This window comes from Escherichia sp. WS2035 (assembly GCF_046487065.1).
GTDB classification, from domain to species: Bacteria; Pseudomonadota; Gammaproteobacteria; order Enterobacterales; family Enterobacteriaceae; genus Escherichia; species Escherichia coli.
Genome location: NZ_JBJQKD010000013.1, coordinates 53,974 through 107,822 on the forward strand (window position 1 = coordinate 53,974; position 53,849 = coordinate 107,822).

Consider the following 53,849-nt stretch of genomic DNA (forward strand, 5'->3'; position numbering starts at 1 on the left):
GATGGCGATGGCCAGCGCCGGGATCGCGCCGTTTTTGAGCGCGCCTTTTTTCGCTTCTAACAAGCCGTTAAAAATGGTCATTGGTCTTTCCTCATTACAGGTCAGTGGTTTTTAGTAGGGGAGCTCATCGGTATCTGGCGTGTATTCGATGCAAAGTAACTGCTGGATTTTGTCATCGATAGCAGCAATACGCTGTTGGGCGTCGGCGACTGTTTTCTGTTTTTGTTCACGCAGTTGCTCGACCTGTAAACCGATGATGTCGATTGGCTCGGGCTGGTTAACGGTAATTTCAATTTCGCGGCTTTCCAGAAGGATGTACCTGTCTGGAAAATTTTTTGACATATCAACAGTCGCAACAAGCAGCTTTTCGTGGCTGAAAGTTGAAGTTGCATAATGAATAAAGAGTGTTACTGGGATGGTGCGCGCTTCCATAGCGACTCCTTGGTAATGTATACTCAGAGCCGATCAGCGAATATTGATCAGCTTCCATAGCGTCAGTGTCGTTGGTCTTTCCTCATCACAAGTTTGGTCACTTGTGATAAATCCGAATGGTTTGGTCGCCGTTCGGGGTAACTGGCCCGCCTTGTGCGGGTCTTTTGCTATCTAAAGGGTGCCGGTTACGTTTCCGGCGTCGTTATGTTTCCATTACGACCGTACAGGGCTGGTCAGGCCCGGGCTGGTCTTTCCTGTTTTGAGCTGGTCAGGCTCATGGTCAACGCTGGTCAGGCGTGGTACTTCCTCCGGTCTTTCCCTGGTGTCACGCTGCGGGTTTGGCCTCTCCTGTTGGGGACTCAGGCACAGCGATAAAACCTGGCTGTGTGAAAAAATGGCCCATCGTGCGGACTGGGCAAAGACTAAACACAGCAAATTGATGATGGGCGCCCGGAATCGAACCGGGTAACGGGCAGGGAGTTCCCGTTAAACACCTGTTCACCACAACCGGGAGCGCACTCCGCCATTTCAAAATTTAACGACAAAGCTCAAAGTTGAGTCGATGAAGTGCGCTCTCGTGTTGTAGCCAGGACTCTTCCCTGGTGGTCACACCGTATCGCCTTGATGGTGAATCAATCGCTCATACCTGGCTGTGGCTTGCACATTCCGGCTACCTGCTATGGAGACAACGCGTTAAGGCTCCGCTTCCATCCAGACCGCTTCGACACATGTGCCATATGCCGGTGAAGTCTTTCCCTCTGTCACCGTGTTGGCGCCGACGCGCAAAATTTGGTGCCGTCTTTCCGGCTGTCAGAACGTGTTTCTGAACAACTGCCGCTGGGTAAGCGTTGTTGATGAAAGTGACTTTACAATTTGTATTTGTAATGGTCAATGTGTTTTTAAAAAATAATTTGTAGTGAGGGGCAAAAAAATATTCACTGTGTAAAGGTGTTTTTGTGTTAGGGGAAAGTTGCATGCCAGCAGCGGCTGGCCTGGAAATTTGAACTGAACTATTTTGTCTGGTTTTTGGCTTCAAGTAGTTCTTTTAGCAGTAGATCGAAGTGCTCTCTTTTTTCTTTTAGCTCATTGATTAATTTATTTTTTTCGCTCTCAGGCAGTCCTCTGAATAGTTGCAGTAGAGCCTGTTCTTGCGGGGTTAGTTCTTGATTGTAATTACCCGGGTGTAGTGTGGATTCATCCAAATATTCCCCTTCATTCATGAAGAAAAAATGAACAGGGTATCCGGTCACTTTTGCTAGCTTGTCTAATTTATCTTTTCTTGGAGTTACCCCATTACACCATGCCTGAACTGATTGAGCCGTAACCCCAATATGGCGAGCTAACTCAGATTGAGACCAGCCTAAGTCTTTTAGAATCCGTTGTAGTCGGCTAGCAAAAGCCATGTTTTTCGTTTTTGTGTTCATACCGTAAGGATACAAGGTTTAATTGTAGGGAGCATTGCAAATATAATTTGTAATTACAGTTATTGTTTGTAATGATGACGCGGACACAAGGAGTCCATATGGATAAACAACTGCAAGACAAAATTCTTTCCGTAATGAGTCAATCCGAGTTAGGGCGGCGATTAGGGAAAAAACCACAAACGGTAAGCCTCTGGTTCAAAGGACGGGTTCCCGGTGAAGAGGTTTTGCGCACATCTGAAGCTCTTGAATGGCGCGTGACCCCTCATGATCTTAGACCGGATCTTTACCCAAACCCAGATGACAGCTTGCCTAAAACGGAAGCAGCTTAACTGTTGGTGAGCCCCAAATCTGATTAAGCGTAATCAATTTTTAGCGACAGGAGACGCTATGGAAAACCAAGAGGAATTACAAAAAGAGATTTTGACCTGGGCGGCAAGGGCAGGGCAGGAACTCGTCACGATTGAAATCTGCCGGGCCTGGTTCAGTCAGGGACGCAATGATGAGTTGAGACTACATGAATTTGAGGACGCGGACGGCAACGTGGACTGGAGAGCCATCAACAACAATCGGCAGAAAATCTTTCGCTGGTTACGTGGCGAGACAACGGCGGCGCGCCGAAAAACTCAGGTGCTGGCCAGTGTGATGAAAGCCGTGCTACCCGCAGAACGGCGGGCACGTCTGGAGTCGCCGGGCGATCCCGTTTTGCTGGCAACGCTGGCGGCAAAAGAAGGGGTGGAAGCGATTAACGCTGTACATCTCCACTTCGCGCCAGAGTTAACTATTCAGGAAATTGACGAAGCAATAGCGGCGCTGGTAGCGACGCGAGGAGCAGTGATACGCACTGCGCAAGACCACCATGCATGAGCGCCTGACCAGCGTTTAACTTATACCGAGGAAAGACCGATGTTAAGACATATTGACCGCATTACCTGGCGTAACGGCTGGCACCTGAATGGACGCCCGGCACATGTTGCAGAGATCCGCCCCATATTCGATGGCCGCGTCGCAGCTGCACGTTCTGTATGGGAAAAGTACGAAGAAGAAAAAGCGAAACTGCGTGAGCAAAATCTCTCTGGCGCTGCCTATGAGGCTGGCTGTCGCGTTCTCTCAGAGGCTTTGGGCATATGAACATCCTCCCGTTACTTGATAGACCCATAGCCTTCCAGAGAAGTTTTATCCGTCTTGAAATGGGCGTGACTGCCGCATTGTTTCTGTCGCAGTTGACGTACTGGACAAACAGAACAACTGACGACGGCTGGGTATATAAAACCCAGGATGAGTGGGAAGAGGAAACAGGGCTTTCACGATACGAGCAGGAGGGCGCGCGCAAAAAACTACGTGGTCTCGGCGTCTTGCTGGAACGTAAACAGGGCTTGCCTGCCAGGCTGTACTACAAAATCGATAATGATGTGTTGTGCCAGCTACTTACGTCCGCATACAAGGATGCGGAAAAACCACATACAGGTGAGGGGAAAACCACCAGGCCTGTACGTGGAAAACCAACAAACATTCTTACAGAGAATACTACAGAGATTATTACTGATGGTGAATCGGCTGACGCCGACACCCAACAACCTGCCGACCAGAGAATAAATTATCAGGTGATACTCGATACCTATCACGAGATTTTGCCAGAGATGCCACCAGTGAAAATCCTCACTGACGGCAGAAAAAAACACCTTCGCACTTTCTGGAAAAAATTCAATTTCAATGAGTCCCGTTGGCGGGCCTATCTGGAATTTATCGGTGGCAATTGTCGCTGGATGCTGGAGGACAGGCCAAATGGCAGGGGAGGATTCTGGCGGCGTAAAAATCTTGATTATCTGATTACCGAACGCTGCTATGTTTCGGTCAAGGAAGAACGCGCAAATGATAAATAACGCGATTGCACTGTACAGCGTTGACGCAGAACAGGCTGTTCTGGGCTGTCTGATGCTGAATACCGACCACGACAGAACCAATGCGGTATTTGCGTTACTGAAACCGGAAACGTTTTATATCAATGCGCATCAGGTTATCTACCGGGAGATCAAAGGATTATTTCAAGCTGATAAACCAACTGACCTGATAACACTGACCGAACTGATGGAATCGAAGGGGCTGTATGAGCGCGTGGGGGGATTCGCATACCTGGCTGAAATGAGTAAGGCGGCGATTCCGGCCTCAATGGTCAACTACGCGAAAATTGTACGTGAAAAAGCCATTCTTCGTTATGCCGTGGAAAAGTTGAATTCTTGTCTGGAGATTATGATCCAGCCTGCAGATATGACTGCTACTGACAGGATCACCGCCGTTCAGCAAGTGATTGGGCAGGTGGCCGAACATTCCCGTACCGGGCATAAGGGCGGTTTGCGTCCGGCAAGTGAAGTCGTCGATGACTGGATAGATGACCTTGAGCGCCGTTTCAATGATCCAGCACATGCAGCCGGACTAACGCTCGGAATCGAAAGCCTTGATCGCTTAATGGCACCAAAGCAGGCGTTAAGAGGTTCATTGGTCGTTATTGGTGCCCGGCCAAAAATGGGCAAGACAGCCGCGTTTAATAAAATTGCGGTGCATTTTGCTCTGAATCATCGTTTGCCGACGCTGGTATTTAGCCTGGAAATGACTGACAGAAGTCTCATTGAACGCATGGTTGCGCAGGAAGCAAAGGTCAATTCGGAGATTTTTTATCTTGGCCCTAACGATGAATCTGAATTGAGTCTCGCAATAGCAAAGGCGGGGGAGATTGCCGAATCCAACATGATGATTGACAGCACGGCAGGTGTAACCCTTGCGCATATTGTCGCTGAATGTCGAAAAGTTAAACGGATGCGTGGCTCGGTTGGCCTGGTGGCAATTGACTATTTGACGCTGATGAAGACCGAATCGGCAGAGCGTAGGGATATTGCGTATGGCGATATCACAACCGGTTTGAAGAACCTGGCAAAAGAGCTGGATTGTGTTGTGGTCCTGCTGACGCAACTCAACCGAAAGCTTGAAGAACGTGCCGATAAGCGGCCTAACCCGAGCGACAGTAAAGATACCGGGCAGATCGAACAAGATTGCGATGTCTGGATTGGCCTCTATCGTGATGCTGTTTATAACGAAAATGCCGACCCAAATCTCATGGAAATGTTGCTACGTCTGAACCGCGAAGGACCATCGGGAACAGCCTATGCCCTGATGAAAAATGGCTCAGTTATTGATATCAGCGATGAGGAGGTTTATCGCCTTACCAACGACCGCTCAGAAAAAAATAAACGTTATTCCCGTAGCGATAATTCTCGCACAAATGAATTTTAACCACGCCTGACCAGCGTGAAATAACCGAGGAAAGACCAATGACCACCACTCCAGGCAAATTAGAGTACCCGTCGGACAAAGGACACATAGACGACGGTAAAAACTATCTCGACGTCATTTTGTGGAATATGAACGTCGGGCCACGTGCGCGCACTCGCGCGGTTTTTGTGCCAAGACCTAAAGCAGGCAATTTTTCAACCCCTGCTAAGCCTGCCCGTCAGGCATCCGTAGCCGCAGCGCCAGCAGTGAAACGTAAGGGCAAAACGCACACCGGGATCGCGATTCGCAGAAATGGTGAGCGGCAAGTGAAACTCCACGAAACAGCGACAACCTGGTGTGCCTCACCGCATGAAACTTACGACAAGATAACCGGGCAGCGCATTGGCGCGCCTGGTCGCTGCCGCCTGCTGCTGAGTTCCATCACTCCGATAGCAAAGAAAGGGGCGTGATATGGCCGGGCAATCAGATTACCTGCCGCCCGGCTTACCACACAACCGCGCCAAATGGCCCCAGGAATACCAGCTTAAAGAGCACTACGACATGCGAGCGGCGGCGCTGATCCGCCAACTCTTTGAGAAACGTATTCCGAGGGGAAGCGTGATTGAGCAAATCGGAATGACGCCAGATACGTACCGGGAATTTTTCAGAGAGCGTCTGAACTACTGGAGAGGGGTGATGGAACAATGAAATACAAACGGTGGGTGCGTGCGGAAGTCGTAATCATCAAACAATGTGCGGGCAGCATGACAGTTGAACGTATAGGGCAGCTTATTGGCAGAACCGGTGCAGCGGTACGCACAAAAGCGCGCGAGCTGAAAATCTGTATGTATCTGCGGGGTAATTATCACCAGTCAGTGAAATACCTCCAGGAAGATATCGAGCTGGCAAGGGAATTACATCAGTCGGGTATTAATCGCCAGGATATCGCAGAAAAACTCGAAATGCCGATCGGAGCGGTGAATCAGTTTGTTTATTTTGAGCGGAGAATTTCATGAAAGAACTTTTTCTTGCATTTGTGCCCCGGTTTATTAATGACCAGATCGCACTGACTGATAATGGTGAACAATATGAAATTGCCTGCAGCATGGTGGATGTGAATCCTGGCGAACGGTATGACGCGATGTGTGACCTGAAAATATTTACCTGGCTGGGTTGGGCTATTCCGTGTGGAGAACCAACCAATATTCGTCCGTTTGAGAGCAGGGAGGCTGTATGAGTGAATTGAAAATACGTCGCAAGGCAATAGCACGCGTTAAAAATCTATTACCAGTGCCTGTCAAATATCGTTTTTGTGGTGGGAATGTACGGATTGGTACGGATGTATGGTGATTGCGGAGTGACGTAAAACGAATCGTTGTGGGTGTAATATCGTCAATATCATTGGTTTCCCGGAGGGAAAGGACATGTTTGGCGATAAACTGGAGTTACCACGGAACGGGCGGATAGTGCTCTATATTTCAGATTACAAAGTAACCCGGGCTGAGGTGTTGGAACCGGAAAAACATCTGGTCACGTTACCGGACATTATTGAGTTGTATAAGCGGGTCGGATATGTGGACTTGCATCGCGATGATGTTCCCGTTGAGTGTATGGAATGTGAACACCGGAGGTTTGAAGTTGATTGAATTGACTTAGAAAAAGTCCGGGGCTATAGTTTCCGCGCAGCCGCAAAATCGGTTGCCGGGATTGGCGTCCCGGATATCTAAGTGACGCATAGCCGCGTTAGCGGTTTTTTTATGTGTTAGGCACGGCCACATTCGCATTATGGTGGGCTGTGTGGGGGCTTCTGTGGAAGCGCCGGGTTCACTTAGCCGGTTACGCCAACCCTGCACAGCTCACCACCAGATGATTGGCGTCGCTGGTGGTGATGAAAAAAACACTAAGTGAGGCCACTGCGATGACAGTCCAAATATCTGCGGAATCCCTTTCTCCGCTACATCATAACCAACTTCCCGTCATCACTACTGAATTGCTTGCCAGTTTGTATGGCACGGAAGTAAATGGTATCCAGCAAAACTTCAAGCGCAACATCGCCAGATTTGTCGTAGGAAAGCATTTTTTTAAGCTGGAAGGTAATGAATTACGCGACTTCAAAAACAGACTGACAGATAGTCAGTCAGTTGCTAAACATACCCGATCCCTCATTCTCTGGACAGAACGCGGCGCAGCTCGCCATGCCAAAATGCTGGAAACAGAACAGGCCTGGGAAGTTTTCGAAAAGCTGGAAGATTGTTATTTTAGCCAGCGTCCAGAGAGGCGGAGTACAACTACCGATGACCGTACTCCCTTGCGTGATGCCGTTAATATACTGGTCGGCAAGAAAGGCATGATGTATCCCGATGCCTACACCATGATTCATCAACGCTTCGCCGTCTCTCACATAGAACAACTGTCACAGACGCAAATGTTAGAGGCGATTGAATACATCCACTGCCTGCTACTCGATGAAAATCACCCAACCATTCCAGATTTTTCTTTTATCACCACTATCAAAAATGGAAAAGTGACCGGGATGCGCCATGTTGCCAAAGGCGAACATCTGATGACCTTTGACGCTTTCAAAGAGATCGCTGAGCGGGCAGGGTATCTGGTGATCCACAGCGACAATCTGCGAAGTATGACACTGGATAAATTGATGGTAATGGGGAAAAAGTCGGCTATATCCGTTGCTAATTCAGCATTTTGACAGGTTGTTTGGGGCGGAAATACTCTATTTGCGCTTAAAAAGGTATTTGACCACGACCAGCACGAGACCGAATACCTCTGTCAAAGTACCGCCCATATAAAACAGTTACATATGCACTTGATGACTAAGCTGGCACCAGGTTAACACCTGGCGCCAGCTTGAAGGAGACTTCAGTTATTGGTTTCTGAGGAAAGCGATTCTTGAAAGGGTCATTTGCGTCTGGCAGTCGACCATTTTCTTGACTTCAGCATCTGTTCCCTGCATTGAAACTTTACCGCACATAGCATCCTTAGTTTTGATCCACTGACGCTGAGAAGGCAGCAAATCTTTTTTCTTCGCCGGGGTTAACTTGCTCCAGACGGTACTCAAATCAGAGTCGGCATTCGCAAATGCCATTCGGGACTGATCAAGGTTGTCAGCTTTTTGCGGCTGAAGTTGTGCCTGTCTCTCTATTTGCTTCTCCGCCTCATACTTAGCCTGTTCTTGCGCCCTGAGTTGCACCTGTTGTTCCGCTTCAATTTGACTCTGTTGGGCATCCTTAGCCTGCTGGATTTTCTGCTGCTCAACGATCGGGGTGATAATGGAAAGCGATGTCAGTAAAGCGGCGCCCACTGATATCGGATTATCAGTAGAGGTTTTTACAAAAACGTTTTTCTGATCGTCGGTCGCCTGCACGGTGTAGGTGATACGTTTTGAAAAGGCGTTTGCGTTGTTCTCCAAAAACAGGCTTTCCATTTGCTTATCGAGATTACGATTAAAATTCTTTCTGTAAGCATCTGAAAGCTGGACGTACTCGTTCGCAGATAGAGTCATCGTCACGGTCCCTTCACAAGTTTTCATTGTGCTGCCCGTGTCACTTGATGTTGTGGAGATCTCAGAGATGGCTAGTTTGATCTTGTCCAGTGTGCTTCGTTTGGTCTGATTAGTGACATCAGGGTATTTATCGACCTGTTCAGAGAGTCCTTCATAAGCAGATTTTTTTAATAAATCCATGAGAGCTGACTGGGTTATTTCCGAAGAACAACCGATCTCATCTTTTTTGTTATCACAGCCTGTAAGGGCAATGGCGAGTAAGAGTACTGAGTATTTTAATCTCATGAATTCCCTTTAGAGTAAGGATTGGTTTTTAAGACGCGGTCTGTAATCAGTCCCGAGAGCTACAGTAAACAACGCTGAGCACTGAACGCATCACAGGTAAGGTAAAAGGTGATATCGGCAAAGGCTGTGAAACCTTTAATTCAACAGATGGGAACGGTATGCGCAGGATCCTGTAACGACGCTCCCAAAACCGGAAACCTGTAAGGCATGTTTTCGCTGCTGAACTTAATATACGAACCTGCACTATCATGAACATATTTTATATCGTTATACCCCGAGTGATTGTGCCCGGCAATGGATAGTGTCCTGGAGGAACTATTTCTACTGTAAAAGGTAGATATTTAATTTCAGTTTTGAATTATTCCCTGCTGTTAATAACAATGGCTGTATATGGCACCGAGTAGGCATTTTTTCGCTTACTGAAGGGCAGCTGTGAGCGAGGAACAGACTTTCCCTACTTCGTTGAGAGTACACCTAGTACAATCAAGGCTAAATGATAAAAATATACAAAATATCATATTTATGATATATATAATGGCATTAATCTTATTCTTGGATTACGTTGAAAGGGTAATATTATATTTGTGTAACATAGTTTAGATAACAATGCCGTTATGGGGGGGGGAAAGACATTTCAACATATTAGCTTTGTATCTAACGCTCATGTAGATCTCGATTTTGAACTTAAAGAACAATTATTTTTTAGAGAGCAAGGTATTTTTGGGGAACAAAAACATAAAGTAATGGAGAGAGGAGAATGTATCAAAAAATCATCGATTTAATTTAGATTGTCCGTATAGTTGGGGGTAAGTCGAATCGCTGGGCTACATGGAATATTGTGTCAAGTAAAAATATATTTCAATCTTGCAATAACCGATTGTTGAAAATAATGTCAAATCTTAATGGTGAATGGGGAGAATATAATAAACATGAGTCGATATTATGCAAATGGATTTAAATATTTTATACCCGAAGACATAGGGTTTCGAGAGTTCGATGAGACTACTTTGAATGCTTTCGAATTTGCTGGCTAAAACATATAGGTTATATCTTACATCTGTTTGTAATGGAGCGTAGATGCGACAAGCTACACCATAATAATCATATTATGATATATTGTTAAGTTGTTATGGCATTAAATAAAATTATGTCATTTTGTTAACCAAGCAAGAATCAAAGGACTTTTAGATGGGTACGGCATTAATTTCAAGCTTTATTAGTGGTGCAATAGCTATAATCTCTATTGCTATATCTACTTATAATCAGAATAGAATAAACAAGCTCAATGAATCACTGGATGTAAGGAGAAAACATCAGTACTATATTGAACCGTTAATTCGCTCAGCTTCAGACTTACAAAGCCGTATTTATAATATATTAGAATTGGGGTTCATTGAAGAGTTTTATCATAATGGGAATAAGCGCCAACAAGATTATGTTATCAACAATACTGTTTTTCTTTTTTCCCAGTTTTTTGCATGGACAGAAGCTGCCCGCATAGACATTCAATACCTTAGCCTAGAAAAAAATAAAAAAATGAGGGAGTTTATTAGATTACAGAACAATATTAACTCATTAATCCAAACAGACGTCTTTGGTCAGTATTTTATGTTTTTCATAGGAGAGCAGAGAGCTATTGCAGAAAAGATGCTGATATCAACAGATACTGGATTTGATTGCATAGGTTACGGCAGTTTCACAAAGGAAAATTGCTTTATCAATGAGCCATTTTTTTTAGATTTAAACAATGAAGTGATAAATATGACAAGAGATATCGGAATTTATAAAGAAAGGCTAATCAGAATACAGCACGCGTTAATCGATTTAATTAATTTTCTTGATCCTGGCATGATTCGATTTGACGGAAAAAAATATGGAAAAATATAACCCAGATGATTCGTATCAAGGTAAGTTGCTATATGTATCAATTTAATTATGGTTGGGTGAAATTTATGTTAATAGTAGCGGAGGGTTAGTTAAAATATGCTCTCAGTGATTTTTGGATAGTTCTTTTATTTATCATTGAAAGTAAATATGTATAGCTTCAAGATTTACAAGTGAATCTGTTTATTGACAGTCCGCTTATGGCACAGAGCGGACTGTCATATTAAATTTGGCTCCACGCCATAGATGTGTCAGCTCATATCTTATCTAATACACACAATAACTTTCTCATTCTTGGAGAATTATTTTTTTAAGGGTAGGTGTTGACGTTAGAGCAAAAGAATGGTGATTTTTTTGATGTGTATTACGTTGGAACTGATGGGAATAACTATCTGTTTTCAACGCACTGCTAATTTATCAAGGCCCTTTGATCAGGGCCTTCGAAAGACTGTTGGACCGAGAGAGTTACTTGCGTTTAAAAAGGTATTTTGTCACGACCAGCACGAGGCCGAATACCTCTGTCAAAGTACCGCCCATGTACAACTGTAGTGTTAAATCCTCAAATTCCAGCTTACCTGCGCCGTCGGCAATAAATACACCATTCATTATCAGAAGTTGGAAAGCAAGGATAATCAGGAACCATTTCCCGTATCGTTTTTTTAGAGCGATTTCTGCTTCAAAATCTTTGTTGTTGAGTTGTTTGCGCTCATGCTCGGTATCAAGTGAATTCACCTGTTTCACAGATGTGAACTCGGTCAAGATTTTACTCTCAGTACGGGTGACTTGTTGAGAGGGTGTAGCAGTTGGAATTCTTTTGCTAGACGCAGCTACAGCCATTTTGCGAGCTTCGGCAGCTCTTTTTCTGGCTATTCCGCGAATACGGACAGCCGTTTTTTTGGGGGCGTGCGAAACCTTTGGCTGAGGTGAAGCTTCGTCAGGAGACTGAACCGGAGTTTCATCGTCCTCCGGCTCAACCTCTTCTGCTAACTGACGGTGTAGGTTGAGGGAATCCTTCAGTCTGCGTGCTACTTCCTGTTTGAAACGGCTGTTAAAATCGTCATCCGATGGCATTTTAAAGCGTTACCCCAACCTCAAGTTCTTTAAACGATAAGTCATCGCATCGTCAGATACGCCAAAATAATGCGCCATTATATAACTTGGTTGACCGTCAGCGTGCAGTTTTCTGACCTCATCTACCGGCATCAGAAGTTCTGCTGCGAACTTGTTTGCAAAAATTTCATCAGGATGCGTTCCGGCGCTTGCGGTTTCGCCACGTAAATCAACGTACTCATATTCATCGCTATGCGATGCTTGCCGGGCGATGTAATGCCCCAACTCATGCCCACATGAAAAACGTTGACGAACTTTGTTGTCATCACTGTTTAGAAAGATCGCTGGATCTTGATCTTTTTGTTTAATCAGTGCGCCAGAAACTTTCCCAGGAAGATCGGTAATAAAAACATCTAATCCCATGTCGTGAGCAATTTTCGCTGGATCAACAGGGAAACCACGCCCGCACCAGAACGTGTCCAGCACTCGCCGGGCGTGCTCTCTTGGGTTGGTAGCCATAGCTCCTCCAGTTACTGCATTACGATTATTGGTTGAAATATAGACAGCATGTTCCGTACCACATTCCTGTAAAAGTGCAAATTCTGCACTTCTGGTACGATATTAACTGTTAGTAGTAAAGTCTTCCAGATAAATCACTTTAAAATCTTGTGAATTGCTTGCTTTTTACGCTGTATTGTGGATGGTTCAATGTTTCCAGTAAAAACATACATGATAATCATGAGTTTAGTGTTTTTTTAGGCGTCTATATGTTTCTGGAAAATACAGGTCTAACCTGATCTTATCGTTGAGATTTTTTGTACTCAGTATGCGTGAACGATTCGACCAGGTGACTGTGTACGTGAAGAAGACCGCCCTTAATATTTTAAATGTGCAACCCCTCAGAAGAGGGGCTACTCTCACTTCTGCAGTATCTCGCCAATACCTGCCAGATTCTCGTCCATCTTGTCACCGTTTTCGATAAGGATGGAGTTGAGCCGATTCAGTTGCATAGCAATTTCAAGTTTGATTAAGGTATCCACCGATACACCAGTTTCTTTTGCTAACTTAGTAAGAGCCGCAGCTCGATTGGCTAAATTAAAATCATCGAACTCATAACGACTTCTGCACGGCTGGTTGCCTAACGTACCCATAGTGATTCCTCATGATATAAAGACCCAACAATATAAATTACCAGGCACATCATAAGATAGGGTTCCAGCCCATATTTTCAAATATTTGCAAGTATCACCGTTCAGTCTAAAAAGTTGGATGATGATTTAACGAGCCATAACAAAACCCTGCCTCGGAGGTTTTTTCTTTTTTATAGAACTCAGCGGCGTGAAAACGAATAATAAATTGTGCAAATAGTGCAGTTTTTATTATTCGAGGTAATTATGAAAACCTTCTATGAGGACTGGCCTGAAACTTTCGTTAGCCGGTTAGATATGTTACGGGCGTTGGATGATCGCGGTTCGACCCGGAGGCTCTATCTTGAACGGACCGGGGCAATATTTGACGCTCTGGCAGAAGAGATACGTACAGTCGTTGCCGGGCATCCTGAAATCGACGTGAGTGAACTTGATATCGGGCCGCTGTATCGCTATTACAAACGTGGAGAAAAGGGGAATCCGCTGGCTGACTTACTTATTGAGTTGGCTCCACCAACTTGTGAACGGGTTCGTATATCTCCTGAAGTGTACATAATCCCGTATCTGTTTTTTGCACTGTTGATAGCGCAAGGCGCTGACAACGATGCCCGCGATTTTTTCAATATGATGATGCGACCGTTAATCATCGCCTACCGTTTCAAACAACTGGCGCGATACCTGGGAACAAAGGGCGGAGGACGACCACAGCACAGATTAAAAAGCGAAGCCATTGAACTGGCTGATCGTTTTTTTACTGAAAACCCGACAGCGCCATTATCGCGTGGCGTGCAATACATATCCGGTATTTTTGTGGCGAAATACTCTGACCCACCTGCAGCGTCGACGATTAGAAAATGGTTAATTCCAATTTACAGGAGTGATAAATAATGACCATAAACGGTTTAATCCCCTATAAAACCGTTTAATAAAATTCACGACGTGAATATAATTGTTCATTATTCCCTCATTGTATTTGGCGTTATGACAAATGCCATAAAATACTGTATAAATATACAGGTTGTGGCATTGGGGGGAAGACATGAATATTCAAGAATCTATAGGCGAACTACCGGAAACATGCCGGGCTGTTATCAAGCGTAAGGACGGACACATCGTTGGTGTGCGTGTTCTGACCGATGATGAGCGGATTGCCAGCCTGATGGCGTTTCTCGAGTTGGCAGAAATAGCTGGATATACTATTACACCCCCTGACGCGTAAAACACGGTATAATATCGGTGCTGGATTGAACACCCGGCACCATTTTCTGAACACTGCCGCGCCACCTGGAGTTAACCATGGCGCAGCATTCATTTATCAGGGTATCCGGCGGTTCGCTAATACCCGCGACACCAGACACGCAACGCTGGTTGACTGAACGAGTCAAACCAGGTGCTGTTGTGTATGCAGATTTCAAACAGGCGCGTAATCCCGCGTTTCATCGTAAATTTTTCTCACTTCTCAACCTGGGCTTTGATTACTGGCATCCGTCCGGAGGGGCTATTTCTCCTGCGGAGCGCGAACTGGTTCACGGCTACGTTAAGTTACTGGCGTATTACGGTGGACACGGTGATGTCATGGCAGAGCTGGCTGATCAGTATCTTCTCGATGAGTCGGAAAAGCGCGCGGGGAGTATCAGTGCGGTGAAGTCGTTCGAGGCGTTTCGCGCATGGGCGATTATGGAAGCTGGGTTTTATGACGTTCATCAGATGCCAGACGGCAGTTTGATGCGCGTACCTCGTTCAATCTCGTTTGCAGCGATGGACGATCTTGAGTTCGGTCAACTGTATTCAGCCGTTTTAGATGTGCTGTGGAATTATATTTTGTTCCGCACATTTGCCTCTCAGGAGGCCGCTGAAAATGCCGCCGCGCAGCTGCTGGATTACACATCATGAAAAAAATCGACCTGAGAAAAGCTGCACGCAGTCGCGCTTGTACTGTGCGTATCCCCGGTGTGTGCAATCACAATCCTGAAACCAGCGTACTGGCTCATTATCGTCTCGCCGGAACGTGCGGCACAGCCATCAAACCTCACGATATGCAGGGCGCTATCGCCTGCAGTGCGTGTCACGATGCCATCGACGGACGTACAAAAACGGATTACGAGCACGACTCATTGTTGTTGATGCACGCTGAGGGAGTTTTCAGAACACTGGCTATCTGGCGCGATGAGGAGTTTATCTGATGAGTAACGAGTATTTATTGGAATATACCCGCATAAAACTGCGCGCTGCATTGCGGGATTTGTCTGGTGGTTCTAAGGGGCAACTGGAAGCATTGTGTGAGCACCCACCGGCAGACAAAAACGCATACCCACGCAAACATATTCACCGTGTGCAGCTGGAGGACCGGACCGTTGATGCTCTGGTTACGCCAGTTTACGCTCTGGAAAGTTTCAGCAGACGTCGCCCCGCGCCGCCGATGAGTGATTTTGAATTTGCTGATTCATCCTGGCGGCGTTCTGTGAACTCGCTGGATGCAAGTCAGCAAGCGTGGTTGCGTTATTGCTACGGTGGTAACCTGGCATTCAAACACCAAACAGCTATTTGTGAGGCTGTCTGGAGTCGCTATAAAGGAAACATCCCCGCGTCAACTCAGAGAAAAGTAGTTAAGCGCCTGCTTTCGTTGGTGTGGTTGTCCGTGCAGGCGGTCGCAGCAGCAAATAAACGCGAGGATTTTAAGGAGATGGCCGGATCTACCCTAGCAGGAATGCTGTCGGTTTCTCGTTCCACCTGGTGCGAAACATACTCCCTGCACTGGGTAGGAATGAAAGAGGCGGTGAGAGCACTTGATGAAGTGGCACTTCTTGCAACTTTGCATCATTATCAGAACCATTTAGACGACGTTTGCGTATAATGCTTGCAAAAACGAACAAAATAGGCCATATTTGACGCTAATTTGGTATGTTGCCAAATTTCTAAGAACCTCGCCACGGCGGGGTTTTGTCGTTTCTGAATCAGGAAAAATCATGTCTGAACCTCTAACCGCTGGCGTTGCTGCTGGCTCGGCGGGGGTGACGTTTGCTGCGTTATTTCCTGAGGCAACACCTGCAGTGATGATCTGTGCGCTGGCAGGCGCAGCTCTCTATGTGTTGTCGTCCGGGCAGCATCGATTCTGGAAGCAGGTTATTTTCGCACTCATTTCGTTTGTTGGCGGTGTGTATTGCGCTGAGACAGCGTCAGCCATCATTACCGGTATTCTGAACGCGGTGCTGAGTCACCTGAACCCTCCCGTAACAGTAAAAGTCTCTCCCGCCATTGGTGCACTGGTTGCATCAGTAATCAGCGTTACATCACTGTTGCGGATCATGTCACAAGCTCGTTTATGGAAATCAGATAAGGGGATGAAATAATGACCCTGCACTCTGTCCTCATCAATGCCAATGCAATTATTTGTCTGATGTTGGCACTACGGTTGATGTTTTTTCAAAAAACAGGCCGCTATCGTTTTTTCATCTCACTAACTGCTTACCTCGCGATTCTGTCTGCTGCGTGGATAGCCCTACGAATTTTTTACGGGAAATATACGCAGGTTGATCCCGCAGAGTTCTTTCTCAACCTCACCATCTGTATTGCTGTCTGGCGGGCACGAGGGAATATTTCAAAAATAACAGGAGACAGGTAATGACGGATCCTAAATGGCTAATCGAGGCTCGAAAAAACCTCGGCATTCGGGAAATGAAAGGGAAGCAACATGCTGCAGAAATTGTGCAGTACTGGAAAGATATCAAACGCGGCGGCATTAAGGATGACGAAACACCGTGGTGCGCTGCTTTCACCGGGGCAATGCTGGAACGTGCGGGTATTCGCTCAACGCGTTTTGAGTCTGCGAATTCTTATCTCGATTGGGGTAATGAACTGAAGGAACCCGCCTATGGATGCATTGCTATTCTGTCTCGGTCTGGCGGTGGTCACGTCGGCTTTGTTGTCGGGAAAAATGCCGCCGGGGATTTAATGATTTTGGGGGGCAACCAGGCAGATGAAGTAAATATCAAAGCTTTTCCTCGTTCCCGCGTAACAGGCTACCGCTGGCCAGCAGGTCAAACGGATGTTCCACAATCACTTCCATTGGTGAATGCTGAGAAATCTATCTCAGAAGCGTAGGTAAAACGTGAAAAAACTTCTCTTAGCTGTCGCGTTCTTCACGCTGGCAGGCTGCACACATTCGACATACACCGAAGCGACTCGCGCTGACGGCAGCAGTATTAAACACGTGATGATCGCGCCGGGTACGAAGATTACTACTGCGAACGGTGGTTGTATTGATTCAACCGGGGCAGAGGCTTCATGCCTTGGTGGAAAATAGGGTAATTTACTTTAACGAGAGGCCGCCTTTTTGTTTTAAGGCGGCACACATTCAACAGATTAAGGTAACTGATTTGACCATTTTGTTGCGCGCCAGTTGTTCTGAACCATAATCTTCTGAAGTATCTCATCTGAAGGCTCTGCTTCGCCGCTTAGCCATTCTCTTAAAGTTGAACAATTTAGATAAGAGGAGTTCGCACGATAAAAAGATACGATGGCGTCCTCTGATAACTTCTCAGGAAACTTTTTTGGGTCAGCTTCTTTTAATATTACGCTCATTAAGGCTTCAATTTTTTCTCTGTTCATTTTTTGCGTTCTCATGGTTGTTGTTTTTCTGTAATGATATCAATAAGTTCAAGATATATACATATATGGAAAACTTGTTCGGTAGTCTATCGATACAGCACAAAAGGATGGCTCGCTGCCAAAGTGAAAGCTTACGCTGATAATCAGATACACAAAGCTGATGTATGCAAACAAGTACGCCGCGAGGCTACAGTTGAGTTTGATGAACCTGATGCGAGCCCCTAATTCCTGTCCTGAAAGGGAGATAGCCCCCTGGTCGCGGGTCCTTTCCGAAATCCAAAACACCGAGGGTCGGTAGACGCGCAAAAACTCGCTCGTTTTTAGTATTTTTTCATTTTGGGTATTTCCGGTTCCGGTGAGGATTTTTAATGGCAAGTCAGGCTGAGGTTGCAGCACATTTACTGCTATCTGATCGTCGTCTGCGCGATCTCGCAAAACTTCCGGGAGCACCAGTCCCACAAGGACGTGGTGATTGGGAGCTAGACGCATGGCGCCATTTTTATATTCGTTATCTCCGGAGCAATAGACGCGACACAACTAGTAATGACGAACCGGAAGCGGGGGACAATTCTCCCGAAAAAAATCGCGAGCAGTGGCTGAAAAATGAGGAACGACAGGAGCGAATCCTGATGGCACGAGTAAAACGCCGCATTCTCGCTAAACGCTACGCGCCAATTGAATTAATTAGCGTCGCTGTATCTCGCGTCGCCGTTGAATTACGTACCCGCGTCGAGTCGTGGCCACCACGCCTGAAAAAGGTCTGGCCGGAGATGCCGCAAGAGGCGAGCAGTGTATTACGAGAGGAGCTGGCGATAGCCTTAAATGAGTTGTCAGACATACGAATCGACTTCAGCGATTACGATGTCAGCGATATCGAACGCGATCTCGACAGGGTTGAATCCCTTGCGCGTGACGATACCGATGACGGGTGTTGAGTGGGCTGATAAATATTTTTATCTCCCTGAGGGCTCCAGCCACATCGCTGGGCACTGGACGACTCAGCCGGTCCAGGTAGTGATGCTCAATATGATGACGAACGACGCGATAAAAATCGTGTCTGTTCGCAAATCAGCTCGTCTCGGTTATACAAAAATACTCGTCGCGGCGCTGCTCTATTTCGCTGAGCACAAAAAACGTAGTGCCGTGGTCTATCAGCCTATCGATGACGAATCGGATGGATTTGTCGCCGACGAGGTTGACCCCGCTATCGCCGAAATGCCAGTGATTCAGAAAATTTTCCCCGACTGGGATAAAAGCAACGAGCGTAACAATCTCCAGCGTAAAGAAATGAGCGGCGCGATTCTTGATTTTCGCGGCGCGAGTGCACCAGGAAATTTCCGGCGACTAACGAAACAGGTTGTCGAGGGTGACGAAGTTGACGGCTGGCCGCTGGAAGTTGCCAAAAAAGGCAAAGGCGAGGGCTCGCCCATCGAACTGGCGCTCGTTCGAATTAAAGGGGCAGCGTACCCGAAGGCGATTTTTGGTTCGACGCCGACCGTTACCGGCAAAAGTCATATCGAAATGCTCGAAGACGCTGCCGATCTGACGTTTCGTTTTTACCTGACATGTCCGCATTGTGGCGAGGAGCAGGTCCTGGTATTTGGTTTCGACGGTATCGAATACGGCCTCAAATGGGATAACAGCCTGCAGACCAATGAGGCGAAATCGTCGTCCGCGTATTACCAGTGCTGCCACTGCCCGGAACATTTTTACTATCGCGATCTCGAAAAAATGGAGTTCGGGGGGCGCTGGATAGCCGAGGACTGCACCTGGACCCGAGACGGCATTCATTTTTTTGATCATGACGGTGGCGTCGTTCGCGCGCCGAAACACGCTGCGATCGTGATAAACGCCCTGTATTCACTAAACCTCGATGGATGGGGCGAGATTGTCAGCGAGTGGCTGAAAGCGAAAGGCGACCCGCTCAAGGAAAAGACGTTTCATAACACGACGCTCGGCGAACTCTGGAGCGACGTGGCCAGCGAGCAGCTGGAGCACGATATTCTGGTTAATCGCCGGGAAAAATACGCCAGCCAGGTTCCTGACGGTGTTGTTTATATAACCGGCGGCATCGACTCTCAGACGTCCGGGCGCTACGAGTGTTATGTGTGGGGCTGGGGAGCCGAGGAGGAGTGCTGGCTGATTGATAAAACAATCGTCCTCGGTCGCTACGACGAGGAGGACACGCTGCAGCGCGTCGACGGAGTGATTCGCAAACAATACCGGCGCAGCGACGGGACCACAATCGGCGTCAGTCGCTGGGCGTGGGATACCGGTGGTATAGATGCGCAGGTCGTTTATAACCGCTCGCTGAAACTCGGTCCGCTGTGGGTCATTCCAATCAAGGGCGCGAGCTCATACGGCCAGCCGGTCGTAAATATGCCTCGTACCCGTAACGCGAATAAAGTGTATTTGTCGTTGATTGGGACAGATACAGCGAAAGACCTGCTCGCAATGCGCCTGCAGCTGGAACCCGACTCCAAATCGGCGACACCAGGTGCGATTCATTTTCCCAACGACGACGAAATATTCAGCACGACAGAGGCAAAACAGCTCGTCTCCGAGGTTCTGATCCCGAAACTCATTAACGGTCGCGTCGTTTATCGTTGGGACAACCAGGGCCGGCGAAATGAGGCGCTCGACTGCTGGGTGTACGGACTGGCAGCGCTGCGTATCAGTAAAATTCGTTTCCAGCTCAATCTCGAGACGCTCGCTGAGCAACGGAAAAAATCACAAAACAAACTGTCTCTCGAGGAGATGGCCAGAATGCTCGGAGGGAGCTAATGACGTCGCGCGAGGTTTTAACAGAACGACTGCTGGAAGCGGAAATCGCTCTGCACAAATTATTAACGGGTAAATCGACCGTGTCGCTGTCTCACGGCGATTCAGCAGGAAATAACCGGAGCTATCAATACTCGCAGGCGAGTATTGAGCAGCTCCGAACGTACATTATCGAGCTGAAATCACAGCTCGGTCTGAGTACGGGACGCCGTCGGCCCGTGGGAGTTCGATTATGACTGCTCCGCAGCAGCTGCTCGGGCCTGACGGTAAAACGCCACTACGCCGTTACGCGGGGTATAACGGCGGCGGTCCCGGTTTCGGTGGCCAGCTGATTGACTGGAACGCACCACAGCAGAGCGCCGACGCAGCACTGTTGCCGAATTTTTATCGCGGTAACGCGCGAGCAGACGATCTCGTTCGCAATAACGGCGTCGCGTCGAACGCCGTGCAGCTGCACCAGGATCATATCGTCGGCAATCTGTTTAAGTTGAGTTATCGCCCTAACTGGCGTTACCTCGGCATATCTCGCGAGGACGCCAGGGCGCTGGCGCGTGACGTCGAGGTAGCGTGGACTGAATACGCCGAGGACCCTCACTGCACGATTGATATCGAGCGGAAACGGACGTTCACAATGATGATCCGCGAGGGCGTGGCTACTCACGCTTTCAACGGTGAAACCTGCGTACAACCAGTCTGGGAGAGTAGTGCCGGCAGCGTTTTTCGGACGCGATTCAAAATGGTCTCACCGAAACGGATTCGAAATCCGGGTTACGCAGCTGACACTCAATTTCGCCGCGCCGGTGTTGATATCGATAAAAACGGGGCCGCGGTCGGGTACTGGATAGCCGAGGATACTTACCCTCTCGGCGGAGTCGGTAAATGCCGGCGTATCCCAGCACAGCTCAGCAGCGGCAGACACGCATTCATCCACATATTCGAGCCGCTCGAGGACGGACAGACCCGCGGGGACAATATTTTTTACAGCGTCATGGAGCGCCTGAAAATGCTCGACACACTGCAGCAAACACAACTGCAGAGCGCCATTGTGAAGGCGATGTATGCCGCGACAATCGAATCAGAGCTCGACAGCCAGCAGGCGTTTGAATATATCGCCGGCGCGGGTACTGATATCGACTCGAACCCGCTGAATTCGTTTATTCAGAGTTACGTGACGTACTACAACGGCGCAAATATCAAGCTCGGTGGTGTGAAAGTTCCCCACCTGCATCCCGGCGACAAACTCAGTTTACAGACCGCTCAGAATGCTGATGCTGGTTTTAGTTCACTGGAAAAATCACTCCTGCGTTACGTTGCAGCTGGCGTTGGCGCGTCATACGAAGAACTTAGCCGGGACTACAGCCAGGTCAGTTACTCCAGCGCCCGGGCCAGTGCTAACGTCAGCTGGCGATTTTTCATGGGGCGTCGACGTTTTATCGCCGCGCGACAGGCGTCGCTGATGTTCTGCTGCTGGTTTGAAGAGGCGCTGGCACGCGGAATTATCACCCTGCCACGCTCAGCTGTCCGGTCGTTTTATGAGGCGCGGAACTCCTGGACGAACGCGCTCTGGATCGGCGCTGGTCGCATGGCGATTGATGGGCTGAAAGAGGTTCAGGAGAGCGCCATGCGCATCACAACTGGCCTCAGCACGTATCAGAACGAACTGGCGCTGCAGGGACAGGATTACGAGGAGGTTATGGAGCAGCAGGAATACGAAATTCAGCGCCGGCGTGAAATGGGGCTGAGCGAACCGTCATGGTCTGTATCTCACCCCTCAAATACCAACGATAACGGCTGGGGAGGTAACTGATGCCGTGGAACAATTTTCCGCACCTCGCCGCCAGGGCGTTCAATCAACCGCTTTTGCTGGAGCCCACCTACGCGCGGGTATTTTTTTCGGCGCTGAGCGACCGGTTCGGTACCGGGCGACTGATTGATACAGCGTCTGGAGAGGTAATGAACAGCGACGAAATGAACGCGCTCGCGATGGGGTGGGACAGCAGCGAGCGAACACGCCAGAAATCGTATCGCGTGGAGCGTGGTATAGCCGTTCTGCCGGTTACCGGGACGCTGGTTCATAAATTGGGTTATATCAACCCAGTTAGCGGGATGAGCGGTTACAACGGAATCGCAAAACGCCTGCAGCAGGCGATTTCTGATCCCGATGTAAGAGGGGTCCTGCTTGATATTGACTCCCCTGGCGGTGAAGTCGCCGGCGCGTTTGATACTGCTGATTTAATCGCCCGGGCGCGAGAGCAAAAACCTGTGTGGGCGCTGGCCAGCGATACGGCCTGCAGCGCTGCCTATTTGCTGGCGTCAGCGTGTTCGCGCCGGCTGATAACGCAGACAGGCACAGTTGGTTCAATCGGTGTCCTGATGGCTCACCGCTGCGTCGAAAAAGCGCTGGAGATTGCTGGCGTCGACGTGACGCTGATTTACGCCGGCGCGCACAAAGTTGACGGGAACCCGTATTCCCAGCTGCCAGGCGACGTTCGCGACGAATTCCAGCTGAGTATTAACAGCACGCGCGAGCAGTTCGCGCAAAAAGTCTCGGATTATACCGGGCTGAAAAAATCCAGGGTGCTGGCCACGGAAGCTGCAGTATTTATCGGCGCGGACGCGATTAAATCTGGTCTCGCTGATCAACTCGTTAATTACGCGGACGCTATCGCAGTGATGGCCGACGCACTGAAACCAAAAATGGAGCGCTTTATGTCTGGTACAGAAACCACGGCGGAGACCACGACCACAGAACAAACCACGACCACGACTACTGTCGCGCAGGTTGAGTTTAACACGGAGCAGATTCGCGCGGACGCCGCATCAAGCGAACTGGCGCGTGTGATGGCCATCATCAATTGTCCCGAAGCTGTTGGGCGCGAGGCGCAGGCAAAAGCGCTCGCTGGCGTCCCCGGGATGACGGTCGGGCAGGCGCAGGTAGTCCTCGCTGCAGCACCTAAAACGGCGCAGGCGCGGACAGAAACGGCGCTCGATACACTAATGAGCACTGAATCACCAGCGACTATTCAGGATGCTGGCAGTACTACGGCAACAGGAACAACCGCAAACGTCTCGATGCTGGTTGCTGCAGGGCGTTCAATTTTAGGGGATGAATAATGACTACAGAAACGTATAGCCCGGACGATTTTATTCTTGGGCCTGACCTTGTTGTCACGACCGTCGGTCATTTTCAGGGCGGGATCAACGTACCCCGGCTGACACCGATTATGCTCGACGCTACTGTCGGGACGTTTAAGGTTTGGGACGGCTCAGTCGGTAAAGCTATTGGCCTCACTGCCACCGCAGTTAATACTGGCTCCAGTTCTGCAGACTGCTCGTACTATAAATCAGGCTCGTTCCGTTACACGGCGATTAACTGGGGTACGGTTACCGACGTAGCTAAACGCAAATCAGCATTTGCGGGTACGCCGATCAGCGTCGGCTGATAGCAAAAAACTCAAAACAAGCCGCCTCCGGGCGGTTTTTTTATAACAGGATATATAAATGAGCGATTCGTTTACTACGTCAGAACTGATTACCGCGACACAGCAGGTATTTAAGTTCAATCCGTTGTTTTTAAAGCTGTTTTTCCGTGAGACCTACACGTTTACGAGCGAAGAGGTTTTTCTGGATAAAATCCCGGGAAAAGTGAACATGGCCGTGTACTGCGCGCCGATGATCACCGGCAAAGTTGACCGCACTCGCGGCTATTCAACGAACCATTTCAAACCGGGTTACACGAAACCCAAGCACACGATCAATCCGAATATGAGCATCAAGCGCGCAGCCGGTGAGCAGATTGGCCAGCCGGAAACGCCGGTCGAACGTCGTGCAAAAATCATCATGCAGAACCTGCTTGATGAGGAACTGAGCATCAGCCAGCTCGAAGAGTTCCAGGCGGTACAGGCTGTTCTGTACGGTAAATACACTGTTTCCGGCAGCAATATCGAGACCTATGAGATCGACATGAGCCGCAGCGCGACGAATAACGTCACTCAGTCCGGTTCGACAGCCTGGTCGACTCAGGACGCGGAAACGTATGACCCGAGCGACGATATTGAATCCTACGCGGACCTCGCCTCCGGTGCGGTTAACGTGATCATCATGGATGGTAAAGCCTGGAAGCAGTTGAAGCGTTTTAAAAAATTCTGGACGGCACTGGATACGCGCCGTGGCTCAAACAGCCAGCTCGAGGTCGCGCTGAAAAACCTGGGCGACGTTGTCAGCTTTAAAGGCTACTACGGCGACACTGCGCTGTTTGTCTACAAAGGGCAATACCTCGACCCGGTAACAGACACTGAAACGCGTTATATGCCGGATAACACGATGATCCTTGGCAACACAAAAAACCGCGGGCTCCGCACTTATGGCGCAATTCAGGACGAAGACGCGCTGAAAGAGGGTATTTCCGAAGCGACGCGCTATCCAAAAGTCTGGACCACTACCGGTGATCCGGCAGTGACGCAAACAATGACGCAATCCGCGCCAGCAATGGTCCTCACGGACGCCGACGCGTTCGTTGTCGTAAAAATCGCGTAAGAGTCGAAAGGCTCTTTTTTGTTAAGGAATCAACATGAGCACAAAAACAGAATTGCTGGCGCGTATTGACGATCTGAGCGCTCAGCTCGGTCGCGAATTACCGCGCAGCGGGACTATTGCGGAACTGGAATCAATCGTTGCCGGCGCTGAGTCAGAGCTCGATATTCTGAACGAGCAATCCGGTGACGCGGGAGGCATCGAGATTACAGTGAATACTGCGTCCGGGACCGATAATGAACTCGCTCAATCAATCGCGAGCGCTATCGTTTCACAGTCACAAGAGCAGGAGCTCGCACCGGCTACGCGCCGCGTCAAGTTGCGTAACACGCTGGACGTTTATCACTACGTGAACGGGCGTCGCGTTCGCGAGATTGTTGCCGCAGGCCGTGAAATTGTTGTTGATTCACCGGAGGTCGCAGACCTTATCGCAGCTGATCACGTTTACGCTCTATGAGCTACTACGATGACCTCCGGGCCGGCGACGAGGAGATGATCCGTGAGTGGGGACGGCCCGTTAAATTACGCGGTAAAACCGACCCCATTATCGCTATTTTCAACGAGCCTTACGCGCGCGTTGACGTTCCTCACGCTGGTTTTATTACCGGTACAGTAACGAGCCTGACGGCGCTCTCGGACGACGTCGCTGGCGTTGTTGCGCGTGACGTCGTCCAGGTTCCAAAGCAGCGCAGCATCGAACCTGACGGCTCTGTTACCTGGTCTGGCTGGACCGATTACGTGGTTAAAGAGCCTCAACCTGATGGCACAGGGCTCACGAATATTTTTTTAGAGCCTCACACGTCCAGCGAAAACAGCGAGTATTCAAAATACTAAGTGGGACCTCGGTCCCACTTAAGGGGGAACCGTGGCCGATTTACGTAGTAACGCGCAGATGTTCGATATCGATGTTTCGGCGCTGGAGCAGCTCAGAGTCGAAATCAGCGCGACGCAACATCAAATGTTAATGGTATACAACAGGGCGCTGAACCGAACTGCAAAACATATGCACCGAATTTCAGCAGGAATGATTTTGACTGCACTGGCAGCTAAAAATCATAAGGCCGTAGATAAACGAATCAAGCCGTTCATTAAGCGCCGTAATTTTACAAAAGAAGGGGCAGGAGACCTGAGCAGCGCCAAGCTCTGGTACGGTCTGAATGATTTCCGGGTATCTGAGCTAAAGGGGCGATTACAAAATCCACGGAGGCAAAAACAGCCTCGCGATCTTGAGACCGGCCTGTTTTTGAAAACCAAAAAAGGCGCTAGAGGGGCAACTTTTACACCCAAAAGTGCAGGGCTGGCGATGATGAGTTGGCCCGATTCATTCGTAGCGAAACGCTACGGTGCGAAAAGTGTCTGGATTCGACTGGATCGCGGAGGAATCGAAGAGGCTCGCGTACCTGTGCACGACGCGCTGGAGGATGCTATCGATGATTATATTTTTGAAAACATTGGCCCTGTTTTTATGGGCTTTTTTGAGAAAGATTTGCGCGGTCGCGTGAAAGGTAATGTCCACGTAGACCCAAAAACAGGTAAACGATTATGAGCGGACTGGATGCATTTGACGAATATCTTGATCGCGTTAAAGGCGCGGTTTTACAAATACCGTTCATCAAAACATTCGGAATTTATCCGGAAATTCCGGCTGGATTTGAAACGCCAGCTCTGTTCCTGGAAATCAGCAACTGGTCACAGAGTGACGAATCGGTTCCAGGCTCAATTCAGTCAGTCGAGCTGTCGTGTAATTTGTATTTGCTGCGTGAATTTGCAGCTGATCAGTACGGACTGAAATCGCAGAATGCAGCGCTCTATATGACGAGCTGGATCAATGGGCGAATGTTCGGTCCCGGAACTAAACCGGCAAAATTCAGCGACGCGGAACCGTGCGACTGGATTAAAAACGGGCAGTCAGTCGGTTCGCATTCAGTTCAGTGCGTGTCGTTCACGCAGGTTGTAGGCGTTGGTCCAGATATTTTCGATTATCCCTCACAGGGGACCCTGAAAAATATATACGTCGGAATAGCACCAGATATCGGCGCAGAACATGAGGGCGACTATTATGGCCCAATCGGACGATGAATATGCTGCAGCGGAGAACGCGCGCAGGCTGCGTGACGCAGTTAAACGCGGCACGATAGCTGCAGTTAAAATGAATCCTCCACGCTGCCGAGTCTCATTTGGTGGCGAACACCAGTCAGGCTGGCTGCAGTGGTTTACTCACGCCACCTCAGAACGCGTCGACTGGAGCGCACCATCAGTGGGCGATCCCGTTACTGTTGTTTCTGAGGGTGGGGATACGCGGAACGGTGTAGTTATGCTCGGGCTGCACATTGACGACAAAGCTCCGCCAAGCAATGACCCCCATGATCATGTCACTGCATACTGTGACGGGGCTACGATGACGTATAACACAAAAAATCACACTCTGACATGGCAGGGCGTACCGGACGGCGTGGTAAAAATACTCGGTGAGTCTGAAATAGAAATATTTGGACGCGCAGATGTTACTATTAATAGCGAAAATGTAGTTAATATCCATGGTGGGAAATTAATTAACGCAGACGCTGATATTATTAATGTCACAGCGACAGATACAATTAACGCACATGCTGATTTAGTGAACGTTATAGCAACGAGTTCTGTTAGTGTTACTGCTGCGAACAGAATATCGCTGACAGCTCAAACAATCAGCGCGTGGGCTCCGGGTGGTATAACACTAGCTGGTCCAACGCATATTACCGAGACATTAGTAGTAGATAAATTAGCGACATTCCGTAACGATATTTCTGTCACTGGAGATAACGGTGGAACAGGTAATATCACAACTCGCGGTAGTGTGTTAGCAGGGCAAGAGGTGCAGGACCGACAAGGCACAATAACTGAAGTCCGCACAACGTATAACGGACACACTCATATATGTCCGGACGGGGAAACTCAACAACCGAACCAACCAATGGCGTAAAGATGCTTGGAATGGACCGTAACACCGGTAAACTTTTATCGGGGACTGATCACATTCGTCAGTCTATCGTTGATATTTTAACGACCCCGCTGGGGACGCGTGTAATGCTGCCGGAATATGGCAGCAAATTATTTGATCTTGTTGATAATCCCACAGATCCGTCGCTTGCTATGCGAATAATCATGGAAAGCGCTGGCGCAATAGCACGATGGGAACCACGCGTCAGAATTGACAGAATAAATGTGTTAGCAGTGGATATCGGGAAAATAACAATATTAATTATCGCAACAGATATCGAAACACAACAGCGATTAGAGTTTAATAATATGGAGCTGATATTTTGATAACATCAACAGTTCAGAATTCGATAGTGAAAACTATTGATATGAGTCTGCTGCCGCCGCCAGCATTCGTTAAAACCCCGTTATTTTCAGATGTTAAATCTAATCTACTGTCAGAGCTGCAGATATTATATCCACAATTTAACGCACTCCTGGAGTCAGACCCGGCCGTTAAACTGCTGGAAATAGTTGCATACAGAGAAATCATTATTACAGCTCGGGTAAATCAGGGGATGCTCGCTGTATTGCTCGCGTTTGCAAAGGGGAGTGACCTCGACCAGATTGGCGCTAATTTTGACTGCCTGCGGCTGTTGATAACGCCAGCTAATCCCGATGTAATTCCCCCGACTGAGGCTGTTTACGAGAGTGACGACGAGTATCGACACCGAATACAGCTATCATGGTATGCGCGGAATACTGCCGGCAGTACGAACGCCTATAACTATTTCGCGCTGTCGAGTGATCCCGACGTTCTGTCAGCTCAGGCGTACGGCCCGCCGGTGACCCAGCCTGGATACGTCGATATGTATGTCTTGTCGCGAACCGGCGACGGCACTCCGCCTCAATCACTACTGAATACAGTGAATGCGGCCCTGTCTCCTGACGATACTCGACCGCTGACTGATTTCGTGACTGTAAAACCTGCGTCGAACCTGAATTACCGGGTTGAGGCCGTTATCGTAGCCGGGCTCGGACCCGACCAGAACGTTTTGCTTAACGGTGCTCAGAGCGATTTGGCGATATATGTGGATACGCAACATAAAATCGGAGCGACGGCAGCTCTGTCAGGAATTTACGACGCGATACATCGTGACGGCACTGAACGTGTGATTCTGATATCGCCAACAGAGGATGTGATCGCTGGCGTCGGGCAGGCTCCGTACTGCACAGAAATCAAACTCAGCGTGCAAATGGGGTAGCCATGACAAGTCAAAGCGTACTGCCTCCGAACGCAATAACCCCTGAGAGGGCGCTTGAGGTTGTTTTATCTCACGTCGGCGATCTGCCTGGCGATATTCGAATTATTAAAAATCCCGATTTGTGCCCTGCAAATCTGTTGCCGTGGCTGGCGTGGGAGTACGCGGTCACCTACTGGAACCCCGACTGGAGTGAGCAGCAAAAACGCGAAATTATTAAAGCAGCTGCGTGGCAGAATAAGCACCGCGGAACGCGTGGAGCTGTTGAACGAGCGTTATTAACTGTTGGCTTTGAGAGCAAAATGAGAGAGTGGTTTGAAGCCACGCCCAGGGACGACCCGTATACATTCGCAATTAAAATATATCTGCTAAAAAGCATGGGGTTAGATTTAGAACTATTGAATACATTTATTGCACAAATATTTGATGCAAAAAATTGTCGTTCCTTATTAAAAGAAATAAATTTCGAAACGGGTGTCGATGGTGAGTTTTTTATAGCCGGTACACCTTACGCGAAAATAGGCGTAAACGTCCCAGCAGACGGCGACGGCGGTGTAAAAATTAACGGCGGGCTATATATATCGGGCTCACCAATTGTTAGTTTAAATGTGGAGATAGGGCCAAATGGCTGAAAATAAAATTTACGCAGTACTGACAGACCGTGGCGCACAACTTGAAGCCGCTGCGCTGGCATCGGGTGTACCCGTGGTGCTGAATAAATTCGTTATTGGCGACGCAAACGGAAACGACGACGTAACACCGGACCCGGCACGAACTGCATTAATTCACGAGACGTATCGTGGGGATATTAAATCCGCAGAAAATAGCGGTAACCAGGTTATCTTTACACTTTACGTACCGCCAGACACTGGGGGCTATACTATCCGTGAGGTGGGGATATTAACAGATAAAGGCGAGCTGTACTCTGTGGCGCGCTCGCCGGACATTTTAAAACCTACGGACAGCAACGGTGCGCTGATTTCAATCACGTATAAATACACACTCGCGGTGTCCAGCACATCTACGGTTAATGTTGTAGTATATGACAACTACGTAACTCCCGAGGAAGCTGACAAAAAATATTTGCAGATAAGTAAAAACTTATCTGAAATTCCCGCAAATGGTGAAACTGCTCAGCAGGCTGCGCGGAAAAATATTGGTATAGATGGGGACGTTGCATATAGAGATAAGGGTAATGCATTTACTCATCCAAATACTTTTAAAGATGATGTGATTTTTGAAGACGTTTTATCCTCTAAAAAACAAATAAATATAAACAAACCGGGCACTGATTTGACGTTGTTTTCACTTGCTGGTTTATCAGATGTGTCGGGCGATTATTTAGATTTTTCGACCCGTGGAGAAAACAATCAGAAGGTTTTTTATAGATTACGCGGAGTTCACTATGATGGCCTGGTGTTACTGTGCGGCGGGCAGACGTATAAATACTGGAATGAGGCTAATCTTAAACCGGTTAAAACGATTAACGGGGAGTCGCCGGATGAAAATGGCAACATAGATATAAGTCTTTCACCGGACCCATCACCGGAAATAGGTGTTGTTGGCGCGGTTGGTACTTATGCGCTTGTCGCTATTAATCATGCACCACAAATACTCCCGGGCTCCATATGGGCTGGAGGGGATTTATATTACGCTAGTATAAATAATACCGGTTCATATAACACGGATATTGCCACAAAACCATTTTATGACACACCACTTATTGGCTCATGGCGAGCCATGGCGTATTCACCCGGTGGAGTCGGTGATATTGGGACTGCCTGTTTTTTAGCTATTAGGATTGCGTAATGATAAGCGTTGATTCATTTAGAAAAATAACAAACCCTGTTTTTAATGACGAGCATGGGTTATCTATAAATATTATTTGCGATATTGACGGGATTGGAAACGACATTCCATTCACCGCAATGAAAAATGATTGCGAGGAACACGGTAGGGTTTTATATGAAAGAGCGCTGAGCGGGGATTATGGGAGCATTTCTAAATTTGTAAAAAAAGAGCAGACGCAAAAACTCCAGACTACATTACGGACTGTTGGCGATCTGTCAATTGAGGCATTCTCAATTCAGTGTGCAGTAGATGCCGGAACCGCATCTGACGCGCAAATCGAAAATTTGGCCGAGCTTAAAGAAGCAATAGCGACGCGAATTGGTGAAAATAGAGAAGGAATAAAATGAGCGTAACTAATTTTTTACACGGTATTCGCACGCTCGAATACGACGACGGCACAAAAGAGATCAACACAGTAGATATTTCCGTGATTGGGATTGTTGGTACTGCTCCCGATTCCAGCTACCCAACTTGTGCATCACTATTATGGGGATCAGAGCTCGCAGACAATCTTGTTGAGTTTTCGACTGTCATGCCAGGGGCCGACGGAAACAACTGGATTGTTGAAATTGTTGATTTGGGAATTAACGGGAATGTAGCAACTCCAGGATACAGCACACTGCCCGACGGTTCGAGAAAATTAACAATGATCACGGACGGTGCCATGACCCCGTCAAAAATGTACGATCAGAACCAGCAGTATAAAGAAGGACTCCAGATTGGAGAATATATTAACGTCACATTCGGTGGTGATCACGCAGGAACGGGGACTGTATTCGCGCTCCCCCCAACAAATTTATCCGGTGGTAAAGACGAATCGTTCAAATATAATGTTCCGACGTTAATTGCAGGCAGTCAAAAAAAAGCTGGATTGCTCGGTGGGTCTGGAACCCTTCCTCCCGCTGTATCTGAAATACTAAATCAGGAGGATGCCATTATTGTTGTTGTCCGCGTCGAAGAGGACAGCGACGAAACAAAAATGCGGCAGAACGTCGTTAACGGGATTAACGCATTGTTGACGTCTGCGCAAATAAATCAAGTAACGCCGAGAATTTTAATCGCTCCAGATTATAGTGCTAACGATTATATTGCAGAACAACTTGAAGTGGTGACAAATAAATTACGAGGCGTTGGATATATCGATTCACCGCGAGGCGCTACGCCTGCTGACGTTGTAAATCGTCGTCAGAGGTACGGCGGCAGAATGGAAATTCTGCGCCCTCGTGTTTATTCTACGAGTGATGTTAGTGGTTTATCTCGTCCGTATTCAGCTATCGCTGCTGGTTTACGAGCCAGAATTGATAACGAAAAAGGGTTTTGGTGGAGCAAATCGAATCAAAATATCTACGGAATTACAGGACTCGAACAAGTCGATGATTTTATAATCGGTGAAACGAACTGCACAGCAAATCTGCTGAACGCCAGCCAGGTCAGCACAATTATTCGCTATGATGGATTCAGACACTGGGGTAACTATCTGTGTAGCCTCAGTCCCCAATGGTCCTTTGAATGCGTTCGTCGGACAGCTGACGTAATTGAGGATTCAATAGCCCGGGCAATGATGACCGATTTTATTGATCGCCCGATAGACCTGCACCTCGGAACAGACGTTGTAGAGTCGATAAACGCGTATCTGCATAAATTAGAGGAGCAGGGCGCGATTAACGGAGGACGGGCGTGGTTAGATGAAGAGTTAAATACAAAAGAAAGTCTGGCCGCTGGTAATCTTTATATTAATGTTGACTTTGGACCGAAATCCCCGGCACAAACAATTACGTTAATGTACCGCATTAATAATGATTACACAGTTGAAGCTCTGGCCTCTCTTTTTAAAGAAACAGTCTAATAATCTGGAGAATTGATATGGCAGATAGTAACACCTATCGTGCATTTGCGTTGTTCGTCCAGGGAGAACGAGTTTTAAATTGCACTGAATACACTCCCGTCGATATGAAAATAATCGAAGATGATTTTAAGACGGGCGCTATGGATACAGCTATCACTCTGGACGGGGGAATGGAGAAAATGTCAGCCAGTTTTAAAGTCTCTGGCTCCGATTCTGGTGTGATGGGGTATTTGGGATTAATACCAGGTGCTAAAACAAGGTTCGAAATTCGAAGTGCATATACTGACAATTACGGTGTCAATTTTGAACGTATTGATACATATGAGGGGCTTATTACGGCGATTACTGATGACGCGCAGGGGACTGATTCAAAATCAGCAGTTGGGCAATCAGTAACGATTGCGCCGAGCTATTATAAACGAGTTCAAAATGGAAAAATTATTTACGAGATTCATCCTGCAAAAATGAAACGAGTAATTAATGGTGTTGACGTTCTTGCGGGCGTTGCTCGTATTCTCCATGTATATTAAAAGGCAAATAAAATGGAATCATTATTAGACAGTATGACTATTACGCTCTCTCGCCCGTTTATTATTAAGGGGGAGAGCCGCGATACAATTACTATTCGCGAACCAAAATTACGCGACCGCATTATGTTCAGTAACGATAAAAGTGGTCTTGAAGAGCGGACAGCGACAATGCTGGCGCGCCTGGCAAATCTGGAGCGTGAGGATTTATATGCACTGCCTGCGTGCGATTACGATCAAATGGAGGCCGCGTTTAACGAACTGGTAAAGCCTCCGAAAGACCGACATCAGATATAGTTATTCTGATTCCGTTTATTGCGAAAAAACTTGCCATCCCGCCCGATACGCAAATGGACCTGCCGTACCGGGTTTTTAATTTCTATGTAAACGAGGTCATGAAAATCGATGGCTATTTCTCAAAACTTTAAAACGCAGGTTGTATTCGGTGGGCGAATAGACCCGTCGTTTCGTCGCGGTACAACAGAACTCAATGATGCGATTCGGCAGACGTCGTCTACTGTCGGGAAATTAACGAAAAGTCAGGATAAATTAAAAGACAAAATCGCAGCAATGAAACTGGCAGGTAAAGACGTTTCTGATTTATCTGCTCAGTATCAAAAGCTGGACCGTCGAATAAAAGCGACAACGCAGGACCAGGAGGCGCTGAATACTCAACTTGCTAAAAAACAGCGGCTGGAGAAGTGGACGGGTCGCGCAAAAGGAGCTGCAAAATGGGGCGGACGAGCCGCCGCAGGTGCGGTGAGGGCTACGGGGCGGGGTATCAAATGGGGGACACTTGGCGCGGCAGGGCTCATTGGCGGTGCTGCAGCTGGTGCGCTGGCAATGAATGCAGAGACGTCAGAAAAACTCGGTCTGGCGAAGTCCTACGGCGTTGGCGTCGAAAAATACGCTGCGTGGGAAAATATTGGTAAAGCCGCGGGCCTGAACGGCGAAAATATCGGGGATTTGTCTGAAGAACTTACAAATAAAATCGGCGAAATCGGAAACGAAAAAAGCCTGAATCCCATGTTATTTCAAATTGGCCTGACGAAAAAACGAATGGCTGGCTGGGATCGGGAAAAACAGTTTAATGAGGTTATGCGTCGCATCTCTGAAATGAAAGATGAGAAGCAAGCGGCGAGCCTCGCTGACCAGCTCATGGGGGGCGAGGCTAATAAGATCATGACGTATATGAAGGCGACGGGTAAAAGCTGGGAACAGACAATGTCTGACGCGCAAAAGTCGAATTTGTTAACAAAAGAGGGTGCGGAAGGGGCGGCGCGTGCGCATGTATCAGTGACAAATCTGTGGGGCTCTATTACGTCGGGACTTGCAGATACACTCGGTAAAATCGGGGGGGAACTCGCGCCGACGTTTGACTCAGTACGTGAAACATTTACATCCTGGTTTAAGGATAATCAGGGTGGTTTTGTCAGCACAATTACTGAGTGGGTAAAACCAGAAAATATGAAAAAAATGTGGGATGGCATCGTCAATTTTGGAGAAGGTTGCGTCAAATTCGGGAAGATTATATGGGCTGTCGTAAAGAAACTGGAGTGGCTTATTCCGGATGAAAAATCAGATGAAGAACAGAAAACTTATAATGACGAATATAATCGGGCATATCAAGAGTTTATGGATTCGGGAGGTAAATATTCACCGAACGCTGGATTGACTGCTGATAATATTGCGAAGGCAAAAGCCGAAGAGGCTGTCGAAAATATGCGGCATCCAGAACGGCAAGAACAGGCAAAATCTCAGGCAGAATCAATGCTCGCGTTTGTTAATCCATTATCCGGGATGGTAAATAAAAATACCGCGCCTGCAGCACTGGATTCGTCGACGTTAAATATTGATACGTTGAAGCAGGCAGTCTCGACACCTGCGCCGGAGCAAAACAATAAAATCGAAATCAATATTGTCGGTGCGACAGATCCGCAGTCAATACAACAATCTGCAGCGTCGGGGGTGCTCGATGGACTGAGACAGGCTGCGAGTTCGTACAATCGTGGCGCGATGTTTGATAAACCAGCTGCGGCGGGGTGACAATGAGTGATGCAATAAACGGTGCTGAGGATATCATGCTCGGCCTGGGTGATTTCATTTTTGCTATATCAACAGTAGCGTACAACAAACTGCAACGTAGTGACGCCTGGCGCTGGGCTCAGCAAACACGATTCGGGAAAAACGACGCGTTGCAGATAACCGGACGACCGAACCCCACAATTACTATCGATGGAAAGATAAACGCTTTATTTCTTGACGGGTGCGGCGTCGGCCTGTTGACAGATTTGCGAGCGCTCGGGAACACGGGAGAACCCCAGCAGCTAGTGCTGGGGACCGGGGAGGTGAAAGGGTACTGGGTGCTGCGAGAACTAACTGAAACGCAAAACAGCTTTTTGATGGGCGGAACACCTAAATCGCAGGACTTTTCACTCACGCTCGAATATTATGGAGCTTCGCTAGATTAATACAAAATCAAGCGCTACCAGAGCACTTAACAAGTATAAAAATAATAAAAAAAACTACGAACATAAATGTAAAACAACCTGATGGTATTTTTTTTGACGCCGAAATACTAATACCTCTCCGACTACTAAAATTAATTCTCATTATGAAATCCTTTTAATTAATGGGGCCCCAAATGATTACATACACTACACGGGACGGTGACCGTCTCGATCAGATCTGCCTTGCGGTCTACGGGAGAGCGTCAAAAACGACAGAGACTGTTTTATATCAGGTTTCGAATTACGGCGTAACGGATATGTGTGCCGTGTTTCGTGCTGGAGAAAAAATTGTTTTACCAGATATCGAACCAGAGCCGGTTAAAAAAGAAACGCAATTATGGGATTGATGAATGAGTGATTACGTAAATACTGGCGTGGAGGCGTGGAAACCTAATTTTTATATATCTGCTGATAATAAAAACATCACGGATAAAATAAGAAAAGGTTTGATCAATATCACGCTGACAGATTACGGCGGCTCCAGTAAACAGACAGACGAACTCCGCGTAGCAATAGTTTCTGAAACTCTGAAAATTCCGGCCCGCGGAGTAAAAATCAGTATTGGGCTCGGTTTCGGTAATCAGATAATTGATAAAGGGATATACATCGTTGACGGTGCTAGCAGTGGCGGTGAACCCCGGGTAGTTGATTTCACAGCAAAAGCGGCTCCGATGAACGCAGCAAAAGGATCTCCGACAGTTCAGAGCAAAAAGACTCGTTCCTGGAGCGACGTCACTGTCAGCGATATCGTTGCGACAATAGCGAGCGATAATGGGCTAAAACCACGCGTATCAAAGCGGTTTGCAGACAATGTTATCACGCAACTCGATCAGGTCGGCGAGTCAGATATGCACCTGATGTCGCGGCTCGCAACGAGATTCGATGCGGTGAGTAAACCCGCGGGCGGGTACTGGATATTCCTGCCGCGCGGCGCGGGCGAATCTGTTAGCGGTGCTCCGCTCCAGCACTACACGCTAACTCGTCGTGATAACTCCAGCTGGGGCTATTCGAGAAATGGACAAAGTGGCGATAGTGGTAGCGGTGGCGAAAATCCGGAACCGACGTATCTGATTAAATATCACGACACAGCAACTGGGCAGATCAAAGAATTGCGGACAGGTAGTGGCGGCGATCCTGTCATTGAATGGCCGGCAGTTGAGCCGTCGCTCGACGCAGCGAAAGAAGCTGCACCAGGGCTCAAGGGCGGTGCAGCTAAAAAAGAGTTCTCTATGACGTACACGACGCCAGCGACGCTCGATTTAGTGTCGCTGACAGCAGAATGCAAAGTCACAACTCAAGGTTTCGGGACCGAGGAGGACCGGGACTGGACTATCAACACACTGAGTCTGACGCTCGCTGAAAACGGTTTTTCGGTTCGGCTGTCTCTGGAGTAAATGGGCTCGGCGAGCCGGTGGCGGTATGAATTTAGTATTAACAGATGTCGACTGCAAACGGCACCTGCGATATTTTTAGGCGTAAGCCGGAGAACGAAGAGTCTCTGGTGCTGAACGTTGTTATCGTTAGATGCTGACATATTTTTAATATTGGGAGTTTTCAAACATGGTCGTTAAAAATGGTCTTGCCTGTGGGATTATGCTTGCTCTTGTCGGTTGTGCTACAAAACCTGTCTCAAATGAACAAGCCACTCCTGTTCCTGAAAAACAAATTATCAGTACCGCGTTACTCGAAAAACGAGACGGTACGGGAGAGGTGATCATCAAGCGTGACTCGGGTTTCTTTGGAAGCGCGTGTTTTTCCCGTGTTTATGTTGATGGTAAAGAGGTGGCAGATTTAGGTACAGCTCAGAAAGTCGTTGTATACCCAACGATTGGTGATCATGTCTTCAGCGCGTGGCCAAAAGGAGTATGTGGTGGTGGCATGAGCGAACAAGCGGGCAAGGTGACAACAGATCGTACTTTGATGTATCGCATAGGGTATGGATCAAACGGTGAATATGGAATTCACCCAACCGCGTTTTAATTTGTGTTGGGGTATGTGAGTTTTTCTCATACCCCTTTACCTCGCTTTGCTCCTGACAGTTTGGTCACATAAAGGCGCAGAACATCACCATTTTTGCCAAAAACCTTCAGAAGACGATGAGTAAGACGCGTCGTAACTATATGATTATTTGATATTCATACACACCATTATGTCCGGATAATTTGCCATAATTATTTGAATTTATTGCACAAAGCGACCAATTTAAAATCCCTCGGCGTTCGCGCTGTGCGGGTTCAAGTCCCGCTCCGGGTACCATGGGAAAGATAAGAATAAAATCAAAGCAATAAGCAGTGTCGTGAAACCACCTTCGGGTGGTTTTTTTGTGCCTGCAACTTGTCGTTACACCCTCCTTAATTTTTAATCACCGGCAAAGCCACTCAAAAAGTATCTCTGATACGGACCGGCATGTAAGATAGGTGCTGGCGAGTTGAGATCCACAAGGAAAAGCGTATGAAAACGGGACCGTTAAACGAAAGTGAGTTGGAATGGCTGGACGATATTCTGACCAAATACAACACTGACCACGCCATTCTTGATGTGGCGGAGCTGGACGGTTTATTGACGGCGGTGTTGAGTTCTCCGCAAGAGATTGAACCGGCACAGTGGCTGGTTGCCGTGTGGGGTGGGGCTGACTATGTGCCGCGCTGGGCGTCAGAGAAAGAGATGACGCGCTTTATGAACCTGGCTTTTCAACATATGGCCGATACCGCAGAGCGTCTGAACGAATTTCCGGAGCAGTTTGAGCCATTATTCGGCTTGCGAGAAGTCGATGGCAGCGAGCTGACGATTGTTGAGGAGTGGTGCTTTGGCTATATGCGGGGCGTGGCACTTTCTGACTGGTCAACGTTGCCCGATTCGTTAAAACCAGCGCTGGAGGCGATTGCGCTGCACGGTACTGAGGAAAACTTCGAGCGGGTAGAGAAGATGTCGCCAGAAGCGTTTGAAGAGAGCGTAGATGCCATTCGACTGGCGGCGCTTGATCTACATGCGTACTGGATGGCGCATCCGCAGGAAAAAGCTGTTCAGCAACCGATCAAAGCAGAAGAGAAACCGGGGCGTAATGATCCTTGCCCGTGCGGTAGTGGTAAGAAATTTAAGCAGTGCTGCCTGCATTAAGAGGTCAAATTGGGTGTCAGCGTTAATTCTGGCACCCAATAAGAATCTAATCACCCCACTTCTGGTAACAAGCCTGCCGCAATCAAAAATTGCACGCCAATCACAGCAATACCACAGAGAAACACCACCACCAGCGCCGGACGACCACCTTTCACCCGGTAACCCGCCTGAGGATTGTGCTTCCTGCTTTGCCAGGTCAACAGCGAAGGGATAATCAATGCCAGTACCGCCAGTGCCACACCGGCGTAACCCAGCGCCATCACAAATCCTCGTGGATAAAACAGTGCAAACGCCAGTGGCGGCAGAAAGGTAATTGCACCAGTTTGCAATCGTCCACCAACGGTATTTGAACGCTGAAACAAATCTGCCAGATAATCAAATAAGCCTAACGCTACGCCGAGGAAGGACGTGGCGAGGGCTAAATCAGCAAATAAATGCACTGCCAGCTCAACATGCGGAGAGGCCACCATTTCGCGTAACGCCTGTAACAGCCCGTTTAATCCGGCATGATTAGCCAGCAATCCCATAAAGGTTGTTGAATCAATGCTGCCAAGGGTCGCCAGCTGCCAGAAAATATATGCCACCAGGGGGATCGCACTACCGATTATAAACACCCAGCGTAGCTTACGAATGTTGCCATCCATATAGCTGACAATACTCGGCACGCTACCGTGAAAACCAAACGACGTAAAAATCACCGGGATTGCAGACAGTGCCAGTCCCTGTTGCAACGGCAGGGTTAAAAGATTCACTTTGTGAATATGCGGTAGCAGCAATACCAGCATCACCACCAGAAAAATAATTTTGGCGCTGAACAGAAAACGGTTAAATAAATCGACCAGCGAAGTTCCGACACAAACCACGCCACCGGCAACAAAAGTGAACAACAGCACGCCAGCGGTTGCCGACATTGAAATACCTGTCCAGTCGCTGATGCTGGAGGCCAACAATTCACCGGCACCGCTGATGTATGCCGCAGTCAGAGCATACATTAAGAACATCATACTGAAGCCCGTCAGCCACTGACCGTAGCGTCCCAGATAGCGTTTTGCCAGCGTGCCCAGACCGGTATCTGCCGGGACATGCTGATACACCTCCAGCAGTAATAGCGCCGTGTAGCACATCAACGCCCAAAGCCCAATCAACAAGATTAACGTGACGCTAAAACCAACACCTGCCGCAGCCAGCGGCATTGCCAGCATGCCTGCGCCAATTGTGGTTCCCGCCACGATAAAAACACTTCCCAGAGTTCTGTTTTTCACGCTTTCTTCTGTCCTGACGATCTTTATGAGTGATATCTGCGGCGCAGGTTAAGGCATAACGGCTGATTCGTCAAATCGACGTTACATATAGTGTAAATATAAATGTACAATAAAAAGCGTTCAGTTCTGCGCTGGCGCAAAGTCTTCATAAGCAGCAATCGCTACGCTAGGCTTTTTTTGAGGAGGAACGATGGACTCTATTCACGGTCATGAAGTGTTAAATATGATGATTGAATCAGGCGAGCAATATACGCATGCCAGTCTGGAAGCAGCAATTAAAGCGCGTTTTGGTGAACAGGCACGTTTTCACACCTGCTCGGCAGAAGGGATGACTGCGGGAGAGTTGGTGGCGTTTCTGGCAGCAAAAGGCAAATTTATACCTTCAGAAGAAGGTTTTTCAACCGATCAGAGTAAGATTTGCCGTCACTGATTTGAAACGGCGGCAGAAAACCTGCCGCCGGAGAGCATTAGTTTTGTGTGTCGAGGGTAGAGAGTTCTTTGTCGATAAAATACAGACCTTCGCCACTTTTGCCTGCCAGGCTTAATTTATCAATAATCGATTTGAACAGTTTCTCTTCTTCATGCTGCTCAGAAACATACCATTGCAGGAAATTAAATGTTGGGTAGTCCTGATTGGTCATTGCAGCATGAGCCAGTTCGTTAATTTTCTGCGTGATTAATTGTTCGTGTTTATAGGTTTCCTGGAATAATTCATCAAGTGAGGAATATTCAGCAAACGGAGATTCAACGGTATTAATACGCGGTAAGTTGCCGGTATCAGTCAGGTAATCAAACAGACGCTGCATATGCGTCATCTCTTCCTGGGCGTGACGGCGCAGGAACGCGGCAGCACCTTCGAAGGTATGATAGCTGCACCAGGCGCTCATTTGCTGATAAAGCAGTGAAGAGTACAGTTCCAGGTTCATCTGCTCATTAAGTTTTTCAATCATTTCTGGTTTCAGCATGATAGTGCTCCACAAAGGTTATATTTGTTGCTGTAGCGTCACTATAATTTGTTATTTTATTATTTGCAAAAGGTAAAATATAAACATCATTTATTAAAAATACGAATGGGAATAAAACGCATTACCGCTATTTATTTAATCAGCGAAGATCCCCCTCGCTGATTAAAACGTTTAGAGAAAGACAGGGAAGGCGGAATGATGGCACTGATATGACAAAGTGAATTCCGTATTCAAACATAAGGAACCCGCAAAGAGGCTACAGTTGCCTACTGGCTGACCAAAGGGGATAGCGTGGGTATAGCCTGCCTGCTGGCATGCGCGATCGGCGATCCCGCGACTGACATAACGATCGGTACGGGCATGCTGCAAAAAAGCCTGATCATAAACCAACCGAACAATACCTGTTGCCGCGTCAACTTCGCTCACATGGGCCTGGCGAGTAACCGTACACCCCGTCAGCGTTATTAAGGAAAGAGTCAGAATCAGAAGTCTCATGGTCCAGCCAGAAGAGTAAAAGAAAGCAGTATTTTACGCGTTACAGCGCTGCGACAATGGCCGGAAAAGACGCCTGGCAGGCGCTATTTCTTGCCATCTGTATGTGTCAGAAATTGGAGGGCTGCTTTTTTGATTATCATTTTTATAACATTAAAGGGGTATTTATGTGATTTACATCACATAAAGATTGATTTTTGTGATGGTTGTCATATTATAAACGCAAAGACAATAACACCTGTATAACAAATGGTCGGAGTACCGCGATGAAACTGCGCAAGATCCTGAAAAGTATGTTCAATAACTATTGCAAGACGTTCAAAGACGTACCGCCAGGCAATATGTTCCGATAACAAAAAACCTGCTCCGGCAGGTTTTTTTGTGTTCTGATGACGGTGGATGTGACTATCGCTGAAGATGTGAAGCCGCTACTATAACGGCTTTCAAAATGCTATCAGGAGTTTACGATGTCCCAGCCGCTGAATGCCGATCAGGAACTGGTTTCTGATGTGGTTGCTTGCCAGTTGGTTATCAAACAAATTCTGGATGTTCTCGATGTGATCGCGCCCGTTGAAGTTCGCGAAAAAATGTCCAGCCAGCTGAAGAATATCGACTTTACTAACCATCCCGCCGCCGCAGACCCGGTCACCATGCGGGCAATCCAAAAAGCCATCGCGTTGATTGAACTCAAGTTTACCCCACAGGGCGAATCCCATTAAAAAACCGCTGCTTCAAAAAAATGAGGCAGCGGTTTCTCAAAAACTTCATCGGCGCAATGCATTAGCGCCGATGATGATCAATGTAGCTGATGCGACACGACATTCAGAACATGTTGGTCGGTCTGCACAGGACACATACCAGCAAGTTTCGCACTGCGCACTTCATCAAGAATGGTTTGCAGTAACAGGCCATCATGCTGCTGTTCTTTTTCCAGATCGCGCAGGAAATTGACGGTTGAATCATCATTCAGTTCTTTCGCTTCATCGGCTAACTGTGCCAGCGTGCTTGAACGTTGCTCGTATTCTTCCATCGTTTTTTGGAACAGTTCTTCCAGAGAGTTCAGTTTTTCACCGGGAACATCAATGGCTTTAACGATGGGGGTAGCGCCGACACTCTTCATAAAGTTAAACATGCGCATCATTTGGGTCACATTACTCTGTGCCTGGGCGCGAAGGAAAGTGGCGGTGCCGTTCAGACTCTGTTCAGAACACCAGTTACTCAGGTGAAGGTAGAGATTGGATGCGTAAAACTCGCGGTTCATTTGAGAGTTGAGTTTGAGAAGCATTCCAGCGGTTGCCATACCTAATATCCTTATATCCAGAAGTGGAGAGGTGCAAGATAAATCAAAACACCATAATTACTGTTTGCAGAATAATTCCTTTCTGCCGGTCCGAAATGTGATCGTGGAGTCAATTCTGACGATGATCTGAAATAAGAATAACGTCTGAACGGGTATAAGAAAATGCTTAAATCATCAAGTTTATATATTTTTACATTTCATTGATGAAATCAATGTAACTGTAATGAATTTTAATGATGGTGCCTTTTGTATCTTATTGATATTAATCGATGAATTTGAATTCATGATGAGGCAATGATTTTATAAAACGTTTTTTCATTTTTGCGATATGGCTCTCATTATACGTGTTCTGTTAATTAATGAGCACAGTGATAATTAATGGCGAAATGAATGACGCGCATTTTCCACATCTTTAAGTTGCGGTTATTACACCATTGCAAAAACTCAACGCCAGGTAATGAGGCCTATTGACTGGTTAAAAAGAAGACATCCCGCATGGGTACCAAAGACAACAAGGACTTCCAGGCTAATCTTATGGATTATTCTGCTGTGCACTCGATAATTTGTCTGACAAATTCGCTTTTCCTTATGTCTTTTCCCGCTAAATTTATGCACGTTCTCACTGTAATTCTGCGATGTGATATTGCTCTCCTATGGAGAATTAATTTCTCGCTAAAACTATGTCAACACAGTCACTTATCTTTTAGTTAAAAGGTAATGCTTTGTTTTCCGATTAATTTAACGAATGTCATTCGTTTTTGCCCTACACAAAACGACACTAAAGCTGGAGAGAACCATGCACAAATTTACTAAAGCCCTGGCAGCCATTGGTCTGGCAGCCGTTATGTCACAATCCGCTATGGCGGAGAACCTGAAGCTCGGTTTCCTGGTGAAGCAAGCGGAAGAGCCGTGGTTCCAGACCGAATGGAAGTTTGCCGATAAAGCCGGGAAGGATTTAGGGTTTGAAGTTATTAAGATTGCCGTGCCGGATGGCGAAAAAACATTGAACGCTATCGACAGCCTGGCCGCCAGTGGCGCGAAAGGTTTCGTTATTTGTACTCCGGACCCGAAACTCGGCTCTGCCATCGTGGCGAAAGCGCGTGGCTACGATATGAAAGTCATTGCCGTGGATGACCAGTTTGTTAACGCCAAAGGTAAGCCAATGGATACCGTTCCGTTGGTGATGATGGCTGCGACCAAAATTGGCGAACGTCAGGGCCAGGAACTGTATAAAGAGATGCAGAAACGTGGCTGGGATGTCAAAGAAAGCGCGGTGATGGCGATTACCTCCAACGAACTGGATACGGCTCGTCGCCGTACTACGGGGTCTATGGATGCGCTGAAAGCTGCAGGATTCCCGGAAAAACAAATTTATCAGGTACCGACCAAATCTAACGACATCCCGGGGGCATTTGACGCTGCCAACTCAATGCTGGTTCAACATCCGGAAGTTAAACATTGGCTGATTGTCGGTATGAACGACAGCACCGTGCTGGGCGGCGTACGCGCGACGGAAGGTCAGGGCTTTAAAGCGGCCGATATCATCGGTATCGGTATTAACGGTGTGGATGCGGTGAGTGAACTGTCTAAGGCGCAGGCAACCGGCTTCTACGGTTCCCTGCTGCCAAGCCCGGACGTACATGGTTATAAGTCCAGCGAAATGCTTTACAACTGGGTTGCAAAAGGTGTTGAACCGACCAAATTCACCGAAGTTACCGACGTGGTGCTGATCACGCGTGACAACTTTAAAGAAGAACTGGAGAAAAAAGGTTTAGGCGGTAAGTAATTTGCCGGAAAAATTCCCCTCTGCATGATGCAGAGGGGGTGTGAACGACCAGTGATTCACGGAGACGTTATGCAACAGTCTACCCCGTATCTCTCATTTCGCGGCATCGGTAAAACGTTTCCCGGCGTTAAGGCGCTGACGGATATTAGTTTTGACTGCTATGCCGGTCAGGTTCATGCGTTGATGGGTGAAAATGGCGCAGGAAAATCAACTCTCTTAAAAATCCTCAGCGGAAACTATGCGCCAACCACGGGTTCTGTAGTGATTAATGGGCAGGAAATGTCCTTTTCCGACACGACCGCAGCACTTAACGCGGGTGTGGCGATTATTTATCAGGAACTGCATCTCGTGCCGGAAATGACCGTCGCGGAAAATATCTATCTCGGCCAGCTGCCGCATAAAGGCGGCATTGTGAATCGTTCATTGCTGAATTATGAGGCAGGTTTACAACTTAAACATCTTGGTATGGATATTGACCCGGACACGCCGCTGAAATATCTCTCCATTGGTCAGTGGCAGATGGTTGAAATCGCCAAAGCGCTGGCGCGTAACGCCAAAATTATCGCCTTTGATGAGCCAACCAGCTCCCTCTCTGCCCGCGAAATCGACAATCTTTTCCGCGTTATTCGTGAATTGCGAAAAGAGGGGCGGGTGATCTTATACGTTTCTCACCGTATGGAAGAAATATTTGCCCTCAGCGATGCCATCACCGTCTTTAAAGATGGGCGTTATGTCAAAACTTTTACCAATATGCAGCAGGTTGACCACGACGCACTGGTGCAGGCGATGGTCGGGCGAGACATTGGCGATATCTACGGCTGGCAACCGCGTAGTTATGGCGAGGAGCGGCTGCGTCTTGATGCTGTGAAAGCACCAGGCGTGCGTACGCCAATAAGTCTGGCGGTTCGCAGTGGAGAAATTGTCGGTCTGTTTGGTCTGGTCGGGGCAGGGCGTAGCGAATTAATGAAAGGCATGTTTGGCGGGACGCAAATCACCGCCGGTCAGGTTTATATCGACCAACAGCCGATCGATATTCGTAAACCGAGCCACGCCATTGCCGCAGGCATGATGCTCTGCCCGGAAGATCGCAAAGCGGAAGGCATTATTCCCGTGCACTCCGTTCGCGACAATATCAACATCAGTGCCAGACGTAAACATGTGCTTGGCGGTTGTGTAATCAACAACGGTTGGGAAGAAAACAATGCCGATCACCACATTCGTTCGCTCAACATCAAAACGCCGGGCGCTGAGCAACTGATCATGAATCTCTCAGGCGGAAATCAGCAAAAAGCCATTCTGGGCCGCTGGTTATCGGAAGAGATGAAGGTCATTTTGCTGGATGAACCTACGCGTGGCATTGATGTTGGTGCTAAGCATGAAATTTACAACGTGATTTATGCGCTGGCGGCGCAGGGTGTGGCGGTGCTGTTTGCCTCCAGCGACTTACCTGAAGTCCTCGGCGTTGCCGACCGGATTGTGGTGATGCGGGAAGGCGAAATCGCCGGTGAATTGTTACACGAGCAGGCAGATGAGCGTCAGGCACTGAGCCTTGCGATGCCTAAAGTCAGCCAGGCAGTTGCCTGAGTAAGGAGAGTATGATGTCTTCTGTTTCTACATCGGGTTCTGGCGCACCTAAGTCGTCATTCAGCTTCGGGCGTATCTGGGATCAGTACGGCATGCTGGTGGTGTTTGCGGTGCTTTTTATCGCCTGTGCCATTTTTGTCCCAAATTTTGCCACCTTCATTAATATGAAAGGGTTGGGCCTGGCAATTTCCATGTCGGGGATGGTGGCTTGTGGCATGTTGTTCTGCCTTGCTTCCGGTGACTTTGACCTTTCTGTCGCCTCCGTAATTGCCTGTGCGGGTGTCACCACGGCGGTGGTTATTAATCTGACTGAAAGCCTGTGGATTGGCGTGGCAGCGGGGTTGCTGCTGGGCATTCTCTGTGGTCTGGTCAATGGCTTTGTTATCGCCAAACTCAAAATAAATGCCCTGATCACGACACTGGCAACGATGCAGATTGTTCGAGGTCTGGCGTACATCATTTCAGACGGTAAAGCGGTCGGTATCGAAGATGAAAGCTTCTTTGCCCTTGGTTACGCCAACTGGTTCGGTCTGCCTGCGCCAATCTGGCTCACCGTCGCGTGTTTGATCATCTTTGGCTTGCTGCTGAATAAAACCACCTTTGGTCGTAATACCCTGGCGATTGGCGGGAACGAAGAGGCTGCGCGTCTGGCGGGTGTACCGGTTGTTCGCACCAAAATTATTATCTTTGTTCTCTCTGGCCTGGTATCAGCGATAGCCGGAATTATTCTGGCTTCACGTATGACCAGTGGGCAGCCAATGACGTCGATTGGTTATGAGCTGATTGTGATCTCCGCCTGCGTTTTAGGTGGCGTTTCTCTGAAAGGCGGCATCGGAAAAATCTCATATGTGGTGGCGGGTATCTTAATTTTAGGCACCGTGGAGAACGCCATGAACCTGCTTAATATTTCTCCTTTCGCGCAGTACGTGGTTCGCGGCTTAATCCTGCTGGCAGCGGTGATCTTCGACCGTTACAAGCAAAAAGCGAAACGCACTGTCTGATGCTTTTTTCTGCAACAATTTAGCGCTTTTTTCCTCCACAGCCAGCCGCCACAACGGTTGGCTGTTCTTCGTTACAAATGGCGACCCCCGTCACACTGTCTATACTTACATGTCTGTAAAGCGCGTTCTGCGCAACACAATAAGAAAAGAGAAGGAGGAGAACCGGGTGACAGAACCGTTAACCGAAACCCCTGAACTATCCGCGAAATATGCCTGGTTTTTTGATCTCGATGGAACGCTGGCGGAAATCAAACCGCATCCCGATCAGGTCGTCGTGCCTGACACTATTCTGCAAGGACTTCAGCTACTGGCAACCGCAAGTGATGGTGCATTGGCATTGATTTCAGGGCGCTCAATGGTGGAGCTTGACGCACTGGCAAAACCTTATCGCTTCCCATTAGCGGGCGTGCATGGGGCGGAGCGCCGTGACATCAATGGTAAAACGCATATCGTTCATCTGCCGGATGCGATTGCGCGTGATATTAGCGTGCAACTGCATACGGTCATCGCCCAGTATCCCGGCGCGGAGCTGGAGGCGAAAGGGATGGCTTTTGCGCTGCATTATCGCCAGGCTCCGCAGCATGAAGACGCATTAATGACATTAGCGCAACGTATTACTCAGATCTGGCCACAAATGGCGTTACAGCAGGGAAAGTGTGTTGTCGAGATCAAACCGAAAGGTACCAGTAAAGGTGAGGCGATTACTGCCTTTATGCAGGAAGCTCCCTTTATCGGGCGAACGCCCGTATTTCTGGGCGATGATCTAACCGATGAATCTGGCTTCGCAGTCGTTAACCGGCTGGGCGGAATGTCAGTAAAAATTGGCACAGGTGCAACTCAGGCATCATGGCGACTGGCGGGCGTGCCGGATGTCTGGAGCTGGCTTGAAATGATAACCACCGCATTACAACAAAAAAGAGAAAATAACAGGAGTGATGACTATGAGTCGTTTAGTCGTAGTATCTAACCGGATTGCACCACCAGACGAGCACGCCGCCAGTGCCGGTGGCCTTGCCGTTGGCATACTGGGGGCACTGAAAGCCGCAGGTGGACTGTGGTTTGGCTGGAGCGGTGAAACAGGGAATGAGGATCAGCCGCTAAAAAAGGTGAAAAAGGGTAACATTACGTGGGCCTCTTTTAACCTCAGCGAACAGGACCTTGACGAATACTACAACAAATTCTCCAATGCCGTTCTCTGGCCCGCTTTTCATTATCGGCTCGATCTGGTGCAATTTCAGCGTCCTGCCTGGGATGGCTATCTACGCGTAAATGCGTTGCTGGCAGATAAATTACTGCCGCTGTTGCAAGACGATGACATTATCTGGATCCACGATTATCACCTGTTGCCCTTTGCGCATGAATTACGCAAACGGGGAGTGAATAATCGCATTGGTTTCTTTCTGCATATTCCTTTCCCGACGCCGGAAATCTTCAACGCGCTGCCGACATATGACACCTTGCTTGAACAGCTTTGTGATTATGATTTGCTGGGTTTCCAGACGGAGAACGATCGTCTGGCGTTCCTGGATTGCCTTTCTAACCTGACCCGCGTCACGACACGTAGCGCAAAAAGCCATACGGCCTGCGGCAAAGCGTTTCGAACGGAAGTTTACCCGATCGGCATTGAGCCGAAAGAAATAGCGAAACAGGCTGCCGGTCCACTGCCGCCAAAACTGGCGCAACTCAAAGCAGAACTGAAAAACGTACAAAATATCTTTTCTGTCGAACGACTGGATTATTCCAAAGGTTTGCCGGAGCGTTTTCTCGCCTATGAAGCGTTACTGGAAAAATATCCGCAACATCACGGTAAAATTCGTTATACCCAGATCGCGCCAACGTCTCGTGGTGATGTGCAAGCCTATCAGGATATTCGTCATCAGCTCGAAAATGAAGCCGGACGAATTAATGGTAAATATGGGCAATTAGGCTGGACGCCGCTTTATTATTTGAATCAGCATTTTGACCGTAAATTACTGATGAAAATATTCCGCTACTCTGACGTGGGCTTAGTGACGCCACTGCGTGACGGGATGAACCTGGTGGCAAAAGAGTATGTTGCCGCTCAGGACCCAGCCAACCCGGGCGTTCTTGTTCTTTCGCAATTTGCGGGAGCGGCAAACGAGTTAACGTCGGCGTTAATTGTTAATCCCTACGATCGTGACGAAGTTGCAGCTGCGCTGGATCGTGCATTGACTATGTCGCTGGCGGAACGTATTTCCCGTCATGCAGAAATGCTGGACGTTATCGTGAAAAACGATATTAACCACTGGCAGGAGTGCTTCATTAGCGACCTAAAGCAGATAGTTCCGCGAAGCGCGGAAAGCCAGCAGCGCGATAAAGTTGCTACCTTTCCTAAGCTTGCGTAGGTGCGGTTAACCTCCCGTAAGTGGAACTAACAGCACATCGACCTCACTTGAGGTAATCACTCTTTTCGCCGAGCAGGATGCTCGCGAAAAGAAACTGTGATTGTGATTACCGCAAATCACCAAATCGAAATGATGTTTGCGACAAACTTCCAGAATATGTTCGCTTAACTCACCGTAGGCAATAAACGTCTTGTCAACGGGATACCCCGCATCCTGAATTAACTTATCAAGAAAGCTTTGCGTTTCTTCCTGCATCACGTTGCGTAAATCTTCAAGCATCGGCGCAGCTAATTGATTGTACATTTCCGGGTCGGAAGCGAGAGTAATTAAACTGATGTGTCCCTTTACTGGCCTGGCGATAGATACCGCTTTTGCCAGCAGTTGCTGACTTTCCGGTGTAACCGCAACGGCGACAAGAATATTGCTATAGCTCATAACCTGTTCCTTATTCTGTGAACTTCAGGTGACATTAAAGCTTTACTCCTAATGGAGAAACGACGCAATCCCAACTCAGTTAAACAGGTAAATATTAGTCTGGTCATTAGTAAATACAATTAATCAATTGCTCTTGGTTATCATATGATTTCAACTGTATTTATAAGAAAATAATGTACTGATTTCCCATATTGAACAAGTGGTTAATATATGTAAAGCATTTTATTAACATTAGGTTGATTGTTGCCTTTCTTTGTAGTTAATTAGTTTGTTGTGCGGTAAGTGTTTGTTTAAAAATGGCTTACCTGGTATTGCATTAAAGCGATTATTTATAGCAGATGATTATTTACGGTGAGTTATTTTAACTGTACGCAACATCCCATTTCGATTATTCCTGTTTCATTTTTGCTTGCCAGTGTAGCGAAAAATTTTTTAACAGATTGAAATACACCCAAAACAAAAGTATGACTTATACATTTATGTTAAGTAATTGAGCGTTTTGTGTGATCTGCATCACACATTATTGAAAATCGCAGCCCCCCTCCGTTGTATGTGCGTGTAGTGACGAGTACAGTTGCGTCGATTTAGGAAAAATCTTAGATAAGTGTAAAGACCCCCTTCTATTTGTAAGGACTTATTAAACCAAAAAGGTGGGTCTGCTTATTGCAGCTTATCGCAACTATTCTAATGCTAATTATTTTTTACCGGGGCTTCCCGGCGACATCACGGGGTGCGGTGAGACCGCATAAAAATAAAGTTGGTTATTCTGGGTGGGAATAATGCATACCTCCGAGTTGCTGAAACACATTTATGACATCAACTTGTCATATTTACTACTTGCACAGCGTCTGATTGTTCAGGACAAAGCGTCCGCTATGTTTCGTCTCGGCATAAATGAAGAAATGGCGACAACGTTAGCGGCACTGACTCTTCCGCAAATGGTTAAGCTGGCAGAAACCAATCAACTGGTTTGTCACTTCCGTTTTGACAGCCACCAGACGATTACTCAGTTGACGCAAGATTCCCGCGTTGACGATCTCCAGCAAATTCATACCGGCATCATGCTCTCAACACGCTTGCTGAATGATGTTAATCAGCCTGAAGAAGCGCTGCGCAAGAAAAGGGCCTGATCATGAGTGAAAAAAGCATTGTTCAGGAAGCGCGGGATATTCAGCTGGCAATGGAATTGATCACCCTGGGCGCTCGTTTGCAGATGCTGGAAAGCGAAACACAGTTAAGTCGCGGACGTCTGATAAAACTCTATAAAGAACTGCGCGGAAGCCCACCGCCGAAAGGCATGCTGCCATTTTCAACCGACTGGTTTATGACCTGGGAACAAAATGTTCATGCTTCGATGTTCTGTAATGCATGGCAGTTTTTACTGAAAACTGGCTTGTGTAATGGCGTCGATGCGGTGATCAAAGCCTACCGTTTATACCTTGAACAGTGCCCGCAAGCAGAAGAAGGACCGCTGCTGGCATTAACCCGTGCCTGGACATTGGTGCGGTTTGTTGAAAGTGGATTACTGCAACTTTCCAGCTGCAACTGCTGCGGCGGCAATTTTATTACCCATGCTCACCAGCCTGTTGGCAGCTTTGCCTGCAGCTTATGTCAGCCGCCATCCCGGGCAGTAAAAAGACGTAAACTTTCCCAGAATCCTGCCGATATTATCCCACAACTGCTGGATGAACAGAGAGTACAGGCTGTTTAACTGATACGGTGTGGCGAAACATTCCAGCAGCGGTAACGACGTACCGCTGCTTTTTTTTGCCCCTATCGCGTGTTAACGCCTGACGACTGAACATCCTGTCATGGTCAACAGTGGAAGGATGATGTCGTGCTTATCTTATTAGGTTACCTGGTTGTTCTCGGTACAGTTTTCGGCGGTTATTTGATGACCGGTGGAAGCCTTGGAGCACTCTATCAACCCGCTGAACTGGTGATTATTGCCGGTGCAGGGATTGGGTCGTTTATCGTCGGCAATAATGGCAAAGCGATTAAAGGCACGCTGAAGGCGCTGCCGTTGCTGTTTCGTCGCTCCAAATACACCAAAGCAATGTATATGGATCTGCTGGCTCTGCTTTATCGGTTGATGGCGAAATCGCGGCAGATGGGGATGTTTTCGCTGGAACGCGATATTGAAAATCCCCGTGAGAGCGAGATCTTCGCCAGCTACCCACGCATCCTTGCGGATAGCGTCATGCTTGAATTTATCGTCGATTATCTGCGCCTGATTATCAGCGGTCACATGAACACCTTCGAAATCGAAGCCCTGATGGATGAAGAAATTGAGACGCACGAAAGCGAGGCAGAAGTCCCGGCGAACAGTCTGGCGCTGGTCGGGGACTCACTTCCGGCTTTTGGTATTGTTGCGGCTGTAATGGGGGTAGTTCACGCGTTAGGTTCAGCCGATCGTCCTGCCGCCGAGCTGGGGGCGCTTATCGCTCATGCGATGGTGGGGACTTTCCTCGGTATTTTATTGGCTTACGGATTTATTTCCCCATTAGCGAGTGTTTTACGTCAGAAAAGCGCCGAAACCAGCAAAATGATGCAGTGCGTCAAAGTCACTCTGCTTTCAAATCTGAACGGTTACGCACCGCCTATCGCCGTTGAGTTTGGTCGCAAAACGCTCTATTCCAGCGAACGTCCGTCGTTTATTGAGCTGGAAGAGCATGTGCGTGCGGTGAAAAATCCGCAACAACAGACGACAACCGAGGAAGCATGAAGAATCAAGCGCATCCGATTATTGTCGTCAAACGACGTAAAGCCAAAAGCCACGGGGCAGCACATGGATCGTGGAAGATTGCTTATGCCGACTTTATGACCGCAATGATGGCCTTTTTTCTGGTGATGTGGCTGATCTCTATCTCCAGTCCAAAAGAGCTGATTCAGATTGCGGAGTACTTCCGGACTCCGCTGGCGACAGCGGTTACGGGCGGCGATCGCATTTCTAATAGTGAAAGCCCAATTCCCGGCGGTGGTGATGATTACACCCAAAGCCAGGGGGAAGTGAATAAGCGGCCGAACATCGAAGAGCTGAAAAAACGCATGGAGCAAAGTCGATTGCGGAAATTGCGTGGCGATCTCGACCAGTTGATTGAGTCCGATCCGAAACTGCGGGCGTTACGTCCACATCTCAAAATCGATCTGGTCCAGGAAGGTCTACGTATTCAGATCATCGATAGCCAGAATCGCCCGATGTTTAGAACTGGCAGTGCCGACGTCGAACCCTATATGCGCGACATTCTGCGCGCCATCGCGCCCGTACTGAACGGTATTCCCAACCGAATTAGCCTCTCGGGTCATACCGATGATTTTCCCTACGCCAGCGGTGAGAAAGGTTACAGCAACTGGGAGCTTTCTGCCGATCGTGCCAATGCATCCCGCCGCGAACTGATGGTTGGCGGGTTGAATGGCGGCAAAGTGTTACGTGTCGTCGGCATGGCGGCAACGATGCGCTTAAGCGATCGCGGACCTGATGATGCCGTCAACCGTCGCATCAGCCTGCTGGTACTGAACAAACAAGCCGAACAGGCCATTTTGCATGAAAACGCCGAAAGCCAGAATGAGCCAGTAAGCGCCCTGGAAAAACCTGAGGTTGCACCACAGGTCAGTGTTCCCACAATGCCATCAGCCGAACCGAGGTGACAGCGTGAGC

Annotated in this window: 72 protein-coding genes (2 of these 72 only partly in view); 59 read left to right on the top strand and 13 right to left on the bottom strand. The window is 48.0% G+C overall.

Going from position 1 to position 53,849, the window contains the following annotated elements:
* The 3 genes from ACJHX4_RS19580 to ACJHX4_RS19590 form a co-directional block, all read right to left on the bottom strand.
* Window positions 1-81, bottom strand: the beginning of a protein-coding gene (locus ACJHX4_RS19580; protein ID WP_000151806.1) for a hypothetical protein. The gene continues 2,136 nt to the left of window position 1, outside the view; 81 of the gene's 2,217 nt are visible here — the first part of the coding sequence; the start codon lies at window positions 79-81; the stop codon falls past the left edge of the window.
* Window positions 82-111: 30 nt separating this feature from the next.
* Window positions 112-432, bottom strand: a complete 321-nt coding sequence (locus ACJHX4_RS19585; RefSeq protein WP_000388260.1) for a hypothetical protein — start codon at window positions 430-432, stop codon at window positions 112-114.
* Between the two features lie 1,010 nt (window positions 433-1,442).
* Window positions 1,443-1,835, bottom strand: coding sequence for a helix-turn-helix domain-containing protein (locus tag ACJHX4_RS19590; RefSeq protein WP_000853106.1), 393 nt, complete (start codon window positions 1,833-1,835; stop codon window positions 1,443-1,445).
* Window positions 1,836-1,954: 119 nt separating this feature from the next.
* On the opposite strand from ACJHX4_RS19590, the gene ACJHX4_RS19595 reads away from it, so the two are divergent.
* From ACJHX4_RS19595 to ACJHX4_RS19640, 10 genes are all read left to right on the top strand, one after another.
* Entirely contained in the window at window positions 1,955-2,185 is a 231-nt protein-coding gene (locus tag ACJHX4_RS19595; RefSeq protein ID WP_000360804.1) for a transcriptional regulator, read from the top strand.
* Window positions 2,186-2,243: 58 nt separating this feature from the next.
* Complete coding sequence (locus tag ACJHX4_RS19600) at window positions 2,244-2,720, top strand: toxin YdaT family protein (protein ID WP_000431205.1); 477 nt, start codon at window positions 2,244-2,246, stop codon at window positions 2,718-2,720.
* A 39-nt stretch (window positions 2,721-2,759) separates the two neighbouring features.
* The gene (locus ACJHX4_RS19605; RefSeq protein WP_000943914.1) at window positions 2,760-2,984 is read left to right on the top strand and encodes a hypothetical protein; all 225 of its coding nucleotides are present in this window, start codon (window positions 2,760-2,762) and stop codon (window positions 2,982-2,984) included.
* Window positions 2,981-3,736: a hypothetical protein gene (locus ACJHX4_RS19610; RefSeq protein WP_001023813.1), complete on the top strand. Its 756-nt coding sequence runs from the start codon at window positions 2,981-2,983 to the stop codon at window positions 3,734-3,736. Before ACJHX4_RS19605 ends, ACJHX4_RS19610 begins: the two co-directional genes overlap by 4 nt.
* Window positions 3,726-5,141: a replicative DNA helicase gene (locus ACJHX4_RS19615; protein WP_000609322.1), complete on the top strand. Its 1,416-nt coding sequence runs from the start codon at window positions 3,726-3,728 to the stop codon at window positions 5,139-5,141. The genes ACJHX4_RS19610 and ACJHX4_RS19615 overlap by 11 nt, the downstream gene beginning before the upstream one ends.
* 38 nt (window positions 5,142-5,179) lie before the next feature.
* Window positions 5,180-5,590, top strand: coding sequence for a hypothetical protein (locus ACJHX4_RS19620; RefSeq protein WP_000214056.1), 411 nt, complete (start codon window positions 5,180-5,182; stop codon window positions 5,588-5,590).
* A 1-nt stretch (window position 5,591) separates the two neighbouring features.
* Entirely contained in the window at window positions 5,592-5,828 is a 237-nt protein-coding gene (locus tag ACJHX4_RS19625) for a hypothetical protein (protein ID WP_000918616.1), read from the top strand.
* On the top strand, window positions 5,825-6,136 hold the full coding sequence (locus ACJHX4_RS19630) for a hypothetical protein (protein ID WP_000875806.1): 312 nt from the start codon (window positions 5,825-5,827) through the stop codon (window positions 6,134-6,136). The genes ACJHX4_RS19625 and ACJHX4_RS19630 overlap by 4 nt, the downstream gene beginning before the upstream one ends.
* Complete coding sequence (locus ACJHX4_RS19635) at window positions 6,133-6,357, top strand: hypothetical protein (RefSeq protein WP_000661082.1); 225 nt, start codon at window positions 6,133-6,135, stop codon at window positions 6,355-6,357. Before ACJHX4_RS19630 ends, ACJHX4_RS19635 begins: the two co-directional genes overlap by 4 nt.
* A 681-nt stretch (window positions 6,358-7,038) precedes the next feature.
* Entirely contained in the window at window positions 7,039-7,827 is a 789-nt protein-coding gene (locus tag ACJHX4_RS19640) for an ORF6N domain-containing protein (protein WP_001531776.1), read from the top strand.
* A 174-nt stretch (window positions 7,828-8,001) separates the two neighbouring features.
* Here ACJHX4_RS19640 and ACJHX4_RS19645 read toward each other — a convergent pair whose 3' ends face one another.
* Window positions 8,002-8,925 carry a lysozyme inhibitor LprI family protein gene (locus tag ACJHX4_RS19645; protein ID WP_001237642.1) on the bottom strand — a complete coding sequence of 308 codons (924 nt, stop codon included), beginning with the start codon at window positions 8,923-8,925 and terminating at the stop codon, window positions 8,002-8,004.
* A gap of 1,188 nt (window positions 8,926-10,113) precedes the next feature.
* On the opposite strand from ACJHX4_RS19645, the gene ACJHX4_RS19650 reads away from it, so the two are divergent.
* Entirely contained in the window at window positions 10,114-10,812 is a 699-nt protein-coding gene (locus ACJHX4_RS19650; protein WP_000536231.1) for a hypothetical protein, read from the top strand.
* Between the two features lie 462 nt (window positions 10,813-11,274).
* On the opposite strand, the gene ACJHX4_RS19655 is transcribed toward ACJHX4_RS19650, so the two are convergent.
* The 3 genes from ACJHX4_RS19655 to ACJHX4_RS19665 form a co-directional block, all read right to left on the bottom strand.
* Window positions 11,275-11,880 carry a hypothetical protein gene (locus ACJHX4_RS19655; protein WP_001138663.1) on the bottom strand — a complete coding sequence of 202 codons (606 nt, stop codon included), beginning with the start codon at window positions 11,878-11,880 and terminating at the stop codon, window positions 11,275-11,277.
* 9 nt (window positions 11,881-11,889) lie between these two features.
* The gene (locus tag ACJHX4_RS19660) at window positions 11,890-12,378 is read right to left on the bottom strand and encodes an ImmA/IrrE family metallo-endopeptidase (protein WP_000224749.1); all 489 of its coding nucleotides are present in this window, start codon (window positions 12,376-12,378) and stop codon (window positions 11,890-11,892) included.
* Between the two features lie 398 nt (window positions 12,379-12,776).
* Window positions 12,777-13,010, bottom strand: coding sequence for a hypothetical protein (locus ACJHX4_RS19665; RefSeq protein WP_000536919.1), 234 nt, complete (start codon window positions 13,008-13,010; stop codon window positions 12,777-12,779).
* A 243-nt stretch (window positions 13,011-13,253) separates the two neighbouring features.
* On the opposite strand from ACJHX4_RS19665, the gene ACJHX4_RS19670 reads away from it, so the two are divergent.
* The 9 genes from ACJHX4_RS19670 to ACJHX4_RS19710 all read left to right on the top strand — a co-directional run bounded on the left by ACJHX4_RS19670 (window position 13,254) and on the right by ACJHX4_RS19710 (window position 17,310).
* Window positions 13,254-13,895 carry a hypothetical protein gene (locus tag ACJHX4_RS19670; protein WP_000847617.1) on the top strand — a complete coding sequence of 214 codons (642 nt, stop codon included), beginning with the start codon at window positions 13,254-13,256 and terminating at the stop codon, window positions 13,893-13,895.
* Window positions 13,896-14,046: 151 nt separating this feature from the next.
* The gene (locus ACJHX4_RS19675; RefSeq protein ID WP_001025459.1) at window positions 14,047-14,226 is read left to right on the top strand and encodes a hypothetical protein; all 180 of its coding nucleotides are present in this window, start codon (window positions 14,047-14,049) and stop codon (window positions 14,224-14,226) included.
* Window positions 14,227-14,303: 77 nt separating this feature from the next.
* Window positions 14,304-14,900 (top strand): DUF1367 family protein, encoded by a 597-nt coding sequence (locus ACJHX4_RS19680; RefSeq protein ID WP_000057010.1) that lies wholly within the window; start codon window positions 14,304-14,306, stop codon window positions 14,898-14,900.
* A complete protein-coding gene (locus ACJHX4_RS19685; protein WP_000717783.1) occupies window positions 14,897-15,190 on the top strand; it encodes a DUF1364 domain-containing protein in 294 nt (97 codons plus the stop codon). The genes ACJHX4_RS19680 and ACJHX4_RS19685 overlap by 4 nt, the downstream gene beginning before the upstream one ends.
* The gene (locus ACJHX4_RS19690; protein WP_000064384.1) at window positions 15,190-15,861 is read left to right on the top strand and encodes a bacteriophage antitermination protein Q; all 672 of its coding nucleotides are present in this window, start codon (window positions 15,190-15,192) and stop codon (window positions 15,859-15,861) included. The genes ACJHX4_RS19685 and ACJHX4_RS19690 overlap by 1 nt, the downstream gene beginning before the upstream one ends.
* Before the next feature lie 112 nt (window positions 15,862-15,973).
* On the top strand, window positions 15,974-16,357 hold the full coding sequence (locus tag ACJHX4_RS19695) for a putative holin (protein WP_001294589.1): 384 nt from the start codon (window positions 15,974-15,976) through the stop codon (window positions 16,355-16,357).
* A complete protein-coding gene (locus tag ACJHX4_RS19700; protein WP_000172496.1) occupies window positions 16,357-16,629 on the top strand; it encodes a phage holin family protein in 273 nt (90 codons plus the stop codon). The genes ACJHX4_RS19695 and ACJHX4_RS19700 overlap by 1 nt, the downstream gene beginning before the upstream one ends.
* Window positions 16,629-17,108 (top strand): TIGR02594 family protein, encoded by a 480-nt coding sequence (locus ACJHX4_RS19705; RefSeq protein ID WP_000131873.1) that lies wholly within the window; start codon window positions 16,629-16,631, stop codon window positions 17,106-17,108. The genes ACJHX4_RS19700 and ACJHX4_RS19705 overlap by 1 nt, the downstream gene beginning before the upstream one ends.
* A 7-nt stretch (window positions 17,109-17,115) precedes the next feature.
* Window positions 17,116-17,310 (top strand): hypothetical protein, encoded by a 195-nt coding sequence (locus tag ACJHX4_RS19710; RefSeq protein WP_000734931.1) that lies wholly within the window; start codon window positions 17,116-17,118, stop codon window positions 17,308-17,310.
* Between the two features lie 59 nt (window positions 17,311-17,369).
* Here ACJHX4_RS19710 and ACJHX4_RS19715 read toward each other — a convergent pair whose 3' ends face one another.
* Window positions 17,370-17,630, bottom strand: coding sequence for a hypothetical protein (locus tag ACJHX4_RS19715; RefSeq protein ID WP_001260273.1), 261 nt, complete (start codon window positions 17,628-17,630; stop codon window positions 17,370-17,372).
* A 353-nt stretch (window positions 17,631-17,983) separates the two neighbouring features.
* Between ACJHX4_RS19715 and ACJHX4_RS19720 the strand changes: the two genes are divergently transcribed.
* From ACJHX4_RS19720 to yecA, 26 genes are all read left to right on the top strand, one after another.
* The gene (locus ACJHX4_RS19720; protein ID WP_000168117.1) at window positions 17,984-18,550 is read left to right on the top strand and encodes a hypothetical protein; all 567 of its coding nucleotides are present in this window, start codon (window positions 17,984-17,986) and stop codon (window positions 18,548-18,550) included.
* Window positions 18,537-20,399 carry a phage terminase large subunit family protein gene (locus ACJHX4_RS19725; RefSeq protein ID WP_000148195.1) on the top strand — a complete coding sequence of 621 codons (1,863 nt, stop codon included), beginning with the start codon at window positions 18,537-18,539 and terminating at the stop codon, window positions 20,397-20,399. Before ACJHX4_RS19720 ends, ACJHX4_RS19725 begins: the two co-directional genes overlap by 14 nt.
* The gene (gpW, locus tag ACJHX4_RS19730) at window positions 20,399-20,632 is read left to right on the top strand and encodes a gpW family head-tail joining protein (RefSeq protein WP_000203897.1); all 234 of its coding nucleotides are present in this window, start codon (window positions 20,399-20,401) and stop codon (window positions 20,630-20,632) included. The genes ACJHX4_RS19725 and gpW overlap by 1 nt, the downstream gene beginning before the upstream one ends.
* Window positions 20,629-22,203: a phage portal protein gene (locus tag ACJHX4_RS19735; RefSeq protein ID WP_000126513.1), complete on the top strand. Its 1,575-nt coding sequence runs from the start codon at window positions 20,629-20,631 to the stop codon at window positions 22,201-22,203. Before gpW ends, ACJHX4_RS19735 begins: the two co-directional genes overlap by 4 nt.
* Complete coding sequence (locus ACJHX4_RS19740) at window positions 22,203-23,510, top strand: S49 family peptidase (protein WP_332279032.1); 1,308 nt, start codon at window positions 22,203-22,205, stop codon at window positions 23,508-23,510. Before ACJHX4_RS19735 ends, ACJHX4_RS19740 begins: the two co-directional genes overlap by 1 nt.
* Window positions 23,510-23,839, top strand: coding sequence for a head decoration protein (locus ACJHX4_RS19745; RefSeq protein WP_000206292.1), 330 nt, complete (start codon window positions 23,510-23,512; stop codon window positions 23,837-23,839). The genes ACJHX4_RS19740 and ACJHX4_RS19745 overlap by 1 nt, the downstream gene beginning before the upstream one ends.
* A gap of 58 nt (window positions 23,840-23,897) precedes the next feature.
* On the top strand, window positions 23,898-24,932 hold the full coding sequence (locus ACJHX4_RS19750) for a major capsid protein (protein ID WP_001283997.1): 1,035 nt from the start codon (window positions 23,898-23,900) through the stop codon (window positions 24,930-24,932).
* A gap of 34 nt (window positions 24,933-24,966) precedes the next feature.
* A complete protein-coding gene (gene gpFI, locus ACJHX4_RS19755; protein ID WP_000105179.1) occupies window positions 24,967-25,386 on the top strand; it encodes a DNA-packaging protein FI in 420 nt (139 codons plus the stop codon).
* Window positions 25,383-25,763: a hypothetical protein gene (locus ACJHX4_RS19760; RefSeq protein WP_001531773.1), complete on the top strand. Its 381-nt coding sequence runs from the start codon at window positions 25,383-25,385 to the stop codon at window positions 25,761-25,763. Before gpFI ends, ACJHX4_RS19760 begins: the two co-directional genes overlap by 4 nt.
* 31 nt (window positions 25,764-25,794) lie before the next feature.
* Window positions 25,795-26,475, top strand: coding sequence for a hypothetical protein (locus ACJHX4_RS19765; protein WP_000774516.1), 681 nt, complete (start codon window positions 25,795-25,797; stop codon window positions 26,473-26,475).
* The gene (locus tag ACJHX4_RS19770; RefSeq protein WP_000015612.1) at window positions 26,472-27,008 is read left to right on the top strand and encodes a hypothetical protein; all 537 of its coding nucleotides are present in this window, start codon (window positions 26,472-26,474) and stop codon (window positions 27,006-27,008) included. The genes ACJHX4_RS19765 and ACJHX4_RS19770 overlap by 4 nt, the downstream gene beginning before the upstream one ends.
* Entirely contained in the window at window positions 26,989-27,891 is a 903-nt protein-coding gene (locus ACJHX4_RS19775; RefSeq protein ID WP_000079174.1) for a phage baseplate assembly protein V, read from the top strand. The genes ACJHX4_RS19770 and ACJHX4_RS19775 overlap by 20 nt, the downstream gene beginning before the upstream one ends.
* A 2-nt stretch (window positions 27,892-27,893) precedes the next feature.
* On the top strand, window positions 27,894-28,235 hold the full coding sequence (locus ACJHX4_RS19780) for a GPW/gp25 family protein (protein ID WP_000901289.1): 342 nt from the start codon (window positions 27,894-27,896) through the stop codon (window positions 28,233-28,235).
* Window positions 28,232-29,152, top strand: coding sequence for a baseplate J/gp47 family protein (locus ACJHX4_RS19785; RefSeq protein ID WP_000633314.1), 921 nt, complete (start codon window positions 28,232-28,234; stop codon window positions 29,150-29,152). The genes ACJHX4_RS19780 and ACJHX4_RS19785 overlap by 4 nt, the downstream gene beginning before the upstream one ends.
* Before the next feature lie 2 nt (window positions 29,153-29,154).
* Window positions 29,155-29,781, top strand: a complete 627-nt coding sequence (locus ACJHX4_RS19790; protein WP_000203868.1) for a phage tail protein I — start codon at window positions 29,155-29,157, stop codon at window positions 29,779-29,781.
* Entirely contained in the window at window positions 29,774-30,958 is a 1,185-nt protein-coding gene (locus tag ACJHX4_RS19795) for a phage tail protein (protein WP_001531771.1), read from the top strand. Before ACJHX4_RS19790 ends, ACJHX4_RS19795 begins: the two co-directional genes overlap by 8 nt.
* Window positions 30,958-31,347: a hypothetical protein gene (locus tag ACJHX4_RS19800; RefSeq protein ID WP_000626358.1), complete on the top strand. Its 390-nt coding sequence runs from the start codon at window positions 30,958-30,960 to the stop codon at window positions 31,345-31,347. Before ACJHX4_RS19795 ends, ACJHX4_RS19800 begins: the two co-directional genes overlap by 1 nt.
* Window positions 31,344-32,846, top strand: coding sequence for a phage tail sheath C-terminal domain-containing protein (locus ACJHX4_RS19805; RefSeq protein ID WP_000117510.1), 1,503 nt, complete (start codon window positions 31,344-31,346; stop codon window positions 32,844-32,846). The genes ACJHX4_RS19800 and ACJHX4_RS19805 overlap by 4 nt, the downstream gene beginning before the upstream one ends.
* 17 nt (window positions 32,847-32,863) lie before the next feature.
* A complete protein-coding gene (locus ACJHX4_RS19810; RefSeq protein WP_000785563.1) occupies window positions 32,864-33,376 on the top strand; it encodes a phage major tail tube protein in 513 nt (170 codons plus the stop codon).
* 12 nt (window positions 33,377-33,388) lie between these two features.
* Complete coding sequence (locus ACJHX4_RS19815; protein ID WP_000444667.1) at window positions 33,389-33,670, top strand: phage tail assembly protein; 282 nt, start codon at window positions 33,389-33,391, stop codon at window positions 33,668-33,670.
* Between the two features lie 108 nt (window positions 33,671-33,778).
* Entirely contained in the window at window positions 33,779-35,419 is a 1,641-nt protein-coding gene (locus ACJHX4_RS19820; RefSeq protein ID WP_001018353.1) for a hypothetical protein, read from the top strand.
* A gap of 2 nt (window positions 35,420-35,421) precedes the next feature.
* Window positions 35,422-35,844, top strand: a complete 423-nt coding sequence (locus ACJHX4_RS19825) for a phage tail protein (RefSeq protein ID WP_001278178.1) — start codon at window positions 35,422-35,424, stop codon at window positions 35,842-35,844.
* A 173-nt stretch (window positions 35,845-36,017) separates the two neighbouring features.
* A complete protein-coding gene (locus ACJHX4_RS19830; protein WP_000634205.1) occupies window positions 36,018-36,230 on the top strand; it encodes a tail protein X in 213 nt (70 codons plus the stop codon).
* Between the two features lie 3 nt (window positions 36,231-36,233).
* Window positions 36,234-37,277 carry a contractile injection system protein, VgrG/Pvc8 family gene (locus tag ACJHX4_RS19835; RefSeq protein WP_001531766.1) on the top strand — a complete coding sequence of 348 codons (1,044 nt, stop codon included), beginning with the start codon at window positions 36,234-36,236 and terminating at the stop codon, window positions 37,275-37,277.
* A 166-nt stretch (window positions 37,278-37,443) separates the two neighbouring features.
* On the top strand, window positions 37,444-37,863 hold the full coding sequence (locus ACJHX4_RS19840; protein ID WP_001296152.1) for a hypothetical protein: 420 nt from the start codon (window positions 37,444-37,446) through the stop codon (window positions 37,861-37,863).
* A 471-nt stretch (window positions 37,864-38,334) separates the two neighbouring features.
* Window positions 38,335-39,000 (top strand): UPF0149 family protein YecA, encoded by a 666-nt coding sequence (gene yecA / locus ACJHX4_RS19845; RefSeq protein WP_000847882.1) that lies wholly within the window; start codon window positions 38,335-38,337, stop codon window positions 38,998-39,000.
* Between the two features lie 50 nt (window positions 39,001-39,050).
* Here yecA and tyrP read toward each other — a convergent pair whose 3' ends face one another.
* The gene (gene tyrP, locus ACJHX4_RS19850; RefSeq protein WP_000797555.1) at window positions 39,051-40,262 is read right to left on the bottom strand and encodes a tyrosine transporter TyrP; all 1,212 of its coding nucleotides are present in this window, start codon (window positions 40,260-40,262) and stop codon (window positions 39,051-39,053) included.
* A 190-nt stretch (window positions 40,263-40,452) separates the two neighbouring features.
* On the opposite strand from tyrP, the gene ACJHX4_RS19855 reads away from it, so the two are divergent.
* Window positions 40,453-40,692, top strand: coding sequence for a YecH family metal-binding protein (locus ACJHX4_RS19855; RefSeq protein ID WP_000377224.1), 240 nt, complete (start codon window positions 40,453-40,455; stop codon window positions 40,690-40,692).
* Window positions 40,693-40,729: 37 nt separating this feature from the next.
* Here the strand turns inward: ACJHX4_RS19855 and ftnA are convergent, their stop codons facing one another.
* Together ftnA and ACJHX4_RS19865 are read right to left on the bottom strand one after the other, a co-directional pair.
* Entirely contained in the window at window positions 40,730-41,227 is a 498-nt protein-coding gene (ftnA, locus tag ACJHX4_RS19860) for a non-heme ferritin (protein ID WP_000917208.1), read from the bottom strand.
* Window positions 41,228-41,398: 171 nt separating this feature from the next.
* On the bottom strand, window positions 41,399-41,722 hold the full coding sequence (locus tag ACJHX4_RS19865; protein WP_001237881.1) for a YecR-like lipofamily protein: 324 nt from the start codon (window positions 41,720-41,722) through the stop codon (window positions 41,399-41,401).
* Between the two features lie 263 nt (window positions 41,723-41,985).
* Between ACJHX4_RS19865 and azuC the strand changes: the two genes are divergently transcribed.
* Together azuC and yecJ are read left to right on the top strand one after the other, a co-directional pair.
* Window positions 41,986-42,072: a stress response protein AzuC gene (gene azuC / locus ACJHX4_RS19870; RefSeq protein ID WP_010723106.1), complete on the top strand. Its 87-nt coding sequence runs from the start codon at window positions 41,986-41,988 to the stop codon at window positions 42,070-42,072.
* Between the two features lie 114 nt (window positions 42,073-42,186).
* The gene (gene yecJ / locus ACJHX4_RS19875; protein ID WP_000082127.1) at window positions 42,187-42,438 is read left to right on the top strand and encodes a DUF2766 family protein YecJ; all 252 of its coding nucleotides are present in this window, start codon (window positions 42,187-42,189) and stop codon (window positions 42,436-42,438) included.
* 77 nt (window positions 42,439-42,515) lie between these two features.
* On the opposite strand, the gene ACJHX4_RS19880 is transcribed toward yecJ, so the two are convergent.
* Window positions 42,516-43,019, bottom strand: a complete 504-nt coding sequence (locus ACJHX4_RS19880) for a non-heme ferritin-like protein (RefSeq protein WP_000179469.1) — start codon at window positions 43,017-43,019, stop codon at window positions 42,516-42,518.
* 796 nt (window positions 43,020-43,815) lie between these two features.
* On the opposite strand from ACJHX4_RS19880, the gene araF reads away from it, so the two are divergent.
* From araF to otsA, 5 genes are all read left to right on the top strand, one after another.
* Window positions 43,816-44,805, top strand: coding sequence for an arabinose ABC transporter substrate-binding protein AraF (gene araF, locus ACJHX4_RS19885; RefSeq protein WP_001531765.1), 990 nt, complete (start codon window positions 43,816-43,818; stop codon window positions 44,803-44,805).
* Between the two features lie 69 nt (window positions 44,806-44,874).
* The gene (araG, locus tag ACJHX4_RS19890) at window positions 44,875-46,389 is read left to right on the top strand and encodes an arabinose ABC transporter ATP-binding protein AraG (protein ID WP_001187827.1); all 1,515 of its coding nucleotides are present in this window, start codon (window positions 44,875-44,877) and stop codon (window positions 46,387-46,389) included.
* A gap of 14 nt (window positions 46,390-46,403) precedes the next feature.
* The gene (gene araH / locus ACJHX4_RS19895) at window positions 46,404-47,390 is read left to right on the top strand and encodes an arabinose ABC transporter permease AraH (RefSeq protein ID WP_000100203.1); all 987 of its coding nucleotides are present in this window, start codon (window positions 46,404-46,406) and stop codon (window positions 47,388-47,390) included.
* 166 nt (window positions 47,391-47,556) lie between these two features.
* Window positions 47,557-48,357, top strand: coding sequence for a trehalose-phosphatase (otsB, locus tag ACJHX4_RS19900; RefSeq protein WP_001296149.1), 801 nt, complete (start codon window positions 47,557-47,559; stop codon window positions 48,355-48,357).
* Window positions 48,332-49,756: an alpha,alpha-trehalose-phosphate synthase gene (gene otsA / locus ACJHX4_RS19905; RefSeq protein WP_001296148.1), complete on the top strand. Its 1,425-nt coding sequence runs from the start codon at window positions 48,332-48,334 to the stop codon at window positions 49,754-49,756. The genes otsB and otsA overlap by 26 nt, the downstream gene beginning before the upstream one ends.
* A gap of 6 nt (window positions 49,757-49,762) precedes the next feature.
* On the opposite strand, the gene uspC is transcribed toward otsA, so the two are convergent.
* Window positions 49,763-50,191, bottom strand: coding sequence for a universal stress protein UspC (uspC, locus tag ACJHX4_RS19910; RefSeq protein WP_000122413.1), 429 nt, complete (start codon window positions 50,189-50,191; stop codon window positions 49,763-49,765).
* A 779-nt stretch (window positions 50,192-50,970) separates the two neighbouring features.
* Between uspC and flhD the strand changes: the two genes are divergently transcribed.
* The 5 genes from flhD to cheA all read left to right on the top strand — a co-directional run.
* Window positions 50,971-51,321 carry a flagellar transcriptional regulator FlhD gene (gene flhD / locus ACJHX4_RS19915; RefSeq protein ID WP_001295647.1) on the top strand — a complete coding sequence of 117 codons (351 nt, stop codon included), beginning with the start codon at window positions 50,971-50,973 and terminating at the stop codon, window positions 51,319-51,321.
* Window positions 51,322-51,323: 2 nt separating this feature from the next.
* Window positions 51,324-51,902, top strand: coding sequence for a flagellar transcriptional regulator FlhC (gene flhC, locus ACJHX4_RS19920; RefSeq protein WP_001291603.1), 579 nt, complete (start codon window positions 51,324-51,326; stop codon window positions 51,900-51,902).
* A gap of 126 nt (window positions 51,903-52,028) precedes the next feature.
* A complete protein-coding gene (gene motA / locus ACJHX4_RS19925; RefSeq protein ID WP_000906342.1) occupies window positions 52,029-52,916 on the top strand; it encodes a flagellar motor stator protein MotA in 888 nt (295 codons plus the stop codon).
* Window positions 52,913-53,839, top strand: a complete 927-nt coding sequence (motB, locus tag ACJHX4_RS19930) for a flagellar motor protein MotB (RefSeq protein WP_000795641.1) — start codon at window positions 52,913-52,915, stop codon at window positions 53,837-53,839. Before motA ends, motB begins: the two co-directional genes overlap by 4 nt.
* Before the next feature lie 4 nt (window positions 53,840-53,843).
* On the top strand, window positions 53,844-53,849 hold the beginning of the coding sequence (gene cheA, locus ACJHX4_RS19935; RefSeq protein WP_001531763.1) for a chemotaxis protein CheA. 1,959 nt of this gene lie beyond the right edge of the window; 6 of the gene's 1,965 nt are visible here — the first part of the coding sequence; it begins with the start codon at window positions 53,844-53,846; its stop codon lies beyond the right edge, outside the window.

Excerpts from the sequence above, each read along its gene's own strand:
- ACJHX4_RS19690 (WP_000064384.1), top strand. The coding sequence starts at position 15,190 with ATGAGTAACGAGTATTTATTGGAATATACCCGCATAAAACTGCGCGCT.
- ACJHX4_RS19680 (WP_000057010.1), top strand. The coding sequence starts at position 14,304 with ATGGCGCAGCATTCATTTATCAGGGTATCCGGCGGTTCGCTAATACCC.
- araF (WP_001531765.1), top strand. The coding sequence starts at position 43,816 with ATGCACAAATTTACTAAAGCCCTGGCAGCCATTGGTCTGGCAGCCGTT.
- ACJHX4_RS19695 (WP_001294589.1), top strand. The coding sequence starts at position 15,974 with ATGTCTGAACCTCTAACCGCTGGCGTTGCTGCTGGCTCGGCGGGGGTG.
- ACJHX4_RS19660 (WP_000224749.1), bottom strand. The coding sequence starts at position 12,378 with ATGGCTACCAACCCAAGAGAGCACGCCCGGCGAGTGCTGGACACGTTC.
- ACJHX4_RS19740 (WP_332279032.1), top strand. The coding sequence starts at position 22,203 with ATGCCGTGGAACAATTTTCCGCACCTCGCCGCCAGGGCGTTCAATCAA.
- ACJHX4_RS19725 (WP_000148195.1), top strand. The coding sequence starts at position 18,537 with ATGACGGGTGTTGAGTGGGCTGATAAATATTTTTATCTCCCTGAGGGC.
- ACJHX4_RS19585 (WP_000388260.1), bottom strand. The coding sequence starts at position 432 with ATGGAAGCGCGCACCATCCCAGTAACACTCTTTATTCATTATGCAACT.
- ACJHX4_RS19820 (WP_001018353.1), top strand. The coding sequence starts at position 33,779 with ATGGCTATTTCTCAAAACTTTAAAACGCAGGTTGTATTCGGTGGGCGA.
- ACJHX4_RS19630 (WP_000875806.1), top strand. The coding sequence starts at position 5,825 with ATGAAATACAAACGGTGGGTGCGTGCGGAAGTCGTAATCATCAAACAA.
- ACJHX4_RS19880 (WP_000179469.1), bottom strand. The coding sequence starts at position 43,019 with ATGGCAACCGCTGGAATGCTTCTCAAACTCAACTCTCAAATGAACCGC.
- ACJHX4_RS19775 (WP_000079174.1), top strand. The coding sequence starts at position 26,989 with ATGGCCCAATCGGACGATGAATATGCTGCAGCGGAGAACGCGCGCAGG.
- ACJHX4_RS19830 (WP_000634205.1), top strand. The coding sequence starts at position 36,018 with ATGATTACATACACTACACGGGACGGTGACCGTCTCGATCAGATCTGC.
- motB (WP_000795641.1), top strand. The coding sequence starts at position 52,913 with ATGAAGAATCAAGCGCATCCGATTATTGTCGTCAAACGACGTAAAGCC.
- araH (WP_000100203.1), top strand. The coding sequence starts at position 46,404 with ATGTCTTCTGTTTCTACATCGGGTTCTGGCGCACCTAAGTCGTCATTC.
- ACJHX4_RS19835 (WP_001531766.1), top strand. The coding sequence starts at position 36,234 with ATGAGTGATTACGTAAATACTGGCGTGGAGGCGTGGAAACCTAATTTT.
- ACJHX4_RS19825 (WP_001278178.1), top strand. The coding sequence starts at position 35,422 with ATGAGTGATGCAATAAACGGTGCTGAGGATATCATGCTCGGCCTGGGT.
- ACJHX4_RS19800 (WP_000626358.1), top strand. The coding sequence starts at position 30,958 with ATGATAAGCGTTGATTCATTTAGAAAAATAACAAACCCTGTTTTTAAT.
- yecJ (WP_000082127.1), top strand. The coding sequence starts at position 42,187 with ATGTCCCAGCCGCTGAATGCCGATCAGGAACTGGTTTCTGATGTGGTT.
- ACJHX4_RS19855 (WP_000377224.1), top strand. The coding sequence starts at position 40,453 with ATGGACTCTATTCACGGTCATGAAGTGTTAAATATGATGATTGAATCA.
- ACJHX4_RS19650 (WP_000536231.1), top strand. The coding sequence starts at position 10,114 with ATGGGTACGGCATTAATTTCAAGCTTTATTAGTGGTGCAATAGCTATA.
- ftnA (WP_000917208.1), bottom strand. The coding sequence starts at position 41,227 with ATGCTGAAACCAGAAATGATTGAAAAACTTAATGAGCAGATGAACCTG.
- ACJHX4_RS19620 (WP_000214056.1), top strand. The coding sequence starts at position 5,180 with ATGACCACCACTCCAGGCAAATTAGAGTACCCGTCGGACAAAGGACAC.
- ACJHX4_RS19625 (WP_000918616.1), top strand. The coding sequence starts at position 5,592 with ATGGCCGGGCAATCAGATTACCTGCCGCCCGGCTTACCACACAACCGC.
- uspC (WP_000122413.1), bottom strand. The coding sequence starts at position 50,191 with ATGAGCTATAGCAATATTCTTGTCGCCGTTGCGGTTACACCGGAAAGT.
- yecA (WP_000847882.1), top strand. The coding sequence starts at position 38,335 with ATGAAAACGGGACCGTTAAACGAAAGTGAGTTGGAATGGCTGGACGAT.
- ACJHX4_RS19810 (WP_000785563.1), top strand. The coding sequence starts at position 32,864 with ATGGCAGATAGTAACACCTATCGTGCATTTGCGTTGTTCGTCCAGGGA.
- otsA (WP_001296148.1), top strand. The coding sequence starts at position 48,332 with ATGAGTCGTTTAGTCGTAGTATCTAACCGGATTGCACCACCAGACGAG.
- flhD (WP_001295647.1), top strand. The coding sequence starts at position 50,971 with ATGCATACCTCCGAGTTGCTGAAACACATTTATGACATCAACTTGTCA.
- ACJHX4_RS19675 (WP_001025459.1), top strand. The coding sequence starts at position 14,047 with ATGAATATTCAAGAATCTATAGGCGAACTACCGGAAACATGCCGGGCT.
- ACJHX4_RS19605 (WP_000943914.1), top strand. The coding sequence starts at position 2,760 with ATGTTAAGACATATTGACCGCATTACCTGGCGTAACGGCTGGCACCTG.
- araG (WP_001187827.1), top strand. The coding sequence starts at position 44,875 with ATGCAACAGTCTACCCCGTATCTCTCATTTCGCGGCATCGGTAAAACG.
- ACJHX4_RS19735 (WP_000126513.1), top strand. The coding sequence starts at position 20,629 with ATGACTGCTCCGCAGCAGCTGCTCGGGCCTGACGGTAAAACGCCACTA.
- flhC (WP_001291603.1), top strand. The coding sequence starts at position 51,324 with ATGAGTGAAAAAAGCATTGTTCAGGAAGCGCGGGATATTCAGCTGGCA.
- ACJHX4_RS19715 (WP_001260273.1), bottom strand. The coding sequence starts at position 17,630 with ATGAGAACGCAAAAAATGAACAGAGAAAAAATTGAAGCCTTAATGAGC.
- ACJHX4_RS19780 (WP_000901289.1), top strand. The coding sequence starts at position 27,894 with ATGCTTGGAATGGACCGTAACACCGGTAAACTTTTATCGGGGACTGAT.
- ACJHX4_RS19705 (WP_000131873.1), top strand. The coding sequence starts at position 16,629 with ATGACGGATCCTAAATGGCTAATCGAGGCTCGAAAAAACCTCGGCATT.
- ACJHX4_RS19750 (WP_001283997.1), top strand. The coding sequence starts at position 23,898 with ATGAGCGATTCGTTTACTACGTCAGAACTGATTACCGCGACACAGCAG.
- ACJHX4_RS19670 (WP_000847617.1), top strand. The coding sequence starts at position 13,254 with ATGAAAACCTTCTATGAGGACTGGCCTGAAACTTTCGTTAGCCGGTTA.
- ACJHX4_RS19790 (WP_000203868.1), top strand. The coding sequence starts at position 29,155 with ATGACAAGTCAAAGCGTACTGCCTCCGAACGCAATAACCCCTGAGAGG.
- ACJHX4_RS19610 (WP_001023813.1), top strand. The coding sequence starts at position 2,981 with ATGAACATCCTCCCGTTACTTGATAGACCCATAGCCTTCCAGAGAAGT.
- ACJHX4_RS19640 (WP_001531776.1), top strand. The coding sequence starts at position 7,039 with ATGACAGTCCAAATATCTGCGGAATCCCTTTCTCCGCTACATCATAAC.
- ACJHX4_RS19590 (WP_000853106.1), bottom strand. The coding sequence starts at position 1,835 with ATGGCTTTTGCTAGCCGACTACAACGGATTCTAAAAGACTTAGGCTGG.
- gpFI (WP_000105179.1), top strand. The coding sequence starts at position 24,967 with ATGAGCACAAAAACAGAATTGCTGGCGCGTATTGACGATCTGAGCGCT.
- ACJHX4_RS19615 (WP_000609322.1), top strand. The coding sequence starts at position 3,726 with ATGATAAATAACGCGATTGCACTGTACAGCGTTGACGCAGAACAGGCT.
- gpW (WP_000203897.1), top strand. The coding sequence starts at position 20,399 with ATGACGTCGCGCGAGGTTTTAACAGAACGACTGCTGGAAGCGGAAATC.
- azuC (WP_010723106.1), top strand. The coding sequence starts at position 41,986 with ATGAAACTGCGCAAGATCCTGAAAAGTATGTTCAATAACTATTGCAAG.
- ACJHX4_RS19645 (WP_001237642.1), bottom strand. The coding sequence starts at position 8,925 with ATGAGATTAAAATACTCAGTACTCTTACTCGCCATTGCCCTTACAGGC.
- ACJHX4_RS19865 (WP_001237881.1), bottom strand. The coding sequence starts at position 41,722 with ATGAGACTTCTGATTCTGACTCTTTCCTTAATAACGCTGACGGGGTGT.
- ACJHX4_RS19665 (WP_000536919.1), bottom strand. The coding sequence starts at position 13,010 with ATGGGTACGTTAGGCAACCAGCCGTGCAGAAGTCGTTATGAGTTCGAT.
- ACJHX4_RS19840 (WP_001296152.1), top strand. The coding sequence starts at position 37,444 with ATGGTCGTTAAAAATGGTCTTGCCTGTGGGATTATGCTTGCTCTTGTC.
- ACJHX4_RS19770 (WP_000015612.1), top strand. The coding sequence starts at position 26,472 with ATGAGCGGACTGGATGCATTTGACGAATATCTTGATCGCGTTAAAGGC.
- ACJHX4_RS19720 (WP_000168117.1), top strand. The coding sequence starts at position 17,984 with ATGGCAAGTCAGGCTGAGGTTGCAGCACATTTACTGCTATCTGATCGT.
- ACJHX4_RS19805 (WP_000117510.1), top strand. The coding sequence starts at position 31,344 with ATGAGCGTAACTAATTTTTTACACGGTATTCGCACGCTCGAATACGAC.
- ACJHX4_RS19595 (WP_000360804.1), top strand. The coding sequence starts at position 1,955 with ATGGATAAACAACTGCAAGACAAAATTCTTTCCGTAATGAGTCAATCC.
- ACJHX4_RS19635 (WP_000661082.1), top strand. The coding sequence starts at position 6,133 with ATGAAAGAACTTTTTCTTGCATTTGTGCCCCGGTTTATTAATGACCAG.
- ACJHX4_RS19600 (WP_000431205.1), top strand. The coding sequence starts at position 2,244 with ATGGAAAACCAAGAGGAATTACAAAAAGAGATTTTGACCTGGGCGGCA.
- ACJHX4_RS19655 (WP_001138663.1), bottom strand. The coding sequence starts at position 11,880 with ATGCCATCGGATGACGATTTTAACAGCCGTTTCAAACAGGAAGTAGCA.
- ACJHX4_RS19815 (WP_000444667.1), top strand. The coding sequence starts at position 33,389 with ATGGAATCATTATTAGACAGTATGACTATTACGCTCTCTCGCCCGTTT.
- ACJHX4_RS19795 (WP_001531771.1), top strand. The coding sequence starts at position 29,774 with ATGGCTGAAAATAAAATTTACGCAGTACTGACAGACCGTGGCGCACAA.
- ACJHX4_RS19745 (WP_000206292.1), top strand. The coding sequence starts at position 23,510 with ATGACTACAGAAACGTATAGCCCGGACGATTTTATTCTTGGGCCTGAC.
- ACJHX4_RS19760 (WP_001531773.1), top strand. The coding sequence starts at position 25,383 with ATGAGCTACTACGATGACCTCCGGGCCGGCGACGAGGAGATGATCCGT.
- ACJHX4_RS19685 (WP_000717783.1), top strand. The coding sequence starts at position 14,897 with ATGAAAAAAATCGACCTGAGAAAAGCTGCACGCAGTCGCGCTTGTACT.
- ACJHX4_RS19700 (WP_000172496.1), top strand. The coding sequence starts at position 16,357 with ATGACCCTGCACTCTGTCCTCATCAATGCCAATGCAATTATTTGTCTG.